The organism is Rhizobium sp. CG5, assembly GCF_023701945.1.
Taxonomy (GTDB): Bacteria; Pseudomonadota; Alphaproteobacteria; order Rhizobiales; family Rhizobiaceae; genus Allorhizobium.
This window is the reverse complement of the sequence record NZ_JABAEF010000026.1, coordinates 1-57,671: the sequence shown is the minus strand read 5'-3', so window position 1 is coordinate 57,671 and position 57,671 is coordinate 1. Positions and strand designations below refer to the sequence as shown.

The following is a 57,671-nucleotide window of genomic DNA, read 5'->3' as shown; positions in this document are numbered from 1 at the left end:
TCAATGCCATCCATCCCGGTATGGTTGAAGACAGCCCGTATTGGCAGGACGACAAGGAACTTTTCGCCCGCATGCTGTCGCGTATCCGCAGCGGCCGCTTCCCGCAAATGGCCGATATTGTCGACGGATCGAAATTCCTGATGAGCAACAGGGCCGCGAACGGCGTCAACCTGACGCTGGATGGAGGGCAAAACGGCGCGTGACAGGCGTGGCCTTGCAATTGCGCATAAAGACGAGTGGCGCCGAAGGAGCTTCGGCGCCACGATGCGTTTGTAGGGGGCGTCTCAAACCTATGCGGCGAGTGCCACCGCGTCGGCTCCGGCGGGCAACCTGTCCGGGCAGGACGGATCGGTGGCGGCGCGCCACACCGCCTCGGCCACGTCGACCGCGCGGGTCACATGGTCGGCCGGCAGCTCGGCCCAGCTTGCAAATACGCTCTGCACCAGCTCCCCATAGGCTTCAGGAAAGCCATGCTCGCCAGCCAGCGCCTGGGCATTTTCGCCAAAGCGGGTTTCCGGTGCACGGCCGGGCAGCACCAGCTTTGCCCGGATATTGAAGGGCTGCAGTTCCAGCGCCAATCCTGCTGTGAAAGCTTCTACAGCCGCCTTGCTAGCCGTATAGATGGAGAGCAGCGGAAGCGGCATCAGTGTCACAGTCGATGTGACGTTGATGATGATCCCTTCCTGGCGCTGGCGGAACTGCGGCAGGACAGCCTGCGTCATCGCCATGGTGCCGATCGTGTTGGTTTCGAAAACATGGCGGGCCATGTCCATCGGGGTGCCTTCCAGCGCGTTGAGCCAGCCGATGCCGGCATTGTTGACCAGAACGTCGATTGGTCCTGCTTCCTCCACGGCCCGGCGGATGCTTGTCGCATCGGTGACATCGAGGCTAAGCAGGCGCAGGCGATCGGATTCCGGCAGAATGCCTTCACGCGGCGTGCGCATCGTGGCGACGACATTCCAGCCGCGGTCGAGGAAATATTTGGCAGTTTCAAGCCCGAAACCGGACGAGCAGCCGGTAATCAAGACGGTTTTCATAGGAACTCCTTGGAATGATTATTGTCCATAACAGGAGCACTATTGGTCGGCGGGGTTTCAGGCCGATGTCCCGATGGCTTGCCGGAGGTTACCGTCGTAGCGGGTTGGAGTGTTTTGCCGGAACGAGGAACCGAGGGCCCTGGCAAGCTTCGATGGCGTGAGAGGCTTGCGGAGGATCTCCATCGTCCTGGCTGCAGGCAAGATGCCCGTCGGGTTGCCGGTGTCGGCTGAAGCGAATATGATTGGAATGTCGCTTTTCAGCGCCAGAAAGTGAGATGCGATGCGGCCGAGCGCCGAGCCGTGATCGACGATCAGGATGGCGTCGAAATTCCGGAAGTCGGCGGCAAAGGCAGCGAGGGCCTTGCGAGGATCCGAAAAGCTGACCGGCTCGTAGCCGAGCGCGGCGACGGTTTCTTCCTCGCGCATGAGCTCTTCCGCATCGCTGTCGATGATCAGCACACGCTGACCATCGCCTTTTTGCGAAACCTGTCGCGCGACATCTTCATCGAAGGGGATCCAGATGCTGATGGACGTACCCTTGCCGACGGTACTTTGCATGTCGATGGCGCCGCCATGTTCAGTGACGATATGTTTTACCGTGGCAAGGCCAAGACCGTTGCCGGCACTTCTGGTGGTGAAGAAGGGTTCGAAAAGGCGGCTTTGCGTCGACGGCTTCATTCCGCGGCCGTCATCGGAGACGGAGATAACGGAATAGATGCCCGGCGCCAGGGTCCCGTGGGTCAATTGGCTGTTGCGCGACAGTTCGATCCGCTCGGCGGAGATAACGACAGTCCCCGGGCCGTCCAACGCCTGCAATGCATTGTTTGTCAGGTTGAGCAATACCTGTTGGATCTGCCCGGAATTCGCATGGACGAGCACGTCTTGATGGATAGCGAGATCGATTTCCGCGCTATTGTCGAGGGAAGGGCCGACCAGCCGCATGACATCCTGTGCCAGCGCCGAAAACTCGAATGTCTCGTAAGCGCCCTGGATTGGTTTGCCGAAGGCCATGATCTCGCCGATGACGGATTGCGCGCGGTCGGCCGCCTTGCTGATCGCGCTCAGGTGGCGCTGAACACTCGTCTGCGCCGCGACCTTGGCGGCCATTTCTGCGTGGCCTTGTATGGCGGCGGCGATGTTGTTGAAGTTATGGGCGATGCCGCTGGCAAAGGTGCCGATGGTCTCCAGCCTCTGTGCCTGGTGCAGGCGATCTTCCAGCGCACGACGTTCCGTTTCGAGGACGACCCGGTCGATGGCCGAGGAGATGGCATCAAGCGTTCCTCGGAGAAGATCGAGCATTTCGCCGCCATGCAGGAAGTCGCCGGTCTTGCGCTCGAGCGTCAGGGTCGATCCTTTGCGGGAATCCTTCGAACGGTAGCAGAACCAGGCTGAAATCTCGGCGCGCTGAAGCGCCTCGCGCAGCTCTGGATCGCTGAGGCTCCGCAGCGTCGTCACATAGATGAAATCGTCATCCGGCGCGAGGCTTTCCAGATACTGACATGTCGCGCGCTCAGCCGTTCCATCGGCAGATAGCGAACTGTATTTGATCCGCCTGCTGCCGACGGACAGATATCTCGCCTGATCCGCGCCCGCCCAGGCTGCGATGCGGTCCAGCGCCTGTTCGATAATGCCGTCCAGTTCGCTCGTGCCGGCATTCAGGGAGCGCAGCGTCATCTGCGCAATGATCGTATCGAGCTCCCGCCGCGCCTTGATGAGCCGGATCTTGATCCGCAGCCGATAGCCCGTCACCAACGAGAGCAGTGCCGCAAGGATGGCGGCGCAGTAAAATGCCAGCAGATAGGACTGCATTTTATTGGAATGCTGCATCTCGGCGATGGACAGTTCCTCGCTCAAAACGCTGGGTTCGCCGCTTTGAGACTGCTGGATAATGGCGCGAAGCAGGCGGTCGACCTGGGGGAGCGTCTGGTGGACGATTGTCGCATGCGCGATCAGCCGTTTTGCCACTCGCGCGTTGTTGCCATGTGGATGACTGCGATCGAAGTCGATGATGCTCGCCTGGAGCGCGGCAGCCGATTGCGTGGATGCGTCGAGAAGAAACCCGAGCATGGCGACGGCAAGATCGCCGGTCGCGGATTTCATCGCATCGCTTTCGGCAGGTGAGCGATGAAGCTCGCCGCTGAGCGATCTGAAATAGGTCAGCGAATTCTGCAGCAATGCGTTCCGGCTCTTGAACTCCTCGATCAGCAGGTCCCGGTCGGTGTGCGATTTCGTCGAAGACGCCAGGACGCCGGCAAAACCCGGCATCCCGACGGCCATTTCTCCGATATCAAGCAGGGACTGCCGCATCTGGCCAGAGGCCTCAACCATGGCGTCGTAATCTCTCAGGATGGCGGCACGCGCCTCCAGCACGTTGTTCTTGAGACGGTTCTCCGCCACTTCCAGCGTCTTGATCTCTCCGCCGATTTGCTGGAGCGCCGCCTGGTGTTCCGACACGCGGAACACGGCGAAACCCGTCGTCGCCAACAACAGGAGAGCAAGGGAAGCAAGAGCAGCCTGCATTCTCATGGCGCGCGAGCCCCAATCGTTTCGCCGGGCAAGTTGCCTTTAAGACTTAGCAGAAATGCTTCAATACGCTCGACGTCGTCCCGGTCGAGATCGACGTCGAGCTGGGATCGGCCCATCGCCTGAATGGCCTTGCCGAGTGTTTCCGCGCTGCCGTCATGAAAATAGGGAGGCGTATCAGCAACGGTCCTGAGACTCGGCACCCGCAGACGTTCCGGTTTCGGCGATGCCAGCGGATGGAAGATGCCATGGCGCTGGAAAAGATTGCCGCCGACATTGCGTCCTTGATGACAGGCGGCACAGCCGATTTCCTTGAACCTGACATAGCCTTCCTTCTCGACAGCGGTCAGCGCAGTTTCATCGCCGGCCAGCCATCTGTCGAACCGGCTGTTCGGCAGGACCAGCGATGTTTCATAGGCGGCAATGGCATCGAGAAGCACATCTTCATCGAGCGGTCGGCCATAGGCGACATCTGCCAGACGCCGGACGGTGTCGTCGGAATCCAGCGTCTCGATCAGGGTCTTCATATCGGCGCCCATGATCTTCGGATTGAGGAGCGATGCGCGCGCCTGTTCCTGCAGCGTTGTCGCGCCGCCTTCCCAGTTCAGTCGATAGTTCAGCGCCGCATTGAAGACTGTCGGCGTGTTCAGCTCAAGCGGCTGGCCATCCAGGGCCTGGTCGAAGCGGTTGCGGCTTGCGCCATTGAGGCGCGTGTCGTGACAACTGGAACAACTGCGGCTGCCGTCGCGGGAGAGGCGCGGGTCATGAAACAGCAGGCGGCCGAGATCGGTCTGTTTCGCGTCGAAAAGGGGGGCGTCGATCGGGGTGATCGGTTCCTTGGCGTAAGCCGGGAAGGGCGCCGACAAGGCCAGGAACGACAAGAACACCGTCGCTATCCCGCTAACAAGACTTACCTCAATAACGCTCAACGGGCAGCGTGAAAACATAACCCAGCCCCCGCTCTGTGACGATGACGCGCGGCGCACTGGCGTCGCTTTCGAGCTTGCGGCGCAGCCGCAGGATCTGCACGTCGATGCTCTGGTCGTAGATATCTTCGTGAATGCGGGTCGCCTGAAGCAGGTGCTCCCGGCTCAGGGTCCGCTGCGGCGCGTCGAGAAACGCGACGAGCAGGCCATGTTCGCCCTTGGTCAGCGGGACCTGTCCACCGCTCGGATCGAACAATTGCCGTGTCTTCGGGCGCAGTGTCCAGCCGCCGAAATGGTAGCTGACACCATCGTTCTTGCGATGCGCATAATCTGCCGCATGGCGACGCATCACGGCGCGGATGCGGGCAAGAAGCTCGCGCAGCCCGAACGGTTTGGTCATATAGTCGTCGGCTCCGAGCTCCAGCCCGACCACCCTGTCGATCTCATCCCTGCGGTGGCCTGTCGTGATGATGACAGGCACGTCGGAGCGCTGGCGCAGCTCGCGCAATACGTCGAGCCCGTCCTCTCCATGAAGCTGAAGGTCGAGCAGGATCAGGTCCGGACCGTTGCGCTCGCAGAAGCGAAGTGTCTCGCGTCCGGAATCGACATTGACCGTATTGATGCCTTGCGCATCGAGATATTCCGTTATCATCGAGCCCAGGGCAGGGTCGTCATCAACGACCAGTACCGTCGCAGCATTTTGCTTGGCCATGTCATCTCACGTTCCGGTTGCTCCCGTTCCGCCTCTAGGCGCATAAAAAAGATTTGTCAAATTAAAATAGATTTCATGGCAGATGATAGACTTCGGACACATCGTCTGCTAAATAAGAACAATGACGATATCTGGCAGCAGTCTCACCTCAAAAACCTATGGGCAAATTCGCCTCGCGATCCTGAATTGCGAGCTGAAGCCGGGTAGCCGTATCAAGATAAACGAACTGTGCGAGAGACTGGGCGTGAGCCTCAGCGCCGTGCGCGAATCCCTGTCGCGCCTGACGTCGGATGGCCTGGTAATCTCGGAGCCCCAGAAAGGCTTCATGGTCGCACCGGTGTCGCTCGACGATCTAGCTGACCTCATTCGCACCCGCGTATCGATCGAGGATCTCTGTCAGCGTTCGGCGATCGAAAACGGCGACGCGGAATGGGAAGGGGCGATACTGGCCGCGCATCACCGGCTCGGACGCGCTCCCATTCTCGGGGAGGGTGACGATGCCCGGCCGTCGGAAGAATGGTACAAGATCCATGGGCTGTTTCACCAGGCAATCGTTTCCGCTTGTACAAGTCGGCGGCTGCTGGAAGTGAGATCGCTGTTGGCGCTGCAGGCCGACCGCTACATGCGCATGGCAATTCCCTTCAGTCTCTGCTTCGGCAATGATGAAGTCGCACTCGACCATGATCGCCTGGTTGAGGCCGTCCTGGCGCGGCGCGCCGACGAAGCCGGCGAGTTGATCAAACTGCATCTTTCGCGAACTTGGGAACCACTGACCACGGCACTCAAGCGCAGCGAGCTGTTTTCCGGTGCGTCACTTGCCGTACGCAGCTCAACTATCCTGGCCGCGGCGGAGTAGGATCATTCCTCCGGAAATATTGCATCGGTAGCCCGTATCGCTCCCCTCGTAGCCGAGGCGTAGGTGCGCGCTGTCACAAGCTGTGTGCCCCGCGAAGGCCACCGCGATCAAGTTCGTCGCGGTGTGATGCAAACCGCGCAGACTGCACGAACGTTCCGCCGTTATGACCGTTTGAAGATCAGCTGCGCCACACAGCGAGTAACTTCCATGAAGAAAACCATCTGCGCAGCCCTGTTGGCTGCTGCCGCGTTCACGGCGAATGCCCAGGATATCTCCGTCAAGGACATGGGGCAGCCTGATCCATCTCGTCTCTCCGCCGGTACCTATACGCTCGACACCCATCACAGCCACGTTGCATATGACGTCGACAATTTCGGGATATCGCATTATCTCGGTCTCGTTGGTGGTCTGTCAGGCAAGCTGGACATCGATCCGCGAAATCCCGCCGCTGCAATGGTGGACATCGAAATTCCGGTCGATGGCATTCTTTCGACATCGGCGGCGCTCGACGCGCACCTGAAGACCGAGGACTTCTTCGACAGTGAGAAGCATCCTGTCGCCACATTCAAATCGAAATCCGTCGCCGTTTCAGGCACAGACGCCGTCATCTCAGGTGCGTTGACCCTGCATGGTGTCACCCGGGACATCAAGCTCCAGACCCGGCTTGTCGGTATCGCCACCCATCCGATGTCGCAGATGCTGACGGTGGGCTTTGAGGCGACCGCCCGGATAAAGCGAAGCGAGTTCGGGATCAGCTATCTCGTTCCGTTCATTTCCGACGCGGTTGAACTGCGAATCTCCGCTGTTTTCGAAAAGGACGCGTAAAGCGCGCCGTTGATTACAGCCGTAACGCGTCAGCCTCGGAACGCAGCCCGTTCGTAGGAAACCGGCCCTAGACTGCCGTTCATCAAAGCAGGCGGCACAGGATGATCGTCATCAGCCGCTGCTGAGAACGGCCGCGCCACGCGCCACGCCGACTTAGTCCAACCGATCTCAATGCGCAGGAAACGCCATGTTGCTCCCTCCGGAGACTGGCGCTTGCGATCACCTATCAAAGGAAGCACATGAACGCGAAAGTCGATATCACAGCCCTGCCGTTCGTACGGCTGGAAAAGGACCAGACATGGTTCGAAGCTATTCCCGGCGAACGCCTGACAATCCGGGTCCACTCCTCCGAAACTGGCGGCAAATTCTCCATCATGGAAAGCATTGCCGGCCATGGTGCTGCGACACCGACCCATACCCATGTCGAGGACGAGGTGTTTCATATCCTCGAAGGCGAAGTTATCTTCTCGCTCCACGGCGAGATTTCCGTGCTCGCCAAGGGCGACGCGATCTACATTCCGGGCGGCGCGCCGCATGCCTGGCGCAACAATGCCGGCACGCCGGCGCGCATGCTGGCATTCTTTTCACCAGGCGGCGTCGAGCAGATGTTCACTGAGATTGCCGGTCTCGAGCTGCCCGGGATCATCGAGATTGCCTCGAAATACGGGACCGTACTCGTCGGCCCTCCGATCGAAGCCTGAAGCGCTCAAGACATCATGAAAGCGCGGCGCCGAACGCCGCGCTTTTTGTTGTCGTCATCCCAGAACCCGGCAAGGTGCCAGCGGCTGCAGCACTGTCGGATAGACTGCTGCCGCAAACCAGGAGTTCAACCAGTAAATGATCATCACCTTCATCGCAGTTGCGATCTGCTTCCGGCTGATTACACTTGCAATCTCGATCAGAAACGAGCGGGCATTGAAAAGTGCCGGCGGACAGGAGTTCGGCAAGACCAACAGTGCCGTCCTGACGCTTGCCCATATCGCCTTCTATGTGAGCGCAGTCTCCGAATATCTGTGGTTTCCTGCCGATGCATCCGATGTCGTGTCGCTGCTCGGCGTTCTCATCTACGCATCCGGCGCGCTTGTCCTTGTGGCGGTGATCCGTGCGCTTGGCAGGGTCTGGACCGTCAAGCTGATTATCGCGAGCGGGCATGTTCTGGTGAAAAGCGGGCTCTATCGTCTAATGCGACACCCCAATTATTTCCTCAATATCCTGCCCGAACTCGTTGGATTTGCCCTGACCCTGAATGCCTTCACAACCCTGCTCATCGGTCTTCCGCTCTACGCGATACCTCTTGCTATCAGGATACGCCAGGAAGACAGGGTGATGCCAAAGGAGTTCTCGCGGTGAGGCTCTGATACATCGAAGCCTCCCGACACGAATAGCCCCGGTCGACGGATCGGCCGGGGCGTGTTTCATTCTGCTTAAACTGCTGCCGGAGCCTGAACAGCTTGTCTTCGTCCAGTATCGCCATGCGCCGGCCTTTTCAGTCGCCACACGGTGTATGCCCCCGTCAGAAGGCTGATTGCATCGATGGCAGCGATCGGCGATCCCACCAGCAAGTCGTGAAGCAGCCAGGGGATCGTGCCGGCCATCACCCAGATCCGCAATTTTTCCTCGTCCGCCTGCATCCGTCCGATTGCCAGCAGAATAGTTCCGGAGACTGCGCAAAGCGACGGAAGGCCGGACCATGTCAACGCGGACATCAGGAGCATGACGGGTATCAGCAAATGTCCCAGTCTTTTAAGCCAAACTACTTTTTCGCCCGGCAGGAAAGCCAGAAGCTGCAGACCGCTCAGAAGATTGGCGATCGCAGCGGTCTCGGCCCCAAACAGGGCGTAATGAATCCCAAAACCTGCCGTGACGCCGATCTGCACCAGAAGCATGGCCCGGCGTGTCCGGAAGAAAGGCCAGGTTACGAGGCATACTGCGCCGAAGAGCGCGGCCAACGACGCGAGGAGATTGTCAACGGGTAGAGCGATCATCGGATCGTCCTCCCGCATCGGCAGTTTTGCTATACTGCCTTGCCCAGTTAATCGCACCGGCAAGCAAATCAGGAAAGTAATCTATTCCCCGCTGCCGGCCCAGGTGGCCTTCGGTCAAGTCTATGCCATGGATTCGGCGAAGCGAATCCGGCGTATGCATTTCCATGAGGTTTCTCCGCATATTGTTATTTGCCGTTCAATCAACCAGCCTAAAAATGCCGGCTTTGAACGGGAGGTCATCTTGCAGCGAACTTCAGTGCTCGCTCATTGACCTCCTGCGGAGGGGTAGGGGCTTGATGCTACGGTGCGATTTCCGCTGTGACCGCTCGGGTTACGGAAAATCTAGTATGGTTGCGTTAGTAACATTAGGAGTTCGGTAGGGGTCCGCTTTCCGAAGTGATGCTAACCGCGAAGCTTCACCAACACGCCGGCGGACGTGGTCGAGCCCAATTTGAAATTTTGGTATCCATAATCGGGAATATCTCCCAATTTTCTTTTAGGCTTCTGACGTTAAAGGAAAATCTGAGAGTCAGCCCATTTCAAAGAAGGTTTCGAAATTACAAGCCTCTGCGCGTTCAGGCCCCCGCAACCAGTTCAAACATAAATCGCTTATTACACCGATATAACGACCGCTTAACCGCCAAATCTCCCGCACCGCCTCTGTTTCTCAGGGGCGGTTTTTGCGTTTGAGTTGTCCAAGCTGGCAGAGAAGCCTCCTACGGCAAACCATGTTCAGACCCTTACATTGATCACTTTGTAGGTGCGTCTAAGAGGCTGCCTCAAAAAGAGGTGGGTGATTTCAACAGGTTATGATGCCTACGGATTTGCGAAGATTCGATGGAGTTCACGATGTCCTGGACAGAAATCACCCGTCGGCACTATGCCCGGCGGACGGCACGCTATGCAAGCGACATGACGGATCGGGAATGGGCACTGGTTGAGCCGTTTCTGCCGATACCCCGCCGCCTGGGTCGCCCTCGCACCACGGATTTGCGCGAGGTCGTCAACGCACTGCTTTACATCGCCACGACTGGTTGCCAGTGGCGCATGCTGCCGAAGGATTTCCCGCCCTTTTCGACCGTCCAGCGTTATTTCTATGAATGGCGGGCGTTGGTCTTTGGGCGCGCGTCAACCATCATCTGGTGATGGAGGCCCGCGAGCTGGAAGGTAGAGAGGCAAGTCCGACGGCCGGTGTGATCGATAGCCAGAGTGTGAAAACCACGGAAAGCGGCGGCATACGAGGCTATGATGCGGGCAAGAAAACCAAAGGGCGCAAGCGTCATATCATCGTTGATACTCTTGGTCTGATGGTCGGCCTCATGGTGCACAGCGCCGACATCCAGGATCGCGATGGTGCTCCCGACCTCCTGAAATCCATCCGCCACAGGTGGCCATGGTTGCTGCATCTCTTCGCCGATGGTGGTTACGCGGGCGACAAGCTGAAGCGGCGGCTGACGAAGATCGGGCGCTGGACAATTGAAATCATCAAGCGGTCAGACAAGGCGAAAGGCTTCGAGGTTCTGCCGCGGCGCTGGGTGGTCGAGCGGACCTTCGCCTGGCTCGGTAGATGTCGAAGATTGGCCAAGGACGTTGAACGCTCCATCGCATCAGCCGAGGCGTGGATCATAATTGCCCACATTCGCCTCATAACCAGACGCCTCGCAAGGTACGGATATCGTTGAGGGCTTTTCGAGTCCGACTCTAAGGCATACCCAAAAGACATAGCGAAAGCGCCTCTCCAAGCTTACTGTTAGATAATAGATGCCATCCGAGCTTGTCGTAATCGCCGGAGTGAGAAAATTAGATAATGCTATAAATCACTGTCGCTTCAAGATTGCCTGAATGAGCAACGCAAAGGCTTCACGATTTTCAATCGAGCTATAGATTCCGCTAGCCTTTCTCGACCTAAACGGGCATCATCTTAGTTATAAGCGTATCTGGCATTCCAATATATATATGAAGTTGAATTGTGCATGGCGTTGGCCCGAACGAGGCTGCGATGCAACATCTTTGTTTGGGGCGCGGTGACATGTCAGAATATTCTTTGCTGGATAAGCTTGTATCCATCTATCGGGATGAAGAAATTCGTCATCCCTTGCTTCGCGCTGTCACTCTAGCGCAATGGATACTTGAAAGCGGGAGGGGAACTTCTGAACTCGCTCGCGACCATTACAACTTCGCTGGCCTCAAATGGCGGAAAGAGATGGCGGGATTTGCAACCAAAGTGGCGTACGATGCCCACGATGGGGCTGATTTTTACTGCAAATTCGCCACCATGGAAAACTTCGTGGCGGGATACTGGGCGTTCCTCAATCGATCGCCTTATTCCGGCTGGGAGTCCCATGTCGCGACCCCAGAAGATTTCATCGGCTTCATTGGCCCCACCTATGCGCCCAGCAATCCAGAGTATGCCGAAAACGTCCTGAATCTGGTCCCCGAGGCGAGGCAGCGTCTGAATGCGCCGCGTGATGCAGCACCTCTCGACAATGGGAACATAGACACCGGCAAGCGAAGCCTTGGCGCGATCGTTATCGACCCGGGTCATGGCGGAACGCAGAATATGGCAGGCAGCGACGCCAACCATGCAATTTCCGTCAGCGGGGTCAAAGAGAAGAAGTTGACCTTGGACTTTTGTCTGCTGTTGCGGGACGAGATCTTGAGCCGTGCTCGGCCGGACGAGGCAGTCAAAGTCGTACTGACACGGGACAGCGATAAGAATCTACCGGGCCGGGAAAGGGCGCGCATGGCGTTAACACACAAAGCCAAGCTTTTCCTATGCCTGCACTTCAACGGCGCCGCCAACCCCTCAATTCGAGGATCCGAGACGTACTATCGCGCTCGTGAAAATGGCAATATTAACCTCAGAGAAGACATGGCATTCGCGACCGCGGTTCAATCTGCGCTGTACTTGTCACTCAAATCGCTTGACGGCGGCGCGCGAGACCGTGGCATCAAGCCCGACAATGAGGGCAATCCTGACTTGCCCGGATTTGGTGTCTTAAATGATCGCAATCTCGGCAATGACGAACGACCAGATCCATGCCGTGCCGCCTATATCGAAGCGGAATTCATCACCAATCCGTCAGTGGAAAAGCTGCTCATCTCGGGTGGCAACGCCATGGCGAACCGCAGGGCAGCGATGGGGGCGGTCGCTGAGGCTGTCCTCCAAGCTATGCGCTGAGCGCCGTCAACCGGGATCGAGAAGGAACATTCGAGTTGGAGCCCCAAATGCTTGTGGAATTGCTGAAGATCGGTGGCGTCGCGGCATTATCAGTCGGTGTGATGTACTTGCTTTATAGCCAGCTGATGAGGATGGGCATCTTCATTGTAATGACGCAATCACAGACCTTTGTCTTGATGATGACGATGACCTTTCTGATCTTTTTCGTGGTTATCTCGGCGCTGTCATCGGGAGGTTTGATCAGCTGGAATTCGGTCGTCGTCGACCATTCGGAAAATGTAAGGGTCAAACAATGAGCCATTTTGACCGGTTGACCAGTCTTCTACAAGCACTTCTGATCTTGCTCGCATTCGGCCCATCTTCTTCTCTTGCGCAGCTTGTCGCCACCAACAGCACCACCGTGAAAGACAGCAACTGCGTGATCATCGTCCAGACCCAAGCCGAGGGCGATGTGACGATCAACAAGATGACATGCCCCCAAGACGCCAATCACGCCTATGCGATAAGATACATATGGCTGAATTCCTTGCAGGCATCGTTTCTGCTTGCCAAGTATTCAGACGCAAATCTTGCCCCGATCCTTGGCGCACATCCCGTGGTCATGCTCAACCCCGTCTATAATGCTTTAGACAGCTTGTACAAAAAATACGGGACGCGCTATTCGGAACTCAGCCCTTATGTGTTCCCTGAGCGCTTTTCACTCAAAGGCGGGATAAAAACATCGATTCCCGATGGCGAGGAGGCGATCCCGTTCAAATCGAGCTTTACCGCCATTCCCGTTGCTGTACGGCGGAGTTTCCTCTTTTCCCAGTTCGAATCAGAGATCATCTGGCCCGATAGTAACTTCCTTGATTCCATTCGCAGCAACACATGGTCGAGCACCTATCGGTACGCTTACACCATCCCCGAAGAATCCACGGTTTCGTTCCTCCGTCACATCGAGCGCAACGCACGCCTCAAGAGAGCGGGGCTCACCGATGACGTAGCAGAATGTATGACGTATTACCGAATGATCGGGAAGGAAGAATTTGACGGTTACTGGGCGCAGATTGACGACCTGGAGAAGAGCCTGGCGGACGATAAGATCAAGCCTTGGGAAATCAGTGGTGACGAAAGCGATACTAATCCGGATACGGACCTGATCCAAGAGGCATCCAAAAATCCGACCTATGACTTCTATGCTGAAATCGGCCGAGATTACTGGCCGGCAGATTTTCTGGTGCTTTCGGGAACGGTGAGTTCAGGATCGGATGAACCCGGTTGCACGGTTGAGGGTGGCGGTCTGACTTCGTCGGTGGATCCGCGCACCCTTAGTGTATTGATCGCTGTTGTAACCCCGGTCAACGACAAGATCGTCATCCGCTCTGCACAGGTGGTGCAGGACGAGCGAAAACTCCTCAGGACGTCTTTGGATTTCAAAGCTGCCCCGGTCTCGACGGGACTGAGCGACCTGGAACTCACGTCCGAAAACGGAAAATCACTGGTCATTCCGCTCAGCATGGAGCTGCGCTACGAGAGCGATGATTTTCCGTTGAGCTCGATTTCAAGTGATGAAGAGGGTAGAGCCATCTTCAACATCTTCCAGAAATACCCCTCGTCGCCTGTTAACTTTCGCCGCTGCGAAGATAGCGGAACCGTCACAGCGTCAGGCGAGCCTAAGATAACCTGCAAATCGTTTATGCGACACAAGCTTGGGGATCTGCCGAAGCCACAGGCCACGAAAGTGACGAGCTCCTACTATTTTGGCCCGGCACTTCAGCTCAAATCCTTGGAAATTGACGGGGCGAATGTCGAAGTCCGTAACGTTCCGAAATTAAGCTTGGTTGCAGATGTTGTTGGCGGCGCTGGATCCTGCCCATTTGCCTATTTTCAGATGCCGTCAGGGGAGTTGCTTTACCACGGCCGGGTATTGGTCGGCGCAAATTCGATGTTAAAGAGTGCGTATGACGCTGTGCAGATACCTCCTGGTGCCGTAAAACTCATTCTTAAAGAGCTAGAGCCGGAAGTGACATTCCTCCAGAGCGTCGAGTTCGTGCAGAGCAAAGAGGCGGTTCATTTAGTGGCATTTTCGCGTCCGGCAAAAATTTTGCCGCGACATGAAGTTTCGTTCGACATCCCCGCCGGCAGCTCGGAAGTCCGCATTAATGGCTATTATGAGCCGCTAGGAAGGGTTAGGACACCAGCGCCGTAAAGCATGACTTTTAAGCGGTGTCCCGCTCGCACATTGATCAAGTTTCGTCTTTCTGATGTCGATGATTTGACCTTCGGCCGGACGACAACGGTCCACCAACTGGTGGTCATGAGGACTGCCGCCCGTAATCGGCAGGTCGCGTCTGCGGCGCCGACTGATGCGCCTGGCGCTGATAGTATTGCCGCCTCGAAACCACGCAGGAGGCGGATGATGGAATACTTTTGCGGACTGGACGTTGCGACGGTGGAGACGGCGGTCTGCGTCGTTGACGATCATGGCGAGGTGCATTTGGAGGTAAAGGTGGCAACCGATCCGCAGGCGTTGCTTGCGGCTCTGAAGCCGTTCCTTTCCCGTCTGCGGCGTGTCGGCCACGAGGCCGGCTCGCTGTCGCCGTGGCTGCATCCGGAGCTTGTCAAACTTGGCATTCCGGCTGTCTGTCTGGAAACGCGGCATGTGCGCGCGGCGATGGCGGCGCAGCGCAACAAGACGGACCAGAAGGATGCGCTGGGCATTGCGCATATGATGCGCACCGGCTGGTTCCGGCGTGCCCATGTGAAGACGCCGGAATGCTACCGGCTGCGATTGCTTCTGACGCACCGGCGCAACCTGAAGCGCAAGTTTCTCGATCTGGAGAACGCCATCCGCCATTCCCTGAAGGCATTCGGCATTCGCCTGAACGGCACGGGTCGGACCGGCTTCGAAGCGGCGGTGCGAGAGGCAGTGGCGCAGGATGAGCTGACGCGCGACCTGATGGATGCCATGCTGTCGGCGCGCGCGGCGTTGTGGAAGCAGTACAAGCGGCTGCACCAGCTTGTCGTGCAGTTTGTTGCCCGCCATGAGCTTTGCCGACGCTTCATGGCGATCCCTGGTGTCGGGCCGGTGGCGGCACTTTCGTTCATGACGGCGGTAGAGGACCCGGCGAGGTTCCGCCGTTCGCGCGATGTGGCAGCCTACTTCGGGCTGACATCGCGGCGATGGCAGTCTGGCACGTCGATCGATGTGCAGGGGCGAATATCGAAAGCCGGAGACCCCGACGTGCGGCGCGCGCTCTACGAGGCGGCGTCGGCGCTGATGACGCGCTTTCGCGGCAAGGATAAGGTGAAGCGATGGGGTGAGAGCCTGGCCAAGCGCGGCAGTCACCGCAAGGCAACGGTCGCGGTGGCGCGCAAGCGGGCGGTGATCATGCACGCCATGTGGAGCGACGGAACGTTTTATGTCGGCGACCCGTCGGCGAACGAGGCGGATGTGGCGGCGCGGGCAAAGGGCAAGGAGCTGAGGCTTCTGGGTGCCCAGGCGTTGCGCGGCCTGTGATGCGGGATGCGGATGGGAACGAGCAGTTTGCCGCCGCTTTGACGGTGGTGTGACGGACAATACGGCTCCGCGTGAGCGGATGGGAACGGTACAGACCAGGAAGACGGGACGCACGCTATCTTGCCTGTGGCCGCACCGATCGAAAGACGGCCGGACCACGTTTGGAATGCCTGTGACGATGCCCCGTCCATCCGATGGTAAAATGCACCGCGATGGCAAAAGCGCTGCCAAAGGTCAGCCCGAAAAAGCCGTCGATGCGTGCGCAAGAGTGCACGGCGTACCCGACCCCGATGATCACCGGCAGTGGCGTGTTGCAACGTCAAACATTATGGATTTTAATCAACAACAGGAAGGGTTGCGATTATGGAAAACACACCAAAAAGTCGACCGATTAAGAGGGCAAGATAAAGCGAGACGGGGCTCGCGCTCGCCTTGCTCGTAAGTGGTTGTCTGCACATTGTTTTCCAGCCGGAAAACGGGGAAGCGTCGCGGTCCGCGAGGTACGATGAATTTTAGATCCGGCTGATTTTCTCTGTAATCCGTGAGGATAGCGGCCACCTTCCGAGAGGTGTGCTACGCCGATCTACGCGGTTGCAAGTCTTTTTACGCCGGGCTGCGATGACGGCAAAATGCTCCTTGTCAGGCCAGGGATGGCCGCCGAACCTGCCGCTATGGCAGACCGTGACGACGACAGTTTCCGCATCAAACCGGGCCGACCGAGGAGCCGGGGCGCCCGCGCTAGCCTGCACTCGAAACCGTTCATCACACAGGTGAAGATTGCCGTGCGCAAGGCAGGTGGAAACCCGGACCGGATTGGTGGATCGTCTGGCAACGGGAGCGGGCGGTTCAATGCCCGAGGCCGCGGCGCGAAACTCGCGCCGTCGTTTCCGAAAGACGGTGGAGGCTGGACGCGCGATGGCAACGGCACCCGGTTCCGCTCGCGTCGTGTCGTGGTCAAGGCGCGGGTGGTCAAACTTGCCCCGCAACGGGGGCAGTCACGTGGCTCCAAATTCCGGGCGGCGACGGCCAAGGCGGTCGATGCACACCTGCGCTATCTGGAACGCGATGGCGTCACGAAAGATGGCGAGAAGGGCAGGGTCTATTCGGCTATTGAGGATGAGGCCGACGGCAAGGCTTTCGTCGAGCGGGGCCGCGACGATCGGCATCAGTTCCGGTTCATTGTTGCACCCGAAGATGCAGTCGATATGGGAGACCTGCGATCCTTCACCCGCGATCTCATGAAGCAGATGGAAAGCGATCTGGATACCGGGCTGGATTGGGTTGCCGTCGATCACCACAATACCGGTCATCCCCACACCCATGTCATTGTCCGGGGCGTGCTGGAGGATGGCCGCATCCTCAACATTGCCGGCGACTATATCGCCCATGGGGTTCGCCATCGGGCCGAGGCTCTGGTGACGTTGGAATTGGGCCAGCAGAGCGAGTTGGAGATCGCGGAAAAGCTACGTCATGAGGTGGAGGCTGAGCGCCTGACCCGCCTCGACAGGATGCTGATCGCGGAGAGCCAGGAACAGGGCATCATCGATTTGCGTCCCGATGCTTCCGACAGCTACCCGGTCCGGGCCAACCGAGCCCTTCTGATCGACAGGGCGAAGCGCCTGGAACGGTATGGCTTGGCCGATGAGATCGACACCGGACGTTGGACGATCCGCGACAATGCGGAACAGACGCTACGTGCGCTTGGCGAGCGTGGCGATATCATCAAGACCATGCACCGGGCGCTGGAGGATCACGGCCTTGCCGACGAGCGCGGTGCCCGCGATTACATCACGCACGGCACAAGCATTACAGAACCTGTGGTCGGGCGGATCCTGGCGAAGGGACTGGCGGGGGACGAGATGAGTGACCGGCTGCATCTGGTCATCGACGGCGTGGACGGACATACCCACTATGTCGAAACCTCTGACGTAGGCCGGCTGGACGATCTCCAACGCGGCCATATCGTCTCGCTCGATCCGATCCCGCAAAAGGCTGAGCCCAGGGCATCGGACATCAACATCCGTGATCTGGCCGCCAGCAACGACGGCATATATCGCCCAAGCGATCATCTGGAGCAGGCGAGGGCAAAGATCGAAAAGATTGGCGGGGATCCCGACGCCTTCATCCGCTCCCATGTTCGCCGTCTCGAAGCGCTCCGTCGTGCCGGTCATGTCGAGCGGATCGACGGCGACCACTGGAAGATCCCCGCTGATCTTCCTGAACGCGGCATGGCCTATGACGCCAGAGACAGGGCAAAGGAGTTCACTGTCCGCACGTTGTCCACCCTCGACCTCAACAGTCAAATCAGCAGCGACGGCGCGACATGGCTCGACCGCGAACTTGTCTCACGCGACCGCACATCGCTGACTCAAGCTGGCTTTGGCCTGAAGGTCAGCGACGCGCTGGACCGTCGTCGCCAAAGCCTTGTCGATCAGGGGCATGCCGTGCGTCTCGATAATGGCAGTATCCGGGCGCCCAAGGATCTGCTGGAGCGACTGGAGCGAACCGAGATCGACCGCGTTGGCCGGCAGATGGCGGCGGAGCGAGGCCTGTCCTACACGCCGAGCCAACCGAGGGAATATGTCAGCGGATCACTGAAGGGCAGCATCAATCTCGCCAGCGGGCGTTTCGCCATGCTCGATGATGGTATCTGCTTCCAGCTTGTGCCATGGCAACCGGCGCTCGACCAGCGGATCGGTCAGCATATCAGCGGTGTGCTCAGAGACGGTGGTGGGGTTGATTGGAGTTTTGCGAGAAAGCGGGGGTTGGGCTTGTGACGCGGATCGGCCACAGCGTGACTTGCCTATCGAGCCTTTTCGAATAGAACGCCCACGGCCCCGCCTTCTGCATGAATGAGGGTTATGCCCGCCTCTTGAAACGCAGCGGTGATGCTGGCGAGATTGTTCGCAATGGGCATGTGCGCGCCACGTTCGAAATCAGCAATGGTCTGCCGCGAGACGTTCGCCGCCTCTGCAAGCGTCGTTTGACTCCACCCCAACATTGCTCGTGCGGCGCGGCACTGCTCCATCGTCAATACACTGCTATCCAAGGCAAACTTTCTGATTGATGTCTATCATTTTGTATGTGATGCTTTGTCGTATGCGATCAGGCAGATGCTGTAACATCCACCTGATCTGACCATAACCAAGTTATAGGGAACTCGGATCATGGCTGATTCCGACAATAGCAGAACTTTGCCTGTCGTCACGCGACGCAGATTGCTTTCCACATCGGCGGCGTGGCTAGCGGCGCAGGTTGGGGATGGCAATGCGGCGTTTCATTCCGAAAACGACCGGCCCGACGGTGGCGATCAAACGCTGATGTTGTGGCAGGAGTGGAGGGTGGCCCATGAGCAGGTCGAGAAGTTGTGCCGAAAGCAGCAGCGGCTTGAAACCGCACTGATCACGGCTGTTGGGTTTCCCCATGTTGACATTCCCGTGCCCGATCAGGATTGCGTGGTTTCGGTTTTCACAATGGAGGAGATCGATCGCCGATTTGGTGATGCGCCGGAAAACGCCGAAGGAAAGGCACTGGCGAAGGCAACGCTTGCCGAGCGGCAAGCGGCTTGGAATGCACTGGACGAGCGGGTGGGATACAGCCGCGCCAAGCTGGCGGAGCAGGAAGCGTTTGCGATGCGGGCGGAACGGTTGAATGATCTGTTTTCGCAACCGGCTCACTCGGTTTCCGGTGCAGCCGCAAAGCTGCATGCTGTTCTTGCTATGGGAGAGGACAATCCCGGCGATGAATTTCCCTGGCCGCAGATTCGTGCTGTGATAGCTGACCTGATCAGTTCCGGCATTGACGGTTCAAATATCTGATCGGGTTTTCGATTTTTAAAGCACTGGCAACCGTGCTTGCGACGTCGCAAATATCAGCTGCAAGATCGGTAAAAACTCGGAATTTTTTGCGACAGCCCCTCCTACTGGCCCCGAGGATGAATGCCATGAATGTCGATTCTCAGCTCATTATGCTGAACTTAGATGAGCAGAAGTCACTTGAATTGTTTGTTGCTCGGCCGGCTTCGGATGCATCGTTACGAGGTGCTATTCTTTTTGTTCATGGCCATCAGGATAATCCTCGAACTGGTGGGCGCGACATAGCTGAAAATGGCATGTTGTCCCGGTTCGCGAACTGGCGTTCAGTCATCGCGGCCTCTGTCTCGCAACCCGGCTATGGTCGATCTAGCGGCCCTCCCGATTTCTGCGGGCCAGCGACACAAATTGCAATCCGTCTGGCGCTTGATTTTCTTGAAGAGGAATATGGGGTCGGGCGCTCTTCGACCGTGCTCTACGGTGTTAGCCGTGGAGCAATCGCCGGGGCTATGGTCGCCACTCAGGAGCCCACACTTGGCGGAGTTATCCTCGTGGCAGGCATGTATGATCTGGAAACGACCTACGAAACAACCCTTCCCGGCATTCGCTCAAATATCGAATCTGAGGCAGGCACTACGAAAGAAGCCTTCGCGATACGCTCGGCGTTGCTACAGGCAGATAGAATCCGTGCAGAAGCCTACATTCTGCATGGGCGGCAAGATGAGCGTGCGCCTGTAGAGCAAGCGATTAGATTTGCCGAAATCGTGAAGCGGAATGCAGTAGTTGCATTGTCGTTGTTTGATTGCGGTCACTTCGTGCCATTTCCTCTGAGGAGGCCGGTGGTGCTCCCCCTTTACGACAGGGTTTTCGGGGAAGGACCAGGGTCGTCGCTGAAGTCCTGAATTCCGGACGCTGCAAAATTCAGCTATAAAAATCGAGCAACTGTCGGGATAATTGCGAAATCCACCGCCGAGGAGGCGCGATGAGTGCAGGAGATGAAGTTGTAGGTGCTGCTTCCACGTCAAGCGAATTCGAGAGCTTGCACGAGATCGTTGGAAAAGCTCATCAGGTTCTGCCGAAAGAAAAATGGGATAGCCTCATAGGTGGCGCGGAAACGGAAACAACGCTCAAACGCAACCGTCTAGCTATTGATTCCATCGCCTTCAAACCGCGCGTGTTACGCGACGTCAGCACCGTCGACCTTTCCGTGGAGCATTTCGGGCGCAAGCTGCGACTGCCGGTATTTCTCGCACCTACCGGCCCATTGGACCTATTTGGCTCTGGCGGAGGCGCAACTGTTGCAACAGCCGCTCAAGCTTTCGACATAGGCCACATGCTCAGCTCAGGCTGCACGCCGCTTGAGACCGTCGCCAAGGCGGCCCCCTCAGCGTTACGAATGGCGCAACTCTACGTCAGAGGCGACGATGCCTTCGTGCATGAATACATTGGTCGTGCGCTTGCGTGTGGCTGTGCCGCAATCTACCTGACTGTCGATAGCGCGGTTCTCGCTCGCCGCGATCGTGACATTGCCAACCGCTATCGGATAGCTGGATTAGGAAAGCAGCCTGGTCAGGCCCATCAGGCCGGCCTTGATTGGCGAACCGTCAAATTGATCAAGGACACCTACGCCATTCCGCTCGTGCTCAAGGGGATTACTACGACCGAAGACGCTCGCATTGCGGTCGATCATGGCGTGGATTGGATTTATGTTTCGAACCATGGTGGCCGTCAGCTCGACCATGGCCGCGGAACAATGGATGCCTTGCCCGAAATCATTGATGCGGTAGCCGGCCGAGCAAAGGTGATGGTCGATGGAGGTTTCTGTCGGGGGTCGGACATCATAAAAGCCCTCGCAACAGGTGCGGACCTCGTAGGCCTTGGCCGCATGCAGTGCTACGCCCTCGCTGCGGGAGGCAAGGCGGCAATTATTCGCATGCTTGAGCTGCTGGAAGACGAAATGCTTCGTTCTATGGGTTTGCTCGGTGTCTCAGCCATTGGGGAGTTAAGCCGGTCGTATCTGCATCCGGCAGCCCCGGTCACCATACCAGGCGCCTTGAGCGCCTTTCCGCTGATAGATTTGTCGCAGAATCCCTAATTTTACAGCGCTGCAAAAGTCCGGCTAACATATCGACCAAAGTTCGGGATTTTTGCGACAAGGGCGCGGCGGCGTCGACCCCCCAAGTCGACCAGTAGAGATGAACTACCAAATCCCCGAAAGCTGCCGTGGCCATTGCAGTCAATATCCGCGTCAGCCACATTCTGCAGCACGGTACGCCAGGAGCAGCAAATGGGCTCAGCAAGTTGCAATTGCAAATAAATATTTGCAAAGAGTTGTTTGTGATTATAATGTGTGGCCATGGCAAAGCGTCGTGACGTCCCCCGCATCATCCCTGGAATTCCCGCCCTCAAGGCGCTGGCTCATGCTGACCGGCTACGCATCCTGGCCAGCCTGCGTATTTCGGGTCCGTCCACTGCCACCGAACTGGCACGCCGCTTCGGGCACAATTCCGGCGCAACCAGCTATCATCTCCGTCAACTCGCGACACATGGCTTCATCGAGCCCGCCCCCGAGCTCGGAAATGCCCGTGAGCGATGGTGGCGCGCCGTCCATGAGTCCACGGTTTACGAAACCGCCGAGCTCAAGGGCAGCGACCTCGAAGCCGGCCTCGCCTTCAGTCAGGCCGTGCTATCGGCCCATGCGCACATGATGCAGCGCGCCCAGGAGGCCTATCGCGACCTGCCCGTTCCTTGGCGCAAGGCCTCGACGAACAGCGATTTTATCATCCCATTGACCGCTGCCGCTGCCGAAGCACTCACCCAGCGCATCTTCGACCTGCTCATGGAGGCCCAGGCGGCAAGCCCGCCGTCCGGTACGGCCCTCACACCCGGTACGATGCCGATGGCATATGTGCTTTACGCCTTCCCCTATCCAGAAGCCGAGCCCGGGGTCGAAGGCGCTCAACCATGAGCAGCCACCCTGTCATTGCACTGGCACTTGCCGATGTCGTTTCGCTACTCGGTACGCGCCTGTCGATGATCGCCATCCCTTGGCTGGTGCTCACCACAACCAGCGATCCGCTGCTTACAGGTCTTATCGGCTTTGCCGAAATGTTGCCGTACGTCCTCGCGAAGGCATTGTGCGGCCCATTGATCGACCGGCTCGGCACCCGTCGCATCGCCATCGCCAGCGATCTCGCCTCGATGTTCGCCATCGCTTTGGTGCCGCTGCTACATTTTAGCGGCGGGCTCCACTTCGCAACCTTGCTGCCGGTGGTCGTTCTGTTCGGCACCCTGCGCGGCCCAGCCGATGCGGCCAAGCAATCGATGGTGCCGGCAGTCGCCGCATTTTCTGATGTCCCGCTGGAGCGTGTGACAGGCATCATGGGCACCATAGACCGTCTGGCCGGCGCCCTCGGCGGCGCCGCGGCCGGGGCGCTGGTTGCAATTTTTGGCGCTGCGCCGGCCCTTGTCCTCACTGTGTTCGCTTGCGCCATTGCCGCCATCATGGTCGCGATCGGTCTTGACCTTCCGGGCACCACCCCTGCAACCTCCGAGGCCAAACCTGCCTACTTCGCCGAACTGCGCGAAGGCTGGCTCTATTTCGGCACGGATCCAGTGCTGGTCGGCATCGTCATCATGGTTGCCATCACCAATCTGTTCGACCAAGCCTATATCGCCGTACTGCTGCCGGTCTGGGTCACTCTCGTCGGGGACGCTACCCTGCTTGGCGCTTTGCTCGCCACCTTCTCGGCAGCCGCTATCCTCGGCTCCGGCTTCGCTACATGGCTCGCCCCGCGTCTGCCACGTCTGCTCGTCTATGCGACAGCCTTTATCATCTGCGGCGCCCCACGCTATCTCGTCTTCGTCGCCGAAGTGCCGTTCGTCGCTATTTTCGCAGTGCTCGCCACTGCGGGCTTCGCCTCGGGCTTCATCAACCCCATCATTTCCGCCGTCACCTTCGAGCGCATCCCGCCGGCGCTGGTCGGTCGGGTTAATTCACTGATTGGCGCACTTGCCTGGATGCTCATCCCCTTCGGCAGCCTCGTCGGAGGCGCTCTGATCGTCTGCTTCGGCCTGCCTGCTGCTTTCACAATCAGTGCCGCCGTCTATTTGGCGGCGACCATGTTGCCGTTGGCCGTGCCAAGCTTTCGCGCCATTGCCCATAGACAACGGCGCCTTTCTCGAAAACGCGATTGCCAGGGCTACAAGTTTGACCAGTAGTTCTCAGACGGTCTGCTCGCATCTTATAGCTGACTTCTGCAGCACACGAAATTCAGGATCCCGCGATAACACGGTGTCCTCATTTGATCGCGGTTATCTCGCCAATCGCCAAGGCCATGGCAGTTTCCTGAGTGGCTTCAGGCGTAGCGTGAACGTCAGGCTGCACGCCAACGCCGCCCCAATTGCTGCGGGTTATCGGATTCTCAGCTCTGCCAGTTGGCACGACAACGAAGAGATCCGAACCGAGGTCATTCAGACCGCCGGGGTTCGCTCCTCCGCGTTGATCGCTGCTGTCGGGTTTCCCCATGTTGACATTGCCATGCCCGATCAGAAAAGCGTGGTCGCGGCTTTCACAATGGAGGAGATCGACCGCCGGTTTGGCGATGCGCCGGAAAACTTAGAAGCAAAGGTACAGGCGAAGGCGGTTTTTTCAGAGCGGCGAGCCGCTTGGGACGCACTGGACGAGCGGATGGGATACAGCCGCGCCAAGCAAGCGGAGGAAGACGCGTTTGTGATGTGGGGCGAACGATTGAATGACCTGTTTTCTAAACCGGCTCACTCGGTTGCCGGTGCGGCCGCAAAGCTGCATGCTGTTCTTGCTATGGGAGAAGGCAGTCCAAACGATGAATTTCTATGGCCGCAAATTCGGGCTGTTATGACGGACCTCCTTAGTCTCGGTAGCGGACCTTCGGCTATTTGATCGGACTCACGCTGTCGGGCACGCTGCAAATGACCGCTTAGCCCCTCCATGCCGGTCATAGATGGCCACGTCGCGCCTTCCTGAAAGCTGCCGGCGGCTTCGCGCGACATGAATGTCATTGACCCCGCATTGGGAGGCCGCCAGTTGGCTCATGAAAACTGTGCACTCAATCCAACGTCGGCCAAAATTGATCATCTTTAACTCTTGATGAGCGATGGATCATCATTAGCTCCGGGGTTCACCCCAGCCCAATGCAGCGAAGCGAATCGAGCCAATCGCGCGAGAGCCCCCGCATGACTTCGAGTCGTGGTCCAATCGTGGCCAATATTGTCACTTGTTCCGTGAATTGCCCGACCACGGCCCTCGCTGTAGATGGTGTCGATGACGGACTTCAGAATCGGCCCGCCTTTATAAATGGTGTGCGTGGCCTTCACACCCAGGCGCGCTTCGAGCACTGCGACAATTGCCTTGGCTTTTTGTCCGCATGCTAAGGCGTCCAGAGATTCCCTCCGATCGTAGAAACCAGCTCGCCTCGTCCTGCGAACGATAGATAATGCCGCGGTGGAGATACCGTCTGTGGAGTGCTGCTACAGTTGAAGGAGAGTCTGCATTATTCTTTTCCTTACAGGAGGCGTAGGCAGAAAACATGACTATGCAAAACATGGTTTCTGCGGGTATTGCCATATTTTGAAAGTTCAGGTTCGCGCCAGGTCGAATTCGCGGCGATGCGCATGGTCGCCATGCGACCATGCGATGCGAACGCGAGCCGGCACGATGCATGAAATGTCCGTCACCAGAACCGTCGGGTTTTCTCCGTCTCTGGTTGGGAAGACCTGAACGTCGCCTTTGTCATCGATGATTTCGACGGTGATCAGCGATGCCTCGGGTGTGGCTGTTTCGACGCCATCCTCGTAGAAGACGATCGACCAGTGGTCAGTGCTTTGACGCAAAAGCTCAACCGAAGCGCCATGGCCCATGTCGACCGCTTCTCCCCCAAGCGGACCTCTGTCGGCGGCAACCTCCGAGGTTCCGGATAGCCGAAACTGCCGTAGCAGAAGACCGTTTTCCGTTTCCAGCGCGATGCGGGCATGGGTGGCGAACTCCACCCAGCCGCTGGCATTGGTGGTATCCGGTCTTTCGCCGGGGGCAAGCTTCAGCGTTCTGACGACATGGTCGCTGCTCGACGCCTCGACCGAGAAAGCACCGGGCGTGGGCAGAGTGGTTCCGTTACGGTCGCTGAATGCTATCACCCAGCCATCGTCGTCTCTGCGTTCGATATGCACGAACTGGTTGTCTGTGAGCTTGAAGCGTTCAGGCTTTACGGATGTCCTTGTACCGGTCATCGGATTTCCCTCCATCAGGATTTAGCGTCATCTTTGAAGCGCAGGAGGCGCATGGCATTCAGCGTCACCAGCACCGTCGCGCCAGTATCTGCGAAGACGGCGATCCAGAGGCCAGAAATACCAGTGACCGTGGTCACCAAGAAGATCACCTTCAGGCCGAGCGCGATGAGGACATTCTGGCGGATATTGCGCATGGTCGCGCGCGACAGCCGAACCATGCCGGCGATGTCGGTGATCTTGTTGCGCATCAGGGCGGCGTCGGCGGCTTCCATGGCCACGTCCGTGCCCGATCCGATCGCGATGCCCACATTGGCCATTGCCAGTGCCGGCGCATCGTTAATGCCATCTCCGACCATCACGACTGTGCGTGACGCTGTCATCTTCGCGACCTGCTGCACCTTATCCTCTGGCAGGAGTTCGGCATGAACTGTGACACCAAGTTTCTTACCGATGGCATTGCCGGTAGCCTTGTTGTCGCCAGTCAGCATCACGCATTCGATGCCGAGCTCGGTCAACGCCCTGACACCCTCCAGCGCATCGCTTCGCGGCTCGTCGCGCATGGCGATCAGGCCGAGAGCCTCTCCATCGACAATCACCACCGCAATCGTATTGCCTTCGCCTTCCAGCCTCTGAATGGCCTCGGATTGGGCCGCTGAGAGCTTGCCATAGCTGTCGATGAAGCGTGGCGCACCGATGAAGACGGAACGGCCGTCGACAATGCCCTCCATTCCGCGTCCGGCAACGTTGCGGACATTGGCAGCCACGCGCTGGCCGACGCCTTTTTCAGATGCGTGACGGCAAATCGCTTCCGCGAGCGGATGGCTGGATTCCCGTTCCATCGCATTTGCTACGGTGAGAAGCGCCTGGCCGTCTCCACTGGCGGCGATAACCTCGGTTACCTGCGGCTTGCCCTGGGTGAGGGTACCTGTCTTGTCGAAGGCCACGACTTGCGCCTTCGCCAGAGCTTCGATGACAGCGCCGCCCTTGATGAGCATGCCGCGCTTGGTGCCGGTGGCAAGGCTTGCAGCGATTGCAGCCGGAACCGAGATGACGAGCGCACAGGGGCAACCAATCAGAAGGAGTGCAAGAGCTCGGTAGATCCAGGTTTCCCAATCGCCGAGGCCGACAAGCGGCGGCACGACGGCGACGAGGGTCGCGATGAGGACGATGGCCGGCATGTAGATGCGGGAGAAAGAGTCGATGAAGCGTTCGGTGGGCGCCTTGGAATCCTGAGCCTCTTCAACCAGTGCAATGATCCGTGCGATCGTATTGTCGTTTGCAGACCGGTCCACACGGACGCGCAGGGGAGCATCGTGATTGATGGAGCCGGCGAAGACGCGGCTGTCGGGTTCTTTCGGAACGGGGATGCTTTCGCCTGTCATAGGGGATTCATCGACGCTCGACGAACCCGAAATGACCACGCCATCGGCCGGGATGCGTTCGCCTGGACGGCACAATATGGTCTGTCCGATCTGTAGGCTTTCGGCAGCGATATCGCGGAGATGACCATTTTCTTCGACGGTGGCCACGCGCGGAATGAGGGAGCCGAGCGCCTTGATGCCAGAACGGGCACGTGCGGCGGCAAGACCTTCGAGCACTTCCCCGATTGAGAAGAACAGCACGACGATTGCGGCTTCTTCGCCCTCGTCTATGAAGAGCGCGCCGAGGGCGGCTAGCGTAAGCAGCATCTGGATCGTGAACGGTACGCCGAACCGCAACGCCACGAACGCCCGCCGGGCGATAGGGAATAGCGTGACAAGCGTCGTGGCCATGAAGGCATATCGGCCATAATCGGGATAGAAATGCCCGACGGCAAAAGACAACGCGATCAATAATAGACCCATGGCCGCATGACGAACCTTGGATTGGCCCCAAAGCCCACTCGAGTTCGACTTCGCCGGCTCCAGCGATGCGACGGATTCTACAGGTCGTATCTGCGTGACGGTCGCGGTCGCGGCTTCCAGCTGCAGCCTCGGCCGGAAACCGAGCTTACGGATCGCGCCTTCGAGCGTATCCCGCGGCGTTGTGGACTCATCGAGGGTCAGCGTCATGCGCTCGCGCGCGACGGAAATATTGATGCCGGAAACGCCGGGCATCTTGCCGATCGCCGAGGTGATGGTGGCCGCGCAGCTGGCGCAATCCATGCCCTCGACCCGATAGGCGAGTTCTCCCGCTTTCTGGGCTATCGCCGGTGTGTCGCGAAGTTCGTGACCAGCATGGGAATGCCCCGCATGGTCATGGCTATGATCATGTCCGTGGCTATGCCCGTGATCGTGGCCGCATCCGCAGCCTCCCGCCGTTTCTTCGGCGGCGGCAGACGCGGGGGCACTCAATATCTTGGGCCTGAAGCCCAGTTTCTTGACGACGGCCTCAAGACGATCCACGGGTGTCTGCCGTTCGTCGAGCATCAGTGACATGGTTTCACGTCCAATGGAAACTTTCAGGTCGAACACACCCGGCAACTGCCCGACAGCTTTTGTTATAGTCGCGGCGCAGCTGGCGCAATCCATGCCTTCGACGCGGAAAGTATGCGGTTGACCAGAACTCAAACCCCGGGAATCAATCTGATTCATGACGATCTCCTTTTCACTGGAGAGCAGCGTAATTCGTATAGCGACTGGAGGAGCAAGAGGGATTCCAACACCGTTATAAAAAATATCAGCCACGGTTCTGGTGGGCGAGCGTCACCCACCAGTCCGCACCGAGCGGCAGGATGGAATCGTTGAAACGATAGGCCGGGCTATGAAGCCTGCTATTTGTATCATCGCCCGCACCTAGAAATGCATATGCGCCGGGGCACTCGTTGAGCATGAAGGCAAAATCTTCGGACGCCATGGAGGGGCTTGGCGCAAGATCGATCATCGAGCCCCCGAAAGAAGCCGCTGCTGCCGATTTGGCTACAGTTACCTCGGCGTTCGTATTGACGAGCACCGGATAGCCATGGCGATAGTCCAGCTGCACGGTTACGCCGAGCGAACCGGCCACCCCGACGCAAATCTCCGCCATCCTCGCCTCGATCTTACGGCCAACCGCGACCGCGAGGCTGCGCGTGCATCCCCGCATGACCGTCGTTTCCGGCAGGACGTTATAGGCCTCCCCACCGTGAATCTGGGTAACCGAAACCACGCCGCTCTCCAATGGATCGAGATTGCGGGACGCAATGCTCTGCAGCATCTGGTGGATCTGGCTTGCCGCGAGAAGACTGTCATTGCCCGAGTGCGGCATGGCGGCGTGGCAGCCCTTGCCGGAAATGGTGACGTCGAAATAGTCGACGGACGCCATCTGCGCGCCGTTGCAGACGGAAAACAGCCCTTGTGGCAGATCCGGCCAGTTGTGCAGACCGAAGATCTTTTCGACCGGCGCTATCTTGAAGAGACCGTCCTCGATCATGCGCCTGGCGCCCGCGCCGATTTCTTCCGCAGGCTGGAAGATGAAATACACGTCACCAGGAGGGCGGGGCATGCGTGAAATCTCGAGCGCCGCGCCGAGGAGCATGGCCATGTGGCCGTCATGGCCGCACGCGTGCATCACGCCCGTGTTGGTTGAGGCATAATCCAGGCCGGTATGTTCCTGAATTGGGAGCGCATCCATATCGGCTCTCAGACCGATCGCCGGCGAAAGACCTTGGCCGGCCAGCCGAGCGACAATGCCTGTGCCTGCAATGCCGCTGAAAAATTCCAGTCCAAATTCCGACAATCTGGCTTGCAGAAATTCGGCGGTTGTGAACTCCTGGTAGCCGAGTTCCGGAAATCGATGCAGTTCCTTGCGCCAGGATTGCATGACGGTGGAGAGATCGGCGTTCACCATCTTAATGCCTTGCCGTGACGTTGCCGAGAGGATCGCAGGTACAATCATTGAAGATCGTGCCCAGACCGGGGATCGTCGTCAGCAATGTGCGGGTATAGTCCTCGCGCGGCGAGGAGAACATGGTGCGCGCGTAATCCTCCTCGACGATCTTGCCCTGCTTCAACACGATGATGCGATCGCTGACCTTGCCAGCTACGCGCAGGTCATGTGTGATGAACAGCATGGTCAAGCCGAGCTGATCGCGCAGGCTGGCGAGCAGATCAAGTACCTGCGCCTGAACGGTGACATCCAGCGCAGACACGGCCTCGTCGGCGATAAGGAGATCCGGCTTCAGGGCCAGCGCGCGGGCAATCCCGATTCTTTGCCGCTGCCCGCCCGAAAACTCGTGCGGGTAACGGTCGAGCGCCGTTCTGCCCAGACCCACCAGACCGAGCAGATCGGCCGCTTCTGCGTGGGCCTGCTTTTTGGACGTGCCATGGGCGATCGGCCCGGCCGCGACGGCATCAATGACGCGCTGTCTCGGATCAAGTGATCCGTAAGGGTCTTGGAAAATGATCTGGATGCGGCGGCGGGCAACCTTCAATGCATCGCCCTTCAGCGACATTATGTTGACGCCGTCCAGCCTGATTTCGCCGCCGTCGATCGATTGCAGCCGTGTCAGGCAGCGGGCAATGGTCGACTTTCCCGATCCGGACTCTCCGACGAGTGACACGACCTCGCCCTTGCAGATCTTGAACGAGATATCGTCCAGGGCGTGAATTCGCCGCTGACGCAGGAAGCCGTCGGAGATCGTATATCGCTTGCTGAGGCCAATGATATCGACGACCGGAGCCTGCCGCTCGGCAGCAATCGGCCGACAGGCGTCGAGCCTTGGTACGGCGTCGAGCAGCTTGCGCGTATAGGCCTGTTGCGGCCGTGTCAGGATCTCGTCCCGCTTGCCGTATTCGACGAGTTCTCCATGCTGCATGACCGCGACGTCGTCGGCAATGTCGGCGACGATGCCGAAATCATGGGTAACGAAAACCAGCGCCATTCCAGTCTCTGACTGTAGGTCGCCGAGCAGATCGAGGACCTGGCGCTGCGTCGTGACATCGAGTGCCGTTGTAGGCTCATCTGCGATCAGAACTTTCGGCTTCATAGCCACGGCCATGGCGATCATCACGCGCTGGCGCTGGCCGCCGGAAATCCGGAAGCTGTAGGAATTGGCGATGCGTTTCGGATCGTGAATTCCGACCCGTTCGAGGAGATGATGCACCCGGTCGCGCGCTTCCGCCTTGCTGCAGGACATGCCGTGCGAGCGGAAAACCTCGGCAATCTGCTTTCCGACAGGCATGAGCGGGTTGAGCGCCGTCATCGGCTCCTGGAATACCATGCCTACATCGCAGCCCCGCACCGTCTGCCATTCGCGTTCCGTCAGTGCGGTCAGGTTCCTGTCGTTCAGGATGACCGAGCCGCTTGTCGCACTGCGCAGGACATGCGGCTGAAGGCCGGCAATTGTCTGGCCGATGACCGATTTTCCCGAGCCGGACTCGCCGACGACGCAAAGCGTGGTGCCGAGGGGAATGGTCAGGGATACGTTGCGGACCGCGAAGGGGCGGTCTGCGCCCGCTGGCAGGCCAACGCTGAGTTTTTCGATCTTGAGCATCATCACCTCACAACATGCTTTGTTTGCGCATGCCCAAGAGGCGCGCGAGACTATCAGAGATCAGGGTCAGCGCCAGCACCGTCGCGAAGAGGGCAAGTCCCGGAAAGACGCTCATCCACCAGGCATCGCGGAGATTGCTCTGCGCCATCCCGATCATCATGCCCCAGGAAATCCGGTTGACGTCGCCGAGCCCGAGGAAGCTGATGGTCGATTCCGTCAGGATGCCGCTCGCAACCTTCAGCGAACCGACTGAGATGATCGGCGCGAGCGCGTTCGGCAGCATGTGCGACGTTATGATCTTCCAGTGGCTTTCGCCGATGACCGTGGCGGCCATGATGAATTCCCGTCCGCGCAGCGAGAAGAATTCCGCCCGGATCAGGCGTGCGACCGGCGCCCAGGTGACAAGCGAGATCGCCAGGACCACCGACCACATGGACGGGCCGAGGACCGCGACCATAACCAGCGCCAGGGCAAGGCCGGGCATGGTCTGCAGGAATTCTGTAAAGCGCATCAGCAAGTCGTCGACGATGCCGCCGAAATAACCGGCTAGCCCACCGACGATGGTGCCGATCATGATCGCCGCCGCCGTCGAGGCGATACCGACGATCAGCGAAACCCGCGCGCCGTAGATGACGCCTGAGAGGACATCGCGGCCGAGCGTGTCCGTTCCCAGAAGATGTGGACCGGATAAGGGCGGCAGATAGGCACGGCCGGCCAGTTCCCAGGGGCCGAAGGGCGCGAGGATCGGTGCGGCGATCGCTGCGCCCGCGAGGATGAAGAGGATGGCGCAGCCGATGATCAGCTGCCAGTCCCGGGCGGTCCCGACCCGGGCCGGTTGAAGGCTCATGTAGATATCGCTCATTTTGCCAACTCGATTCTAGGGTCGACAACGGCGTAGAGCACGTCCGCGACCAGGTTGAGAAGGAGGACCATCGTGGCAGATGTCAGGAAGACGCCGAGAAGCATGTTGTAATCACGCTGCACGAGGGCTTCGTATCCAAGCCGCCCGATGCCCGGCCATGCGAAAATGGTCTCGACCGCAATGGATCCGCTGACCAGATTGCCGGCCTGGAGCGAAGCCATAGTCAGGATCGGCAGCATCGAGTTCGGCAGGACGTGACGTCGCATGATCTGGCCGCCGGTCAGCCCCTTGGATCGGGCCGTGCGGACGAAATCGAGATGGGTGACGTCGATAATTGAGGTACGCGCCAGCCGGACGTAGACCGCGATGTAGAACAGTGAAAGCGTGACGGCCGGGAGCATGAGATGCGAGAGGAACTTCCCCACGCTTGGCACCTCGCCGTACTCGAAACCGGTTCCGGAGGCCGGGAGCCATCGGAGCTGCAGAGAAAAGACCAGGATCAGCATCAGCCCGATCCAGAATACGGGGATCGAATAGAGAGCCAGCGTCAAGAAACGTATGCCGATGTCGAGCTTGCTGTCGGGTTTTGCGCCAGCCAGCATGCCGAGGCCGACGCCGACAACCAGCGACAGCACGAAGGCCGAACCCGTCAGCGCAAGCGTCGCCGGGAGCCGGTCGATGATCAGTGTCAACACGTCGCTCTGCAACCGGTAAGAATGTCCGAGATCCAGCGACAGCGTGTTGAGGATGTAGGTCTTGAGCTGGGCCAGCAAAGGCTGGTCCAGTCCGTAGATCCGGCGGATGGCATCCACAAAGGCCGGGTCTGACATTCCGCTTTCCCCGGCGATCACTGTTGCGGGATCGCCGGGAATGGCCCTGATGAGCAGGAAGTTCAGAGAGACGACGCCCAACAGCAGCACTGCGGCCTTGAACAAGCGCCTTACGATATAGCCAAGCGTTTCCATCTGGCCTCACTTGTCGATATAGGTCTGGCTCCAGGAGCCCCACGGACCGAAGGCATCCATCACCAGATTATGCACCTTCTTGTGCGATATGGTGAACCGCTCCAGGTCGAGCAGCCAGATCGCGGGTACGTCGTCTACGATCTTGCTCTGGATCTTTGCATAGAGATCTGCCCGCTTTGCCGGGTCCATCTCGGTCGCAGCCTCGTCATAGAGCTTGTCGACCTCGGGGTTGGAATATCCGCCCATGTTGGAGAACATCACGCCCTTGGTGATATTGGCCGAATGATAATAGCTGCGGCTGCCGATACCGGGATCGGCGAACTGGCCGAGCGCGGCGATAGAAATGTCGTAGTTCCAGTTCGCCATTTTGTCGTACCAGTTTGCCAGGTCCGAGGTTTGAAGATCGGTCTGGACGCCGATCTTGCGCCATGCCTCGCGGACGTATTCGGCCAGGCGACCATAGGGCTCGCCGGGAAGGATCAGCAGCTTGATCTTTACAGGATTGCCGTCCTTGCCGACGCGCATTCCGTCCGATCCGGTCTTCATACCCGCTTGATCCAGAAGCGCATTGGCCTTCTTGACGTCGAAATCGTAGCTGGTGACCTTCGGCGTATAGTATTTCGTGGTGGCGCTGACGGGACCGGTCGAAATTTTTCCGACGCCTTCCCAGACGTTATCGAGAACGAATTTCCGGTCGATGGCGTGATAGAGCGCCTTGCGGACGTTGACGTCGTCGAGAGGTGCGCTGCGCATATTGATATGCAGCATGGACTGCGCCGCGAAATACTCCCAGCCCGCGGAGTTCATCTCGAGTTCGCCGGTGCGCTTAAAGCGCGACATGTCGGCGCTCGACAGTTCCAGCGAGCTCGATACCTGCACGTCGCCTGTTTCCAGCGCGATGCCGCGTGATGCGGCATCCGGCATGATGCGGAACGTGATGGAGTTCAGATAGGGAAGCTCCCGGTTCCAGTAATCTTCGTTGCGCACGATGCGTACGAAGGATCCGCGTTGCCAGACCGCCATCTTGAACGGGCCAGTGCCGATCGGTTTGGCATTGGCCGGATTGTTCGCATAGTCTGTGCCCTGGTAGATATGCTTGGGCATGATCGGCATCTGCTGGCCGGGGAACTGAATCAGGAAGAACGGTACCGGCCGGTTGAGCGTGATCACCACCGTCTCGTCGTTCGGCGCTTCGATGGATTTGACTTGCGTCAGCGCCTGCTTGGCGGCTGCATTGGTCGCCGGCAGCATTTCCTTCAGGCTGAATACGACGTCGGCGGAGGTGAACGGCTCGCCGTCATGCCATTTTACGCCGGATTGCAGCCTGAAAGTATAAACAGTTCCGTCGCTCGAAATCTCCCAGCTCTTGGCAAGCGCCGGAACGGGTTCGAGCTTGGTGGTGAAATCGACGAGCCCCTCGAAGATCTTCGCGGCCACAATGCGGGTGTCACCGCCATGTGGGAATGCCGGAATGAGGCCTTTCGGATCGGCGCGCATGACGGCCGTTAGGTCGCCGCCCTTGGTCTGGGCAAGTGCCGGAGCCGCCACGACTGCACAGATCGCAAGAGTTCGAGCGATCAGTTTGAAATGTCTGTTTCTGCCTTCGGTCATTATTTTTATACCCCTCTTTCAACTTTTTGTTTTTTGGTTTCAGGCGAGTATTTCGGCATTTCCGTCGGAGGCCGTTGATGCGGCCTCCGACCGTTTCGAATGTGCGGGTCAGCCGGTGATCCTTAGCGACGAAGCTTCCAGCTCGCGCTCTGCCCTTGCCATGCCTTCGAGTGCTTGCTCGACCCAGGCGCGGTCGCGCTTGAGCGATATGCGGGCATCATCGATGGCGTTCTTGACCGATTCAGGCGCCGGCATGCCGATGCCTTTACGCCGATGGACGTTCTTCACCGGATCGAGCGCATCGGTGATATCCTCGGCCGTCACCTTGATCTCGTGGCCGATCTGGGCGATCGCCGCTTCCTGGACCAGTGCGAGGTCGATCCGGTTGGCCTTGATGCCGCGATCGATCGCGGTGATCACCACGCGTGCGACGATCTCGTGAGCCTCGCGGTAGTCGATGCCGATCCTGCGTACAAGCATGTCGGTAAGGTCCGTCATGGTCGCGTAGTTTTCGGCTGCGTAGCGCAGCATCTGTTCCTTGTTGGGGTGGAGGGTCCGCACCACGCCGGTCATGGCGTGGGTTGCGGCGATCAGCGCATCGATCGAGCGGGGCTCGAGTTCCACGCGGGCAGCGCTGTACTGATACTCGATGCCGTTGAGCGAGGTCAGGATACTGACCAGCGGTCCCATAGCGGCGAAGGCTGCCTTACGGCTTCGCTCTAAAGAGTCAGGATTTTTCTTCTGCGGCATTATGCTGCTCGTGCCCGCGAAGGACGAATCCAGCTCGGCCATCTGGTACTCGTCCGTGCTCCAGAGCTGGATCTCGGAAGCGAGACGGCTCAGCCCAGCCAGGAAGATCGCATTGTCAAACGCGAATTCGGCGACATGATCCCAGCCTGCGACGCCTTCAATACTGTTCACGACCAACCCCTGGAATCCGAGGAGAGAGGCGGTGAGCTCACGATCCAGAGGCCAGCCCGTACCGGCGGTCGCGGCAGCTCCGAGCGGGCACTGGTTGATGCGCGGATACAGCTCGCGGTAGCGGTCGACGTTCTTGCCGAGGTTCTCCGAAATCGCCATGAGGTAATGGCCAAGCGTGATCGGTTGCGCTTCCTTGCGCTGCGTATAGACCACCATGACGGTATCGAGATGATCCGCCGCCTTGTTCACTACGGCTTCGCGAAGGTCGATGACCGCCGTCAGTGTGCGCAGGAGCTGGTCGCGAAGGAACATGCGCTTACCGGCATTGGCCAGGTCGTTGCGGCTGCGGCCGATATGCATTTTGCCGGCAACCGCGCCGATTTCGCGCTTCAGCGCGGCTTCGTAAGGAAGATAGGTGCGAAGCGACGCATCCGATGCGGCGAGACTGTCGACGGATTTCAGGCCGTCGAGGATCGCGCCAGCCTCGTCTCTGGTCAGGATTTCCTGGGTCGCCAGCATCACCACATGGGCGCGGTGGATCAGGCTGTCATATGGAAACACGGCGCTGGTCAGTGTCAGCGCGGCCGCATCGAAATCGTAAAGCTCCTGAAATTCAGGTGCCTTGGCGCCGCTTGCGCGCCCGATGCGAGTTGCGTCACCGATAGGTTGGGTCATTTTTCGATCCTTACGCTAAGATTTTGATTTTGTTGCGGGAGACCGCCGCTCTACGAGCTGCGAATAGGGCGTGAAATCCATCTTGGCCCAAAATTCCTGGCCTCCCGGATTGCTGTGCAGCACCTCAAGAAGAATACGGGAATCGGGGGGAAACCGTTGCGACATCAACGCTTCGAAGGCTCGTCGGCCCATCCCGCCGCCACGCACATCGCGGGCGATGTAGAATTGCCGCAGATATATGCGCTTGCCGGAAAGCTCTGTGATGTCGTCCTCCTCGCGCCAAGTCGCGAAGCCGGCGACCTTCCCATCCGTTTCCAGAAGGTCGATATACCAGTCTCCCTTGCACAGGAATTCGCGGGCGCGATCCTCCAACTGAACCAGGGTCATCGGGTTACGATGGCCTTCGTCCTGGATGAGTTCGCGATTCATGCTGGCGATCCTTAGAAGATCTGCTTCGGACGCGCGGCGTAGCGTAATGGCGCTCATACCGGACCTCCCTGTAGGGCGATCCATGTTGTCTTAAGATCGCAATACTTGTCGAAAGCATGTAACGATAGATCACGGCCGTTGCCGGATTGCTTGACGCCGCCAAAGGGCGTGCGCAGATCGACATGGTCCACCGTGTTGATGCTGACACTGCCGACATGCATGGCACGCGACAGTCGGATGGCGCGGTCGAGATCATTCGTCCAGACTGATGCCCCAAGGCCATATATGGAAGAGTTGGCGGCCGCCACGACCTCGGCCTCGGTCTTGAACGGAATGACGGAGAGCACGGGGCCGAAGATCTCATCCGTAGCGATCACCGCTTGGGCGGAAACTCCGTTGAAGATGGTCGGCGCGATGAAACTACCCCCGGTCTCCTGCAAGATCCGATGGCCCCCGATGAGGATATCGGCTTCGCCGCGGCCCTTCTCGATATAGCCGAGCACCCGTTGCGTTTGCTCCTCACTGATCATTGCGCCCATGCCAGACGCCTGATCGAGCGGGTTTCCAGGTTGATAGGCCATGGCAGCCTCGAGCAGGAGAGGGGTTAATTCCTTGGTGATGTCTTCATGGACGAAGAGGCGGGACGTCGCCGAGCAGACTTCGCCCTGATTGAAGAAAATCCCGGCCGCAGCAGCCTGGGCCGCCGCTTTCAGATCCTTGCAGTCCGGGAAGACCACGAAGGCGCTCTTGCCACCGCATTCCAGCCAGATGCGCTTCATGTTCGACCGGCCGGCATAGGTCATGAACCGCTTGCCGATCTCCGTCGAGCCCGTGAAGCCGACGCAGTCGATGTCGCAATGCAGGCCGATCGGCGCGCCGACTTCGGGTCCGAAACCAGGCAGAACATTGAACACGCCCTCGGGAATTCCAGCCTCCACGGCGAGCGCGGCGATCCTGATCGCGGTGAGCGGGCTCTGTTCCGCAGGCTTGAGAATGACGCTGTTGCCCGCGGCAAGCGCGGGCGCGCATTTCCAGGCTGCCATCTTAAGCGGGAAGTTCCAGGGCACGACCGCGCCGACGATGCCCACTGGTTCGCGGGTAATCGTGGCCAATGCCTCCGATCCGGCCGGCACGGCCTCGTCAAGCAGCTTGTCGCAGGCCTCGCCGAAGAAGCGGAAGACATCCGCCGAACCGGGAATGTCCAGTGTCAGCGAATCCCGCAAGAGCTTGCCGGTATCGAGCGTTTCGAGCAGCGCCAGTTCTTCCCGCGCGCCTTCGATCAGGTCTGCAAGTCTGATCAGGGACTTGCGTCGCTCGGACGGATCGCATTGCGACCATGTCCCTGTATCAAAGGCCTTGCGAGCGGATTTTACGGCCGCATCGACATCCGACGTAGCGCAGGAAGCGACCTGCGCGATTGTCTTGCCAGTCGCTGGGTTGATGCAATCGAATGTCTTGCCGCTGGCCGCCGGAAGATATCTGCCGTGAATGAATGCGCGACCTTCCGGCCGTATTGCGTCGGCCCTGGATGTCCATTCGGAAACATCTCCAGCGGAGATAGATGTATTTATCGCAGTCAAGTTCGTGACCCTCGTTTCAATTCAAAGTCCCGCCCGTTTGCGGTCCAGCCAGTCGCGAAAGCCGAAATATCCAGCCGCGAAAGGGACGTACCAAGGAAGTCCAGCAAGATTTGGCATCATCCCGAAAGGTATTCTCTCGAACACTGTGGGTGCGTTGCGATGGCCGAGCATCCGCTCGACCGCGAGGCGCCCGAGCCAGGGCATGATGGTAATGCCGCTTCCGTTGCATCCCACCGCGAACCAAACGCCGTCGCGCTCACCGATATGTTGAACATGGAGACGGGTCATGGCTATAGTTCCGGTCCACGCATGACTTATCCGCGTGGCTTTGAGACCGGGGAAGACGGCGGACATGAAGCCGTGCAGGTGGACGGCGGCGTTGCGAGGATCGCGCGGTAGAATGCCGGGTCGCGCACCGAACAGGATGCGGCGTCCATCGGTCGAGGGGCGGAAAAACCAGAGATTGCGCTTGGTGTCGGAGTACATCCGCATGCCCGGCATGTATCTGGCGACCTCGTCGCTCCCCAACTCCTCTGTCGCGATCATGAAGGAACCTACGGGCGCGATGCGCCGCCTGACCGCGGGCATGGCCGTATCAGTATAGCCATTAGTAGCGAACAGCACTTTTCGCGCGCGGATTGTTCCGGAGCTGCTCTTGACGAGGAAGGCGTTGCCGTCTCGCATCACTTCAATCACCCGTGTATGTGAACGCAGGATCGCACCGCGCCTGCGGATGTTGGCCGCGAGCGAATTGGCGAACAATGAAGGGTGAAGTCCGCCGAATTCCTCCACCAGAAGTCCGCCGTGATAGTGGCTCGTGTCGATCTCGCCACCGAGGTCACGTGCTTCTACAACACGCGCCGTCATGCCGCCGCGCTCCCTCAGGATGCGCGCATGCGCGGCAAACCGCTCCACGTCGCGAGGGGCCGCCGCCAGAAAGAGCCTGCCGCTGGCTTGGAAACCGGTATCGACGCCATCGCGTGCCTTGGTTTGCTTGATATGATCGAGGGCTTGGTTGTGCTCGTCAATCAGGTCGGCGACGATGTCCTTGTCGAGGTCGCCGGCCGCTCCGCTGATCAGGAGTTTCTGGGCGCTGGAAACCATGGCCCCGCTGCGCGATGTCGCCCCACCAGCAATCGGGCCCGCATCCAAGACGACGGTATCCGCCCCCAGGTCAAGCGCCCGCATGGCTGCGCTCAATCCGCAGATGCCCGCGCCGACGATGACGAGATCGGCGCTCTCCGGCAGTGTCGCTTGCACTCTCTGTGGTTGCACGAGATCCCACCATAGCGGCTCAGTCTTGAAATCCTCTGTGAAAAGCCACGACAGATTCCTGTTGGCGATTGAGAGGAGGTCGGCGGTAATTTCGTAGGTTGGCATGGCCAAGTGGCTCCGGACGGAAGCGTCTGTGCCCCAAATGTTGTCGTTAAACATTAAATTGTCAACAATAAAAAGTTTCACTTTTGCATTTTGGAATGTTAGTGTGCCATCAGCCAACGAGGATTCAGAATGCCATCCACAGTCCCCAAAATTGTCCAGACAGTCCGTAAGCCCTTGGCGCAAATAGTAGTCGAGGAGATCACCAACATCATATTGAGCGGAGAACTTCGTCCCGGCGACAAGCTGAACGAGGTCGAGATCGCAGAACGGCTCAATGTCAGTCGTGGGCCAGTGCGCGAGGCCTCCAAGCAGCTGCAGGAGGCGGGCCTACTAGAGGCATTCGCCTATCGGGGTTCCTATGTCCGCAAGCTCAACCAACGCGAGGTGGCGGAGATCTATGCCCTGCGCGAGATCCTGGAATGCACCGCGGCCAATGACGCCGTCCGCATCGCCGCACCCGACGATTTGCGTGCGATCGAGGAGGCGCTGAGAAATACGGAGACGGCGGCGCTTTCCAACGCGCGCGGCCTGATGATCGAGGCGGATGTCGAGTTCCATCTGGCGCTTTGCAGGGCCGGCCATAATTTCCGCATCGCCGAGACCTTCAGTAAACTGGCAACCGAGCTTCGCCTCGTTCACCTGATGATGAACCCGGATTCCGAGCAGTTGCGCAATGCGGCGGCCGATCATGCGGTGATCTACGGCGCTTTGCGCGAACGCAGCGCGGACCGGCTAATCAGCGCGCTTCGCGGCCATATTCTGACCGAGCGCGACCGGGTGCTGCAATATCTCGGCCCGCATGGCGACAGCACCGGAAGCGGAAACCCATCGCGCGCAGGCGAAGCTGCTAAGCCGCTTCGGTTCGCCGGCAAGGTCACGCTGCGTCCCCATCAGCCTGGCGACTTCCAGCTTCTGGCCCGGATGAACCGAGAACTTGCAGATGACGAAGGCCATCGCAACCCGATGACCGTCGCGGAGATGGAGGAGCGATTTCATCGCTTCGTCGATCAGGAAGGGTGGAGCGTCGATCTTTTCCTGCTGGACGACGAGGTCGTAGGCTATGCGACCCATCGGCGTGAGGCCGATCCCACCAATCCCGGAAACCAGCGCGTGTTTCTCAGGCAGTTCTATATCGTGCGCCACTATCGCCAAGACGGAATGGGCCAGATCGCCTTCGGCGCGCTGGCCGAAAGTCGGTTCCATCCGGAAGACCGCGTCGTGCTCGAGGTCATCGAGAACAATCCGGGGGGGCGAGTTTTCTGGCTGAGATGCGGTTTCACGCCCTACAGCTCGCTGCTCGAATATTCCGTACCCGTCATGGAGCTCAAACCGAATAGACAGACAGCGCCATGAGCGGGATCTTCGGCAACCGGACTTTCGTGCTCCTGTTCGGCGGCCAGACGCTGGGCCTCCTGGGCAACGGCATCACCATTGTCGGCCTCGCCTATTTCGCCTTCACGCTGGCCGGAGATCAGGCTAGCGCTCTGATCGGTCTCTTCTATATCCTGAAGATGCTGGCCTTCATCACGATCGCGCCGCTCTCAGCTGGGTTCGGTCAGAAAACGGATCGACGCCTCCTCCTGATCGGTCTCTGTCTGTTCAGGGCGGTGGTCGTGTCCTTCCTGCCCTTTTCCGACAGCGTCTGGCAAGCGACCATACTCGTCTTTCTGATGCATGCCGCCACGGCCGCCTTCGTGCCTCTCATGCAGGCTGTGACCAGCGACGTCTTTCCCGAGGAGGAGGAATTCACCCGAGCGGTCGGCATGACGCGTCTTTCCTATTCGATGGAACAGCTCGTCAGCCCGATGATCGCGGGCCTGCTGCTGATGACGGTCAGCCCCTCAAGCCTTTTCTTCTTCACCATCGGCGGCTTCGTGATCGCGGCACTGATCCTGTCCGGGGCCTTGGTGCCGAAACGGTCGGTGGATCAAGTCAAAACCGCGCCCTGGCGCGCCGCGCTCGACGGCATACGCATCTATCTGGCGACGCCGAGGCTGCGCGGCCTCGTTTTCGCGGATCTCGCCGTCGCCATCGCTGCCGCGACGATCTTCCTCAATACCGTCGTTCTGGTGCAGGGCAAATTTGGCCTTTCCGAGCGCTATACCGCAATTGCCTATGCCGCCTTCGGTATCGGTGCCGCGACCTCCTCCATTGTCTCGCCGCGCTTGCTCGGCAGGATCGCCGACAGGACTGCTATACTTGGAGCAAGCGCCATCATGGCTGCTTTGACTTTTGCCGAATCGATTACGCAGGGTCTGGCAGCACTGCTGCCCCTTTGGCTGGTAATGGGGGCCGGGTACAGCCTCTCATTGATCGCAGCGAGCAGGATTGTTCGCCGATCGGCGTCTTATGACGGTCTACCGCGTCTTTTCGCGACGCAGGTCATGCAATCGCATCTCTGCTGGCTGGCAGGCTATGCCCTGGTCGGTGGACTAACGGCGCTCCTCGGCGTCAGTCTTGCCGCGGCGGCGCTTGGTGCCATCAGCCTGCTCGCCTTCATGCTTGCCGTTGTCCTGTGGCCGGCCGACGATCCGGAGGTTCTGGAACACTCCCATGCGGATCTTCCGCCAGATCACCCACACCTTGCTTCCGGCATCTCGGTTTCGGCGTATCGGCACAGCCATCGTTTCGTGATTGACGACCTTCATACTTCCTGGCCCAAGGCATCGGATTGATCATCGAAAGACGGAGAACACATGACTATCACCATCGGAGAGCTGTCGAAGCAGGCCCAGGTCAAGATCCCAACGATCCGCTATTACGAGACGATCGGGCTGATGCCGGCTGTCTCCCGCACCGAGGGCAACCGCCGATCCTATGAGCGTTCCGCCGTGGACAGGCTGCGCTTCATCCGCCATGCGCGAGATCTCGGTTTCGAAGTCGAAGCAATCCGTGATCTCCTGCACCTGACGGAGGTCCCGAACTCCTCCTGCGTGGAGGCGGACGCCATCGCCAGGGCACATCTGATCGAAGTCGAAAAGCGTATCTCACAGCTTCAGGCGCTGCAGGTCGAACTCAAACGAATGATCGGGGAATGTCACCACGACAAGGTTGTCAATTGTCGGGTCATTTCCGTCCTGGCGGATCATGGACTATGTCAGTCCCCAAGGCATCAGCCAACCGAGATTCCCAAACATTTTCTCAATAACAACGGACCGCTTAAGGCCCGTTGACAGACGTCAGGCTTGCGCTAGGAAACAACCTGAACCGCGCCGGATTTGCCGGAGACCGTTGGTTTAAGTTATGCGGCCATGGCTGGCGCTTTCAGCATGGCGTAATGTCGGTCTTCGGCCTCGGCTGGCGGGATGTTTCCGATGGGTTCCAGAAGACGGCGGTGGTTGAACCAATCCACCCATTCGAGTGTGGCGAACTCCACGGCTTCGAAGTTGCGCTATGGTCCCCGGCGATGGATGACCTCGGCCTTGTAAAGGCCGTTGATCGTTTCGGCGAGAGCATTGTCGTAGGAGTCGCCAACACTTCCGACGGAAGGCTCGATGCCAGCTTCCGCCAGTCGCTCGGAATACTTGATCGACACATATTGCACGCCGCGATCAGAATGGTGGATGAACCCGCCGCGATGGACGGGCCGTCGGTCGTGATAACCACAGCATGTTCGGCGCGGGAGCCTTGAAGTGGCGATTGACGCGGTCGAGCGGACACGGTGCCGACGAAATGCAGCCCAAGGTGACAATCTTGGAACAACCCACCGCATTTCCAGCTTCGAAATGAAGGCAAAGCGCGGGCTAACCTGGTTGCTTAACAGGCAGCGCTGTTTGTTGTTTTGATCCTTCGCGCGGGCATTTTAGCACGTTGTGTTTGCAAGCGTTCCTTGTAGGATTGGTCTTGGTTTGGGGGCAAGGACATGCGGTTACTGTACCTGCTGATAGCAATCTCGTTCTTGGCGGGGCCGGTAGGCGAGGCAGGGGCGGAAAATCCGACTCGCGAGAAGTGTACCTGCAATCTTAATCCGGACGATCCACCTGAGGACGGTGCGTGGGTAAAAAACGCAGCGGCATGTTGGTCGACTGAGGTCCGTGACCAGAACTGGTGCGATATAGCAGTGGAGAGTATTCAGGGCCCTCACTCTACCTCGGCTGAACTTCTAGGTAATGCCGACAGCCCGCCTGGATTGGTGGATATCCTGCGCAGTAGGTTCGACAATTTCATCAAAATGTCGGAGGTGGAGGGCAGCATCGTCAATCTGAACCAGGCAACCGACATTGTCGCCAGCCTATTGAAGGAGAATGACGATCTCGTTGCCAATTGTGTGACTGCATTCGCTGGGCAAAAACGCGGGTTTGTTCAGGATGGCAAGGGCGGTGTTGTGTGCCGCATAAGCGAAGCTAGCGGATGGCTAAGGCTGGAAATCCCGGTAGAGGGGGCTCGTATCGTCTATATGGTTGCCCCAGCGCCATGAGCATCAGGACAACGGCCTGGGGAGTGGGTGGGTTCATATTGGGAGCGGTTTGCTCGGAGTACATCGGGCTAGGTGTCGAACGTTTTAATGAGTGGTTCGGACGTGAATTCGGCAGTGCGCCACATATCAAGATCGATTTTCAGACAACGTTGGGATGCCCCAGCGGCAATCTTGCAGATCTTAAGCGAAAGTTCTCGGATCAGTCACTCTGGCTAGAGCGGGGAGCCGACCGCTTGTTTATCTGCTCCGACAACGCCATCAATCCGGCCGTCGATGAGGCTCCGAAGGTGTTGGCACGGGAGTTTCCAGGTTGCCTAAATTACATCACCGGTTCTCTGCGCATGCTCCGGCTGAGCGATGCCGTATGTGCGCTCCCCGGTAATCTTGGCTACATTTGCGATGGGGCGAAATCAACCGAGGTCCAGTCCACGGCAACTCTGGGGTCGCCGTCGAGCGTTGTCCAACCCTGCACATCTGACACAATGAGCAGGTTTGGCTTTTCTACACGCCCGTGAGCAGCACATTCAAGCAAATGGCCGACCCAGTTCTGAAAGCGATACAGGCGCAATCGTCAGTATATGCCTTTCGGACCCGACGACTGGTGCGATGCTGGGACGGCTGTACGTAGTGCCGTAAAAAGATCAACGCCTATAATCATTCCATATATTGCATCGCACAATAACAATTCTGGCATTGATTGTGCGTCGCAGCAGTATCATCGTAGCTAGGAAAATTTGCGCCCCATGAGACGGGCAAGGCACCGTGTAGATGCCGAATTAACAGACTTGCATATGGAGTTTCTTGAATAGCCGATTAAACCAGATTGGAGAAATGCAGTGGGCTACCCGTTTCCATTTCAACATTCCGATTTACACGGGCGATGTGCCGATGAACTCCTGCAATTCAGGAACACTACCAATGTAGATCTCCGCCGAGAGATAACCGACAAGTGGTTGTCGTCCGCATGGGACAGGGCATCTCGCAGCGAGCACTACCGGCATATCGGTAATTTTACAAAACACAAATTTGATTCGATCACCCCGGTCAACAAAAGGACTTTCAAGGAATTCTATTCGGCATTCGACGCAGCCGATGTGGCGTCAATCATAAAATACTATGAGACGTCAGGAACCACAGGCGTTCCGACGCCGACCAAACGTACTTTTGAGGATATTGTCTGGAATTATGTCGGCGTCTCATTGCTTTGGGGCGAGGTCGTCGATCGGTCGGATCGGTCCATTGTGCTGCTGCCGTCGGATATAGCGCCCATCGGCGACTTAATAGCGGGTTGCTGTGAGATCATCGGGTCTGCCGCAGTGCGGTGCTACCCGTTTACGCAGGGCATAGTTTCCTGGGATCGGATGGAAGTCCTATTCCGAAATTTTCGACCAACCGTCATTTGGTGCGCACCTGGCACGCTGTTGCAGTTCACACGGGTTCTTCGACAGCGAAAGAGCTTTGATGATATTGCCAGCAGTGTCGTCAAGATCATGCTTTCAGGCGAAGTCGTGACAGAAAGCCTGAAGCGCTCACTTGGCCATTGGTGGCAGGCGGAAGTCTACAATGCCAGTTATGGGTCGACGGAGACAGGTACAATCGCGGCAGCGGGTCGAAACGGGCGGCTCAATGTCCTCGAATACTCGTTTTTATGCGAGCTACGAAATGATGACGGTGAGGTCTCACCGCTTGCGGAGGGCACGCGAGGAGAACTCATCATCTCATCGCTCCATGGATTTGCGCGGCCTATGCTGCGCATCGCAACCGGTGACACAGTATCAATTACGGCCCCAGAGTCTGGCCTTCACAGCCTGGAAGTCCTTGGCCGAAAAGAGGAGGCGATCCTCATCAAGGATGTGCCTTATCTCGCCGGTGACATAGAGAACCACATCTACAAGATCCCAGACGTGACAGGTTACTTGCTGGATATGGCAGAGGGATCGGTCACGCGGGTGATCGTTGAACAAATGCCGGATGGTTCTTCCACCGACCATATCATGCAGCATGCGACCCGTATACTTGGTGATGCCGGTATCGACGTCCGTGTTGAGGTCGTCAGCCAGCTGCCGATTACAACAAAGAGCGGAGCTGGTCTAAAAAACTGGAAACGCTCGAATATCTTGGAGGCACGCAAATGAGTGTAGCGGTCTCTCAAGCTGCGGTCGTTCCGCCGCCCTATGAATTTCTGAGGACGGCTGACGGCGGCGCTGGAACTTTCGGCTCTGACTTATGGGCCACCTATGCGGCTACTCGTACTCTGCGTTGGATTGGCCGGTTGCCTGATTTGGCAAAGCGCGAACACGTCGCCGGATATCTTCATTCGTGCCAGAATCCCGACGGAAGCTTCTCATGGCAGCGCGGCCTCGCATCGGACATTTGGGCAACGTTCTATTGCAGTCAAACGCTTGCTGACATCGGCCATTCCGTTGCCCCCACCGAACCTTTCGTGGAATGGATTTCGTCGCTTCAGGACAAGGATGGCGCTTTTGCAATGATGCCGGGGCAGACTGCAGACGTCTGGGCGACCTATTATGCGACCCGGGTTTTCAAGGAGATACTACAGCTTCCGGTTCCAAACCGGCATAGGTTAGCTGATTGGCTCTCAGGGCTTCAGCGTGGTGATGGCGGGCTTGCCTGGAACATCGCGACGGCGGAAACCGACACAAGGGCCGCATACTATGCGATACACGCAAAGCATGCAGCAGGGCTCGATCACGACGTCAAATGGGATGATGAGCGCCTCCTCGGCTGGCTGCGGTCGCAACAGGCGCCGTCCGGCGGATTTCGTTTTTCGCCTGAATATACTCCATGCCTGTGGGCAACCTTTAGGGCGACAAAGGCACTAACAATACAGAACTGGCAGCCCTCGGAGCCAGAAGCATGCGAAAATTGGATCGTCCAGCGCCAACGGCCCGAAGGTTTTGCGCGTTGGGAGGATTACGAAGTATCTGATGTTTGGGCAAACTTCTCAGCTGTTGGCGCTCTTCAAGCTCTGAACGTTACGATCAAAGACAGTCAGAAGGACCGTGTGCAGCGCGCAATCGAGAGTTTTTCAGTCGATGGTGCCGGGTACACATATCGGCAGCCGTCAGCGGCCGGTGACGCGCTCACGACAGCATCAGCGCTTTTCTCAGCTGTAAACAAAGCAGAGACCGATAGCGTTGAGCAATTGAGTGCGTGGCTTCAAAGGGCGCATATGCCCTGGGAAGACGGCATCATGTACATGCCGGGCCGGGGTGCTGAAATCCGCTGCTCTCTTTGGGCGACAGTCGCTCTTGCCCATGCTGGACGGCGGTTTTCTGACACCGGACGCCTCTCGAACTGGATCTCGAGACTACAAAATCCGGACGGTGGGTTTGGCTACTGGCAAGGTCGCGGCTCCGATCTCGTGTCAACCAGCGCTGCTATTTCTGCCCTCGAATCTCTTGGACAACCTTTCGCCGAACATGTCGATGTTGCGCGGTTGACATCGTTCGTCCGGAACTGCATCCGTGAAGGACTTGGGTCCAATGTACCCAACGGTCCCATCACCACATCGTCAACTGCGCAGGCCTCGCGGCTGCTTGTCAAGCTCGGCGATAGGGACGGCGGGCTTTCGCTGGTGCAACATCTGCCACGGCGGATGCGGTTGTCCGGTTATGTCGAGCAACTCGGCGGTCCGCCTACTCTATATGCTACTTATCAAACGGTGTTGGCCTTGCAGGCGAACGGTCTTGAAATTCCCGCGCAAATTTCACGCTTCCTGGATCGGCTGATCACCCGTGAGGGATACATCGGCTGGACACCGCTTGGTGCCTCGCGGCAAGACCCGCTTATCCTTCCACTACACGGGCTCCTTTCCCGGAAACTCGGCGAGCCGCTGTTTCGGCTTCCCGAGTTGGTTTTATAGAGGAGCGCGAAATGCCAACCGTTCGCATTGTTAGCAACATCGCTGAACCCCAGAAGCGTCGGGAAATCACGCGTCGACTTACAGTGGTTTTCGGTCGCTCGGGAGTGAAGCTATCTCACCTTCTCTTCATCTGGCAGCACATAGAACTGTCGGATGTTTATCCTGGTCCATTGTCACTAGCCGACCGCAGCCCGAGCATCAGCGGGAATTTTGCTTCAGTGACGATCGAAGTTTCGCAGAAACGACCGAAAGAGTGGAGGCGAGAAATTCTTGAAAAAACGAGAGAAATCTTCGCGGACGGATTGTCCTACGAATACATCTTTGTCGGCCTCGCACCTGTCAATCCGGATGATTTTCTCAATGTGACATCAGAAAATTCTCGCCAACAAGGGGTGGCCTAGATGGAGATTGAACTGATTAGAAAAGCTCTCACACAAGGGATAACCGATAACTTCAGTATTTCAATTGCTGACGACGCCGCTGATATCCCTTTTATACAAATCGCAGAGCTCAACTTTGACAGCCTGCGCGCGCTCGAGTTTGTCGAAATGGTCGAGATTCTGTTCGATCTTCAGATCGACCTATACAGCGACGATGTTCAAACCAATTTTCGTGACCTGAACACATTGGCGTTGTTTTGCGAGAAGAAGCTCGACGATGCTGCCGTTTTGGCAGGAGCGTAGTCGTCCCTGGCACATCCTACACAGCGCTCGAATCATCAAAATAAGGACAAGCGTTACGCCACGACAAGAGGAGATTATTCATGACGGACGTCAGAACATTGTCTTTCGACGAACTGGTTGAGCAGATCTTTGAGCCAGGCTCCCCGAATCTCCTCCGATCGGAACTTGACGATTCACTGCGTACTAGTCCCTGGTCTTCTGATGCAGGAGCAGAACCAGTCTTTTCGAAGCTTCCGAGTACGATATATTTTAGCACGTCGGGCTCGACCGGTAGGCCAAAGGTTATTTCAAAGACACTTCGTCAAGTCGATCTGGAGGTTGCGGCAGTCTCTGGCTGTATGCCAGCGACTCCGAACGAGGTGATTTCCTTTGCACCTGCGAATCATGCTTTCGGGTTTTTCTGTGGTCTCGCGTTCGCCCTTCGGCATGGCATTCCCTATCAGTATTGCCCCATCTCTTTGGGCATCGGTCCGATCAGCCGATCCGAAAGAAAGCTCCTCATCGTTGCTTTACCGGCGGCATACAAAGCGATCGAGCGCGACAGGGATAAGCTCTCGCGCAACGAGCATACGACGATCTTGCAATCGGCCGGTCCGATCTCAACGGCGTATGTCGACGCCGTCGTCGACATGGCTGACCTTACGGTCGATGGTGTGGAGATATACGGATCGACCGAGGCGGGTGCGATTGCCCATCGGCGAACATCGTCCTTTCCGAAGGACTGGGAATTGTTTTCAGACGTGGAGGTGCTTCCCAATCGCACCGAGGCTGACCTGCTGACCGAGCTTATTGTATCCGGTCCCCGATGTGTTCAGCCTCGGACAGGTCCAGCCGAAGCGATTACGAATGCGCTGCCGCACGTTCGCACTGGCGATCTGGTGCGGTTCACGGGTGAGCGCCACTTCGCTCTCTGTGGTCGGCTAGACCGGGTGATCCAGATAAACGGTGCAAATACCGATCTTAATTTTCTCCAGGAATTTCTCAATCGGCGATTTTCGCAGGCTGAGTTCTATGTCGCTGTCGCGTCCGATACGCTTCGCGGGGCGGGGTTCGTCGTACACTTTCACTGCAGAGGCAGCCGATTTGTCATCCAACAGCTTTGGAGAGAAATTGGCCGGGCGCTGCACGAGGAATTTCCGCGCAACGTCTATCCTCTGGAGATCCGCTACAACACATCGCCTTTCCGGAAGAGCTCTGCCGGAAAAATCACGGGCCTCCTGCCCGCTGAGACGTCGAACAGAGTGGATGTCGCATAATCATAAGCCCACAAGATAGGGGGTCTAAAATGCAGTATCGACGTTTGGGCCAAACATCTCTCAAAGTGTCTGCGCTCTCCGTAGGGACTTGGCTCAATCTCTCTAAGAAGATTTGGGGAAACGATGCGCATGACTATATCAATCATGCGCTCGAAGCCGGTGTCAATCTGATCGACACCGCAGAATCTTATGAAGGAGGAGACGTGGAGCTGTTGATTGGAGATATCCTGTCTACGGGTCCCTTTCCACGTGATGCTTACTGTATTTGCACGAAAATCTATTTCGGCGCTACGACTCGGGAAAAAAGAGCGACGCTTCGGCCAACCCAGCAAGGTCTGAGCCGCAAGCATATCTTGGCAGGATGTGACGCTTCTCTTCAACGACTACAGACGGATTACATCGATATACTGCTCTGTCACCGTTACGATCCCGACACCTCGCTTGAGGAACTCGCCTGGACAATGCACAGTCTCGTCCTCCAAGGCAAAATTCTTTATTGGGGAACGTCCGAGTGGCCGCCTGAGGAAATCGAACGCCTGATCGAGATCGCAGGGAAAAACCATCTCATTGGTCCAAGTATTGAACAGCCACAGTTGAATGTCGTGCATCGGGACACTTATAAACGGCTCGTTGGCTGGGGCGGAGCGGTCTCCTCACTGGGGTTGATGACTTGGTCACCGCTCGCTTCAGGCATCTTGTCCGGTCGGTATGATGAGCGAGCGGAAGCTGACGGCCGGTTGAATGACCGGAGCACGAGTTGGGTCCAAGCTCTTGCGTTTGGCAAAAGCCGCAGTCGTATTCTCGCTTTGTCGAAGGTGCTGACCCGCATAGCAGGCGACCTTCAGATAAGTCCCGCACAACTCGCCCTTGCCTGGTGCCTCAAGCAGCCCATGGTGTCGACTGTGATTATTGGCGGTAGCACTCGCGAGCAACTCGTGGAGAATCTGGGCGCGACGGAAAAAGTGGATTTTCTGACAACTGACATCATGCAAGCAATCGAAAACGCAGTGTCAGCGCGGATAGTCGAGAATGCGGTCGGGGGCTGCTGATCGCGGCCAGGAGCCTTTCTTCATAATAAGGACATCCAGAGAATGCTGACACGAAGAGACGCACTTTTTGGAACAGCGGCAGCGCTCACGGTTGCGGCATTCGATAAATCGTCGAATGCGCGTGGTTTTTTACAAGAACGAGCTGACTTGCTACTAAGGGCGCGTGAGCTTCGGGAAAAGCACCACGCCTTTCTTGCCATATCCGATCAAGGCGTGAGTAATGTGAGGGATGGCCCACTGTCCGGAATTACAGTGTCGGTCAAAGATGACCTCTTCACCAAGGACCTCCTGACGACGGGAGGGTCGCAGGCTTTCTCCGAGTTTAAACCCGTCGATGATGCGGTTCCGATTGCTCGACTTCGGCACGCGGGCGTCGATGTGTTCGCAAAATGTAATCTGGCAGAGTTCGCAATGCACGTCCGACCCCGGAGCCCGTTGGGAGGTGAGTGCCTAAATCCTATTGATCGATCTCGAACTGCTGGTGGGTCTAGTGGCGGTTCAGCCACCGCTATCGCGGCCGGCGTCGGGGATGCTTCCATCGCGACCGACAGTGGAGGCTCAATCAGAGGACCCGCAGCTTTTTGCGGGGTCATCGGATTCTGCCCCTCAAATGGAAAAGTGCCCAAGATAGGCAGTTTCGGCACGAACCTCTTTTTCACGGGCATCGGCAGTTTCACGCGCACGGTCGACCTCACCGCAAAACTGCATTTCCATATGGCTGGCTACGATCGCACCGATCCGGAAACCTTGCCAGCGCGGGATGAACTTGACCTCGGGGCCACACACGGAGGAAGCCAGCCACCTCGGTTCGCATGGGTTGCAACTTTTGATCCGCAATGCCCTCCGGATATCGACGTACTAAAGATCACTCGCGATTCGGCTCAACAGATATCGCGGGGGTCGACATCATCATCGCTGCAGCAAGAGACGATCGACATGAGCCCCTATCGGGCCGCTTTTGGTGTGATTTCGGATGCGGATAGGCTTGCTCAAATGGAGAGAGCGGGTTCGCTGAAGCAGCAGCATCTATTCTCGGCTGAAACCCGTGAGCGCCTCGACCGGGCCCGCAAGCGGACGGGCAGCGAGTATTCCCTTGCAATGTATGAGCGAGGGCTGGCGTCGCTCTATTGCTCAGAGATCTTTCAAAAGTATGATTTCATACTCTCGCCGACTGTTCCGATGGTAGCGCCGCGCATTGCTGAGATTGAGGGGAGTGCCGATTTCGCCCGACGTTACCTTTCGAACCTCTGGTGGACCAATTTTGTTGGGTGTCCTGCGATTACCATTCCTGCCGGCGTCGGTAGCGACGGTCTCCCTATCGGATTACAGATTGTTGGTCGACCAGATGACGATGACAACCTTCTACGGATCGCCGCTCAAGCGGTCAAAGCCTTGTCGTGAGGAGAAGGGGCAGCGATTTGACGATCTTCATCGGATCGATGCGACGCTCTGGACTTAACCGATCCCTGGCCGCCGTCGCGATGGTTCTGTGTTGGTCATCTGGCTTTCTAGTCGCGAAAGCGGCAGGTCCTTTTTCAGAGATCGGCGTTTTCCTATTGATGCGGTTCTCGATCGCTGTTTGTTTCTTCACGATTTTGAGTGCTGTTTCCGGTGCCACTTGGCCCAACAGGGAGCATATTTTATTGCACTGTCTTTCCGGTGCCTTGCTTCAGGGGGGCTATTTAGTCGCTGGTTATCGCGCTGTCGAAGCCGGTTTGAGCGTAGGTGCCATGACCCTAATCGGAGCATTCCAGCCCACAATCACCGCCGTCGTCGTGAGCTTTCTGTCGGGTTCGCCACCACGAGGTCTCGTTTGGCAAGGGCTTATCGTTGGAACGCTGGGTGTGTTCATGGTGCTCGGGCCTCAGTTTTCGGCTGCGGATCAGGAGGCGAATTGGCTCGGATACTCTGCTGCGGCCATAGCGGTTGTCTCGGTGACGCTGGGAACGTTCTTACAAAGTAAGTTGCTCAATCAATGCGATCTGGCACCTGCGGGCGCTCTGCAAAATATTGGAGCGGCGGCGGTGGCTCTGTCAGCGGCAATATTTTGGGATCTTTGGTCCTGGTCATCTCATCCCGTGCTGTGGATCGCACTTTTTTGGGCATCAATGGGATTGTCGGTAGGCGGGTATGTGCTCCTTCTCTGGTTGCTCCGAAATCAGGATATCGTCAGCGTGACATCGCTGGTTTTGTCAACGCCCCCGATCGCTGCAGCACTGAGCTTCATCATTTTCGGAGAAACACTGACACTTGTTCAAAACACTGGAATGGTAGTGTCAATAGTTGGGGTTGTTTTAGTCAGGCGGTCACTGCAGCAACCGCCTGGAAAGATCTGATCCATCATTGACGTGCGGGACATTTTAAATGTGTTACCCGAAAGCCAGCATCCGTCCGCAAAAGATTACCATGCCCCATATCGCTATAGATGCTATGCCGAGAAGCTTGCATCCAATAGCGGTATCTGGAACCCCCCGTCTTAAGACTTGATGCAGGAGAAGGGCATTAGCTCCTGCGATAACAATGAGGCCTAATTTCAGGAGAAAATACGAGCTGTTTGCGTATTCTCGCGCTGCGGGGGCGAATAACAAGAGGCCGCTCGCGACGGCAATACCGAAACCGGTGAGCGCCATTGGAATTAAGGTTGAGCGTATGGTTTGCGTTCTCAAGCTCTTGGCCACCCCAATGAGGCCGAGATCAACAGCGGTGATGGTCCCAAAAAGCACGGCAAGGCCCATAAGGTGTACCCAGCTTGCAATCGGATAGGCCCAAACAGAGCTGCGAAACTGCAGTATAGGTTGCCATGTTTCAACAAGGTGCAAGTAGGCATCCATTGCCGCTTACCCCCTTGGACGACCGCTGCATCCCGCCGGCAATGCGACCGATTGCTGGCGGACACCTATCCCATCAATTACGATAAGGGCGGGTCGTGAAACGTTCTTCTCTGAGCATGAGGGAAAAGCCACGGCCTGAATCTCGTCACCGACTTTGGGTTCCCGTGGCATTCCCCAACTCATTAATCTATTGATCGGTGCGAGATCGAGCGTCCATTCCCCGGTCGTCTCGGGTGCCGCGGTCTTCGCAAGTACATCGTCAAAGCCGAGTTCACGAAGTTCAGCGGGGATGGGCAGCTGTGCGAACGACCCTGGAACGCTGGCGGATGTGACGTCGATGACGATCTCAGGATGCGGATTACGCCAAACCACGGCTGTGATCTTCCCACTTAGGTAGATCGGGCGATCGGTGGCATAGAACCCCCAACCATGATGAGCTTGGGTGGGTGACGCGGTAAGCATCATGGTCACCGCGATATATCTGAACAGCTTCATTGCTTTACCTCCATCAATGGCCTTGAGCGGCTAATGGAGTATGCGACATCCTATCGATACCATCGATGGTCATCTAGGAATTATTCGATATCAATTTTGATATTAGTCTGCTCTTTGCCGATTGCTCTAAGGTGGTTGATAAATTTGTTTAAGGGTGTATTCCGCCGTCGCGCATCCCAGAAAGCGGCAAGTTGGATGTTCAAATCCCTGGGATAGGGCTCTATTTTTAACCTCTTGGTACCGGTAACGTGAATAGCGGAGGACTGTGATTGAACCAGACTGATGCCCAAGCCGGCCGCGACAAGAAAAAGCTGTGTCTGAAGTCGTGACGCTTCATGAATGACGGAGAATTCGTGTCCTGCAGCGTGACAAAGTTCGCGGATCTTCGCATATAAAATAGGGCCCTGTCTTTCAGGGAACATGATAAACTGCTCACGAGCCAATTGACCGAATTCTACTTTGTCGTGTGGGGCAAGATAATGGTCCTCTGGAACGATGGCGTCAAAGGTATCTACCAGGAAGACGTCTGATTTAATTCGGCTGTTTGGCGCTATAGGCGGATGACCGAGACCTATATCGAGATGGCCGTTGTCGAGCAGTTGGATCTGCTCGTTGGTTGTCGCTTCGCGGAGTTCGAAGTGCGTATTGTCAATCGTGGTTGATAAGCGGATAGCCTTGGGCATAAGCATGTACGAGGCTGCGGAGACGAATCCTAGTCGAATGAGATGGCGTTCCTTGGCGGTTGCCAACCGCGCCTGTTGAACCGCTCTCTGTTCCGATTTTAGTATTTCACGAGCCTCGACAAAAAATGCTCGACCGCTGTCGGTCAATGAAACCTGCCGACTGGTTCTGTCGAAAAGCCTGACCCCGATTTCGCTCTCTAGTTTTGAGATCGACCTGCTGAGGTGAGGCTGGGCAATCCCGAGCTTTTGCGCGCATTGACCGAAATGTAAAACCTCTGCCAGGAGCACAAAATGTCTGAGTTGTGCAAACTCCATATCTATACCCAAATCTGCATCGAACGATAATTTTATAGGACGTTGCAGTATGGATGACAACATGCAATAGTCGAATTGATTTTGAGTGATCTCGTCTGGGGCACGTCTGTCCTGTTGCCACGCGTTGTTGAGCTCAATCTTATTGGCAGCCGGTATCTCGCCTAGGATTTCGAGGACATGATTGACAGCACCACAGGGCTGCCCTTTCGCCTCCGTTCACTCCCTTACAAAGAAATTGAGAAGATGGTCATGTCCAGTTTTTATAATTTCAATTTTGGACATTTAGGTCACCCATCGGCGACTATGTTTGCGGCGCAATTCGATGTCGTGTGCGACGAGAATAGGGCTTCTGCGGGCACGCCCAGATGCGCGGGCGTGCCCATAGCTCTGAGCGCCGGTGGTTACATTCATGATTTTATCTACGCACAATGCGGCAGCACCCGGCCGAAAATTAGCTTCGAGCAAAAGTGACAATGAGACGAATTTCAATGAGGGTGCCAGAAGATGAAGACACTCCGTGCCGCCGGGCATCGAGAATTCCGCTCATTGCTTTCAAGCAGGCAATTGCTGTCGCCGAGTATCTCAACTTGTTTGGGTCGTCCTTCGGATCGCATAGCAATTCGATATACATCGACACGCCCTCAAGCCATGAGCGCACACACCGCGCGCTCTGCGGCGGCCTTTTCCTCCGCTCCAAGCTGCCGGTAGGCAAACGCCGCCGCTGCCTCGCCCGCAGGAAGTTCAGACAGAGCTTGCAATCGATGCAGCGAAGTATCCACGCGATCCGGATCAGCGAGACCCTGCAGCATAAGCTCGCAATAGGTTACCGCCGCGCGATATTGAGCCTGTCGTGCCCCCAGCGCGCCCTGGAGGACAACAGCGTGGCCAATTTCATGCGCCATGTCGAGGAGGAGCGCGTCGGTTCGTTTGGGGTCGGCAATTAACGATCTGCCGACCGGGACCGCGTTTGCCAGCCGATCGTCCCGAGACCGTAAATCATGTATGTCGATTTGCGGTGCTGGTGCGATGGGTTGTGTCGGCAAGAGGCTCAGCCGAAGATCACCTGTAGTCGCTTGTACGAAGGCAGCCGCTACCGTCTCGATCGCTGCGAGATGAGAGTCTTTCGGAAGGGGGCCAGCTTGACTTTGAGCTATGGCTGAAATTGCGCTGCGCCGCTTTTATACACTGATAGTGCCTGGCCGGGCTTCAAAGAGCAAGGCATAGGCCAATTCGCCAAGCGGGTTGTTCTCAGCGTGCAGGAGTCGCGCCTGGAGTCTTTCGAATAGCCCCTGCCGAAGTTCGTGGTGCGGAACCAGGCAGGTGAGCGCGAGTTCGATAGCGTCAAACGCCGCAAGCCAATGGGCATTGTTATCAATTGCGTAACGCAGCCGCTCCGTAGCGAGCCGCCATTTTGCACCATGAAGCTGGTTAATCATGTCCGGATTTGACAAGCTGTCGAGTTTCTCAGCGACGGCAAGGGCTGGAAAGTCGCCAATTTCCAAAATATGAACGATGACCTCATAAAAATTATACGCCATCGCCGGGTTGCCAACGGCTTCCGTGACGGCCGCAATATCAGTTAAAACCTGCGCAAATCCCGCAAGGTTGGACCGCGGGATTTCTTCTTCACGCAAGGATGGTGTGTATTGCGCCAGAAGCTCAATCAAACCCGGCAGGGAAGCACGCGCGCCGTCCGATCCGTCGGGAAATCGACTTAGAGCCATTTCGGCAAGGATGCCGGCGTCAAGTTTGCCGTGCCAGACCATAGCGGTGATACGCCCAGCCATATCATCGTTTACATTCAAGCTGGTAAGCGTTTCGCCGAGGCCGCCAGATAAGCCTCGATAAGCTCTTCCATATGGTAGCTCCTCACAACCAGCCGATGAAAGTCGGACTGACCACGATCAACGCGAAGACCGACCCGAATCCATGCTCCAATACTGGAACTTATGACTCACCAATAAATATTCCAAAAATTGGCTTGATGGGTGGTCACAGTCTGCCGTGCGCAATCCATCATTGCGAGGGAATGCCATCTTTATACAACCTTTGTTCAGGCCGTGATACAGCGAAAAAACGCTACGAAGAGTTATGAGAGCCCGAAATTCTCAAGGACCAATTAGCGTCAGACACGGAGAAGAGTAACGGGCATCGACCTCGCTCGTCAAACCGGTGACTCTTGGTGGGTCAGCGCCTTTCGCGCGGACGTTCGCCAGGCCGCGCCGGACCCCGTTTTGCTACGCCGCGAGCCGCGGAATAGTGCTTGCAATTAATCGCCGGTATCGTTGGTTGTGCGCCCCCGCAACCACTTCAAACATAAAAGTATCTCCGCCTCGGTATAACCGGGGCGGTTTTTGCGTTTCTGGCCGTTGACAAATCTGCCCTTCGCAAGCCGGCCGGTGTTGCAGGAAGTCTCTGACCTTGCCCCGCTTGACCTTGCCCCGCTGAACTAATCCATTTTGAAGTAAGCTCTGGCCTATTGAGAGGACCAGAGAATGAAGCGCAACCGTTTCACAGACGAACAGATTATCGGCATACTGAAGGAGCACGAGGCGGGC

General features: G+C 57.7%; 54 protein-coding genes and 1 pseudogene (1 of these 55 running past the window's edge). 32 read left to right on the top strand and 23 right to left on the bottom strand.

The genetic code is table 11. The features are described from left to right. On the top strand, positions 1 to 203 hold the end of the coding sequence (locus tag HGO38_RS28115; RefSeq protein WP_250959122.1) for an SDR family oxidoreductase. Its footprint begins 511 nt before the window's first position; the window shows 203 of its 714 coding nt (coding positions 512-714); the start codon falls outside the window, past its left edge; it ends in the stop codon at positions 201 to 203. A gap of 87 nt (positions 204 to 290) precedes the next feature. Here HGO38_RS28115 and HGO38_RS28110 read toward each other — a convergent pair whose 3' ends face one another. The 4 genes from HGO38_RS28110 to HGO38_RS28095 are packed head-to-tail and all read right to left on the bottom strand — an operon-like array spanning position 291 to position 5,198. Next, the gene (locus HGO38_RS28110) at positions 291 to 1,037 is read right to left on the bottom strand and encodes an SDR family oxidoreductase (RefSeq protein WP_250959121.1); all 747 of its coding nucleotides are present in this window, start codon (positions 1,035 to 1,037) and stop codon (positions 291 to 293) included. A 57-nt stretch (positions 1,038 to 1,094) separates the two neighbouring features. Then, entirely contained in the window at positions 1,095 to 3,563 is a 2,469-nt protein-coding gene (locus HGO38_RS28105; protein ID WP_250959120.1) for a DAHL domain-containing protein, read from the bottom strand. Next, on the bottom strand, positions 3,560 to 4,447 hold the full coding sequence (locus tag HGO38_RS28100; RefSeq protein ID WP_250959119.1) for a cytochrome-c peroxidase: 888 nt from the start codon (positions 4,445 to 4,447) through the stop codon (positions 3,560 to 3,562). The genes HGO38_RS28105 and HGO38_RS28100 overlap by 4 nt, the downstream gene beginning before the upstream one ends. Before the next feature lie 28 nt (positions 4,448 to 4,475). After that, positions 4,476 to 5,198, bottom strand: coding sequence for a response regulator (locus HGO38_RS28095; RefSeq protein ID WP_250959118.1), 723 nt, complete (start codon positions 5,196 to 5,198; stop codon positions 4,476 to 4,478). Positions 5,199 to 5,319: 121 nt separating this feature from the next. Here HGO38_RS28095 and HGO38_RS28090 point away from each other — a divergent pair, with 121 nt between their 5' ends. The 4 genes from HGO38_RS28090 (at position 5,320) to HGO38_RS28075 (ending at position 8,229) form a co-directional block, all read left to right on the top strand. Then, entirely contained in the window at positions 5,320 to 6,054 is a 735-nt protein-coding gene (locus HGO38_RS28090) for a GntR family transcriptional regulator (protein WP_250959117.1), read from the top strand. A 63-nt stretch (positions 6,055 to 6,117) separates the two neighbouring features. Next, on the top strand, positions 6,118 to 6,879 hold the full coding sequence (locus HGO38_RS28085) for a YceI family protein (protein WP_250959116.1): 762 nt from the start codon (positions 6,118 to 6,120) through the stop codon (positions 6,877 to 6,879). A 239-nt stretch (positions 6,880 to 7,118) separates the two neighbouring features. Beyond that, complete coding sequence (locus HGO38_RS28080) at positions 7,119 to 7,580, top strand: cupin domain-containing protein (protein WP_250959115.1); 462 nt, start codon at positions 7,119 to 7,121, stop codon at positions 7,578 to 7,580. 136 nt (positions 7,581 to 7,716) lie between these two features. Next, a complete protein-coding gene (locus HGO38_RS28075) occupies positions 7,717 to 8,229 on the top strand; it encodes an isoprenylcysteine carboxyl methyltransferase family protein (protein ID WP_250959114.1) in 513 nt (170 codons plus the stop codon). A 74-nt stretch (positions 8,230 to 8,303) separates the two neighbouring features. Here HGO38_RS28075 and HGO38_RS28070 read toward each other — a convergent pair whose 3' ends face one another. Then, positions 8,304 to 8,864 carry a YgjV family protein gene (locus HGO38_RS28070; protein ID WP_250959113.1) on the bottom strand — a complete coding sequence of 187 codons (561 nt, stop codon included), beginning with the start codon at positions 8,862 to 8,864 and terminating at the stop codon, positions 8,304 to 8,306. Positions 8,865 to 9,713: 849 nt separating this feature from the next. Here HGO38_RS28070 and HGO38_RS28065 point away from each other — a divergent pair. From HGO38_RS28065 to HGO38_RS28035, 7 genes are all read left to right on the top strand, one after another. After that, positions 9,714 to 10,546, top strand: a protein-coding gene (locus tag HGO38_RS28065; RefSeq protein ID WP_502941654.1) for an IS5 family transposase whose coding sequence is annotated in 2 segments (ribosomal slippage) — positions 9,714 to 9,975 and positions 9,975 to 10,546 — 834 coding nt in all. Because the reading frame shifts where the segments join, the coding sequence is not laid out codon by codon here. A gap of 347 nt (positions 10,547 to 10,893) precedes the next feature. Then, entirely contained in the window at positions 10,894 to 12,045 is a 1,152-nt protein-coding gene (locus tag HGO38_RS28060) for an N-acetylmuramoyl-L-alanine amidase (protein WP_250959111.1), read from the top strand. A 47-nt stretch (positions 12,046 to 12,092) separates the two neighbouring features. Next, the gene (locus HGO38_RS28055) at positions 12,093 to 12,341 is read left to right on the top strand and encodes a hypothetical protein (protein WP_250959110.1); all 249 of its coding nucleotides are present in this window, start codon (positions 12,093 to 12,095) and stop codon (positions 12,339 to 12,341) included. Further along, on the top strand, positions 12,338 to 14,236 hold the full coding sequence (locus HGO38_RS28050; protein ID WP_250959109.1) for a hypothetical protein: 1,899 nt from the start codon (positions 12,338 to 12,340) through the stop codon (positions 14,234 to 14,236). The genes HGO38_RS28055 and HGO38_RS28050 overlap by 4 nt, the downstream gene beginning before the upstream one ends. Positions 14,237 to 14,446: 210 nt before the next feature. Further along, positions 14,447 to 15,547: an IS110 family RNA-guided transposase gene (locus HGO38_RS28045; RefSeq protein ID WP_250959108.1), complete on the top strand. Its 1,101-nt coding sequence runs from the start codon at positions 14,447 to 14,449 to the stop codon at positions 15,545 to 15,547. A 212-nt stretch (positions 15,548 to 15,759) separates the two neighbouring features. Then, entirely contained in the window at positions 15,760 to 15,942 is a 183-nt protein-coding gene (locus HGO38_RS28040) for a hypothetical protein (RefSeq protein ID WP_250959107.1), read from the top strand. 276 nt (positions 15,943 to 16,218) lie between these two features. Beyond that, positions 16,219 to 18,324 carry a DUF3363 domain-containing protein gene (locus HGO38_RS28035; RefSeq protein WP_250959106.1) on the top strand — a complete coding sequence of 702 codons (2,106 nt, stop codon included), beginning with the start codon at positions 16,219 to 16,221 and terminating at the stop codon, positions 18,322 to 18,324. Positions 18,325 to 18,350: 26 nt separating this feature from the next. On the opposite strand, the gene HGO38_RS28030 is transcribed toward HGO38_RS28035, so the two are convergent. Further along, a complete protein-coding gene (locus HGO38_RS28030; RefSeq protein WP_250959134.1) occupies positions 18,351 to 18,575 on the bottom strand; it encodes a helix-turn-helix transcriptional regulator in 225 nt (74 codons plus the stop codon). A gap of 139 nt (positions 18,576 to 18,714) precedes the next feature. Between HGO38_RS28030 and HGO38_RS28025 the strand changes: the two genes are divergently transcribed. The 6 genes from HGO38_RS28025 to HGO38_RS28000 all read left to right on the top strand — a co-directional run bounded on the left by HGO38_RS28025 (position 18,715) and on the right by HGO38_RS28000 (position 24,280). After that, on the top strand, positions 18,715 to 19,365 hold the full coding sequence (locus HGO38_RS28025) for a hypothetical protein (protein WP_250959105.1): 651 nt from the start codon (positions 18,715 to 18,717) through the stop codon (positions 19,363 to 19,365). 125 nt (positions 19,366 to 19,490) lie between these two features. After that, complete coding sequence (locus HGO38_RS28020) at positions 19,491 to 20,261, top strand: alpha/beta hydrolase family protein (RefSeq protein WP_250959104.1); 771 nt, start codon at positions 19,491 to 19,493, stop codon at positions 20,259 to 20,261. Positions 20,262 to 20,341: 80 nt separating this feature from the next. Next, a complete protein-coding gene (locus tag HGO38_RS28015; RefSeq protein WP_250959103.1) occupies positions 20,342 to 21,454 on the top strand; it encodes an alpha-hydroxy acid oxidase in 1,113 nt (370 codons plus the stop codon). Between the two features lie 261 nt (positions 21,455 to 21,715). Further along, positions 21,716 to 22,327 (top strand): ArsR/SmtB family transcription factor, encoded by a 612-nt coding sequence (locus HGO38_RS28010; protein WP_250959102.1) that lies wholly within the window; start codon positions 21,716 to 21,718, stop codon positions 22,325 to 22,327. Beyond that, entirely contained in the window at positions 22,324 to 23,580 is a 1,257-nt protein-coding gene (locus tag HGO38_RS28005; RefSeq protein WP_250959101.1) for an MFS transporter, read from the top strand. The genes HGO38_RS28010 and HGO38_RS28005 overlap by 4 nt, the downstream gene beginning before the upstream one ends. 73 nt (positions 23,581 to 23,653) lie before the next feature. Then, positions 23,654 to 24,280 carry a hypothetical protein gene (locus HGO38_RS28000; protein WP_250959100.1) on the top strand — a complete coding sequence of 209 codons (627 nt, stop codon included), beginning with the start codon at positions 23,654 to 23,656 and terminating at the stop codon, positions 24,278 to 24,280. A 695-nt stretch (positions 24,281 to 24,975) separates the two neighbouring features. On the opposite strand, the gene HGO38_RS27995 is transcribed toward HGO38_RS28000, so the two are convergent. The 11 genes from HGO38_RS27995 to HGO38_RS27945 form a co-directional block, all read right to left on the bottom strand. Then, entirely contained in the window at positions 24,976 to 25,623 is a 648-nt protein-coding gene (locus tag HGO38_RS27995) for a hypothetical protein (protein WP_250959099.1), read from the bottom strand. 14 nt (positions 25,624 to 25,637) lie between these two features. Beyond that, positions 25,638 to 28,196, bottom strand: coding sequence for a heavy metal translocating P-type ATPase (locus HGO38_RS27990; protein ID WP_250959098.1), 2,559 nt, complete (start codon positions 28,194 to 28,196; stop codon positions 25,638 to 25,640). An 85-nt stretch (positions 28,197 to 28,281) separates the two neighbouring features. Then, entirely contained in the window at positions 28,282 to 29,430 is a 1,149-nt protein-coding gene (locus HGO38_RS27985; RefSeq protein WP_250959097.1) for a M20 aminoacylase family protein, read from the bottom strand. Between the two features lies 1 nt (position 29,431). Beyond that, positions 29,432 to 31,075, bottom strand: a complete 1,644-nt coding sequence (locus tag HGO38_RS27980) for a dipeptide ABC transporter ATP-binding protein (RefSeq protein WP_250959096.1) — start codon at positions 31,073 to 31,075, stop codon at positions 29,432 to 29,434. A 7-nt stretch (positions 31,076 to 31,082) separates the two neighbouring features. Next, complete coding sequence (locus HGO38_RS27975) at positions 31,083 to 31,922, bottom strand: ABC transporter permease (RefSeq protein ID WP_502941656.1); 840 nt, start codon at positions 31,920 to 31,922, stop codon at positions 31,083 to 31,085. A gap of 11 nt (positions 31,923 to 31,933) precedes the next feature. Further along, positions 31,934 to 32,902 carry an ABC transporter permease gene (locus HGO38_RS27970; protein WP_250959094.1) on the bottom strand — a complete coding sequence of 323 codons (969 nt, stop codon included), beginning with the start codon at positions 32,900 to 32,902 and terminating at the stop codon, positions 31,934 to 31,936. Positions 32,903 to 32,908: 6 nt separating this feature from the next. Continuing rightward, positions 32,909 to 34,513, bottom strand: a complete 1,605-nt coding sequence (locus HGO38_RS27965) for an ABC transporter substrate-binding protein (RefSeq protein WP_250959093.1) — start codon at positions 34,511 to 34,513, stop codon at positions 32,909 to 32,911. A 108-nt stretch (positions 34,514 to 34,621) separates the two neighbouring features. Next, a complete protein-coding gene (gene argH / locus HGO38_RS27960) occupies positions 34,622 to 36,109 on the bottom strand; it encodes an argininosuccinate lyase (RefSeq protein WP_250959092.1) in 1,488 nt (495 codons plus the stop codon). Positions 36,110 to 36,124: 15 nt separating this feature from the next. Beyond that, a complete protein-coding gene (locus HGO38_RS27955) occupies positions 36,125 to 36,595 on the bottom strand; it encodes a GNAT family N-acetyltransferase (RefSeq protein WP_250959091.1) in 471 nt (156 codons plus the stop codon). After that, a complete protein-coding gene (locus tag HGO38_RS27950; protein ID WP_250959090.1) occupies positions 36,592 to 38,118 on the bottom strand; it encodes an aldehyde dehydrogenase in 1,527 nt (508 codons plus the stop codon). The genes HGO38_RS27955 and HGO38_RS27950 overlap by 4 nt, the downstream gene beginning before the upstream one ends. Positions 38,119 to 38,139: 21 nt before the next feature. Then, a complete protein-coding gene (locus HGO38_RS27945; protein WP_250959089.1) occupies positions 38,140 to 39,498 on the bottom strand; it encodes an NAD(P)/FAD-dependent oxidoreductase in 1,359 nt (452 codons plus the stop codon). 129 nt (positions 39,499 to 39,627) lie between these two features. Between HGO38_RS27945 and HGO38_RS27940 the strand changes: the two genes are divergently transcribed. The 3 genes from HGO38_RS27940 to HGO38_RS27930 are packed head-to-tail and all read left to right on the top strand — an operon-like array spanning position 39,628 to position 42,671. Continuing rightward, a complete protein-coding gene (locus HGO38_RS27940; protein ID WP_284739588.1) occupies positions 39,628 to 40,851 on the top strand; it encodes a GNAT family N-acetyltransferase in 1,224 nt (407 codons plus the stop codon). Beyond that, positions 40,848 to 42,173: an MFS transporter gene (locus HGO38_RS27935; RefSeq protein WP_250959087.1), complete on the top strand. Its 1,326-nt coding sequence runs from the start codon at positions 40,848 to 40,850 to the stop codon at positions 42,171 to 42,173. Before HGO38_RS27940 ends, HGO38_RS27935 begins: the two co-directional genes overlap by 4 nt. 21 nt (positions 42,174 to 42,194) lie before the next feature. Continuing rightward, entirely contained in the window at positions 42,195 to 42,671 is a 477-nt protein-coding gene (locus HGO38_RS27930) for a MerR family transcriptional regulator (protein ID WP_250959086.1), read from the top strand. Between the two features lie 68 nt (positions 42,672 to 42,739). Here the strand turns inward: HGO38_RS27930 and HGO38_RS27925 are convergent. Continuing rightward, positions 42,740 to 43,166: pseudogene (locus HGO38_RS27925) on the bottom strand (integrase core domain-containing protein); the annotation flags it as partial. A gap of 194 nt (positions 43,167 to 43,360) precedes the next feature. Here HGO38_RS27925 and HGO38_RS27920 point away from each other — a divergent pair. The 9 genes from HGO38_RS27920 (at position 43,361) to HGO38_RS27880 (ending at position 53,125) form a co-directional block, all read left to right on the top strand. Further along, positions 43,361 to 43,915 (top strand): hypothetical protein, encoded by a 555-nt coding sequence (locus HGO38_RS27920; RefSeq protein ID WP_250959085.1) that lies wholly within the window; start codon positions 43,361 to 43,363, stop codon positions 43,913 to 43,915. Between the two features lie 836 nt (positions 43,916 to 44,751). Next, complete coding sequence (locus tag HGO38_RS27915) at positions 44,752 to 46,050, top strand: phenylacetate--CoA ligase family protein (RefSeq protein WP_250959084.1); 1,299 nt, start codon at positions 44,752 to 44,754, stop codon at positions 46,048 to 46,050. Then, positions 46,047 to 47,801 carry a prenyltransferase/squalene oxidase repeat-containing protein gene (locus tag HGO38_RS27910; protein WP_250959083.1) on the top strand — a complete coding sequence of 585 codons (1,755 nt, stop codon included), beginning with the start codon at positions 46,047 to 46,049 and terminating at the stop codon, positions 47,799 to 47,801. The genes HGO38_RS27915 and HGO38_RS27910 overlap by 4 nt, the downstream gene beginning before the upstream one ends. 11 nt (positions 47,802 to 47,812) lie before the next feature. Next, positions 47,813 to 48,202, top strand: a complete 390-nt coding sequence (locus HGO38_RS27905) for a hypothetical protein (RefSeq protein ID WP_250959082.1) — start codon at positions 47,813 to 47,815, stop codon at positions 48,200 to 48,202. Then, positions 48,203 to 48,484 (top strand): hypothetical protein, encoded by a 282-nt coding sequence (locus tag HGO38_RS27900; protein ID WP_250959081.1) that lies wholly within the window; start codon positions 48,203 to 48,205, stop codon positions 48,482 to 48,484. 80 nt (positions 48,485 to 48,564) lie between these two features. Continuing rightward, on the top strand, positions 48,565 to 49,740 hold the full coding sequence (locus tag HGO38_RS27895; RefSeq protein ID WP_250959080.1) for an AMP-binding protein: 1,176 nt from the start codon (positions 48,565 to 48,567) through the stop codon (positions 49,738 to 49,740). Between the two features lie 29 nt (positions 49,741 to 49,769). Beyond that, on the top strand, positions 49,770 to 50,789 hold the full coding sequence (locus tag HGO38_RS27890) for an aldo/keto reductase (RefSeq protein WP_250959079.1): 1,020 nt from the start codon (positions 49,770 to 49,772) through the stop codon (positions 50,787 to 50,789). A gap of 42 nt (positions 50,790 to 50,831) precedes the next feature. Then, on the top strand, positions 50,832 to 52,190 hold the full coding sequence (locus HGO38_RS27885; RefSeq protein ID WP_250959078.1) for an amidase: 1,359 nt from the start codon (positions 50,832 to 50,834) through the stop codon (positions 52,188 to 52,190). A gap of 17 nt (positions 52,191 to 52,207) precedes the next feature. After that, entirely contained in the window at positions 52,208 to 53,125 is a 918-nt protein-coding gene (locus HGO38_RS27880; RefSeq protein WP_250959077.1) for a DMT family transporter, read from the top strand. Positions 53,126 to 53,158: 33 nt separating this feature from the next. On the opposite strand, the gene HGO38_RS27875 is transcribed toward HGO38_RS27880, so the two are convergent. From HGO38_RS27875 to HGO38_RS27865, 3 genes are all read right to left on the bottom strand, one after another. Further along, positions 53,159 to 53,620 carry a hypothetical protein gene (locus tag HGO38_RS27875; RefSeq protein WP_250959076.1) on the bottom strand — a complete coding sequence of 154 codons (462 nt, stop codon included), beginning with the start codon at positions 53,618 to 53,620 and terminating at the stop codon, positions 53,159 to 53,161. A gap of 6 nt (positions 53,621 to 53,626) precedes the next feature. Then, complete coding sequence (locus HGO38_RS27870; protein ID WP_250959075.1) at positions 53,627 to 54,115, bottom strand: DUF6152 family protein; 489 nt, start codon at positions 54,113 to 54,115, stop codon at positions 53,627 to 53,629. 80 nt (positions 54,116 to 54,195) lie between these two features. Then, complete coding sequence (locus HGO38_RS27865; RefSeq protein ID WP_250959074.1) at positions 54,196 to 55,113, bottom strand: LysR family transcriptional regulator; 918 nt, start codon at positions 55,111 to 55,113, stop codon at positions 54,196 to 54,198. A gap of 177 nt (positions 55,114 to 55,290) precedes the next feature. Here HGO38_RS27865 and HGO38_RS27860 point away from each other — a divergent pair, with 177 nt between their 5' ends. Further along, positions 55,291 to 55,584, top strand: a complete 294-nt coding sequence (locus tag HGO38_RS27860) for a hypothetical protein (RefSeq protein WP_250959073.1) — start codon at positions 55,291 to 55,293, stop codon at positions 55,582 to 55,584. A 17-nt stretch (positions 55,585 to 55,601) separates the two neighbouring features. Next, positions 55,602 to 56,057 (top strand): hypothetical protein, encoded by a 456-nt coding sequence (locus HGO38_RS27855; RefSeq protein ID WP_250959072.1) that lies wholly within the window; start codon positions 55,602 to 55,604, stop codon positions 56,055 to 56,057. A gap of 234 nt (positions 56,058 to 56,291) precedes the next feature. Here the strand turns inward: HGO38_RS27855 and HGO38_RS27850 are convergent, their stop codons facing one another. Then, positions 56,292 to 56,918, bottom strand: coding sequence for a hypothetical protein (locus HGO38_RS27850; RefSeq protein ID WP_250959071.1), 627 nt, complete (start codon positions 56,916 to 56,918; stop codon positions 56,292 to 56,294). Between the two features lie 432 nt (positions 56,919 to 57,350). Beyond that, the coding region (locus HGO38_RS27845) for a hypothetical protein (RefSeq protein ID WP_250959070.1) at positions 57,351 to 57,671 on the bottom strand (321 nt) is incomplete at its 5' end.

Bases quoted from the DNA above. Each gene is read 5' to 3' on its own strand.
- HGO38_RS28110 (WP_250959121.1), bottom strand. From the start codon at position 1,037: ATGAAAACCGTCTTGATTACCGGCTGCTCGTCCGGTTTCGGGCTTGAA.
- HGO38_RS28105 (WP_250959120.1), bottom strand. From the start codon at position 3,563: ATGAGAATGCAGGCTGCTCTTGCTTCCCTTGCTCTCCTGTTGTTGGCG.
- HGO38_RS28095 (WP_250959118.1), bottom strand. From the start codon at position 5,198: ATGGCCAAGCAAAATGCTGCGACGGTACTGGTCGTTGATGACGACCCT.
- HGO38_RS28090 (WP_250959117.1), top strand. From the start codon at position 5,320: ATGACGATATCTGGCAGCAGTCTCACCTCAAAAACCTATGGGCAAATT.
- HGO38_RS28080 (WP_250959115.1), top strand. From the start codon at position 7,119: ATGAACGCGAAAGTCGATATCACAGCCCTGCCGTTCGTACGGCTGGAA.
- HGO38_RS28075 (WP_250959114.1), top strand. From the start codon at position 7,717: ATGATCATCACCTTCATCGCAGTTGCGATCTGCTTCCGGCTGATTACA.
- HGO38_RS28070 (WP_250959113.1), bottom strand. From the start codon at position 8,864: ATGATCGCTCTACCCGTTGACAATCTCCTCGCGTCGTTGGCCGCGCTC.
- HGO38_RS28060 (WP_250959111.1), top strand. From the start codon at position 10,894: ATGTCAGAATATTCTTTGCTGGATAAGCTTGTATCCATCTATCGGGAT.
- HGO38_RS28055 (WP_250959110.1), top strand. From the start codon at position 12,093: ATGCTTGTGGAATTGCTGAAGATCGGTGGCGTCGCGGCATTATCAGTC.
- HGO38_RS28050 (WP_250959109.1), top strand. From the start codon at position 12,338: ATGAGCCATTTTGACCGGTTGACCAGTCTTCTACAAGCACTTCTGATC.
- HGO38_RS28045 (WP_250959108.1), top strand. From the start codon at position 14,447: ATGGAATACTTTTGCGGACTGGACGTTGCGACGGTGGAGACGGCGGTC.
- HGO38_RS28040 (WP_250959107.1), top strand. From the start codon at position 15,760: ATGGCAAAAGCGCTGCCAAAGGTCAGCCCGAAAAAGCCGTCGATGCGT.
- HGO38_RS28035 (WP_250959106.1), top strand. From the start codon at position 16,219: ATGGCAGACCGTGACGACGACAGTTTCCGCATCAAACCGGGCCGACCG.
- HGO38_RS28030 (WP_250959134.1), bottom strand. From the start codon at position 18,575: ATGGAGCAGTGCCGCGCCGCACGAGCAATGTTGGGGTGGAGTCAAACG.
- HGO38_RS28025 (WP_250959105.1), top strand. From the start codon at position 18,715: ATGGCTGATTCCGACAATAGCAGAACTTTGCCTGTCGTCACGCGACGC.
- HGO38_RS28020 (WP_250959104.1), top strand. From the start codon at position 19,491: ATGAATGTCGATTCTCAGCTCATTATGCTGAACTTAGATGAGCAGAAG.
- HGO38_RS28015 (WP_250959103.1), top strand. From the start codon at position 20,342: ATGAGTGCAGGAGATGAAGTTGTAGGTGCTGCTTCCACGTCAAGCGAA.
- HGO38_RS28010 (WP_250959102.1), top strand. From the start codon at position 21,716: ATGGCAAAGCGTCGTGACGTCCCCCGCATCATCCCTGGAATTCCCGCC.
- HGO38_RS28005 (WP_250959101.1), top strand. From the start codon at position 22,324: ATGAGCAGCCACCCTGTCATTGCACTGGCACTTGCCGATGTCGTTTCG.
- HGO38_RS27995 (WP_250959099.1), bottom strand. From the start codon at position 25,623: ATGACCGGTACAAGGACATCCGTAAAGCCTGAACGCTTCAAGCTCACA.
- HGO38_RS27990 (WP_250959098.1), bottom strand. From the start codon at position 28,196: ATGAATCAGATTGATTCCCGGGGTTTGAGTTCTGGTCAACCGCATACT.
- HGO38_RS27985 (WP_250959097.1), bottom strand. From the start codon at position 29,430: ATGGTGAACGCCGATCTCTCCACCGTCATGCAATCCTGGCGCAAGGAA.
- HGO38_RS27980 (WP_250959096.1), bottom strand. From the start codon at position 31,075: ATGCTCAAGATCGAAAAACTCAGCGTTGGCCTGCCAGCGGGCGCAGAC.
- HGO38_RS27975 (WP_502941656.1), bottom strand. From the start codon at position 31,922: ATGAGCCTTCAACCGGCCCGGGTCGGGACCGCCCGGGACTGGCAGCTG.
- HGO38_RS27970 (WP_250959094.1), bottom strand. From the start codon at position 32,902: ATGGAAACGCTTGGCTATATCGTAAGGCGCTTGTTCAAGGCCGCAGTG.
- HGO38_RS27965 (WP_250959093.1), bottom strand. From the start codon at position 34,513: ATGACCGAAGGCAGAAACAGACATTTCAAACTGATCGCTCGAACTCTT.
- argH (WP_250959092.1), bottom strand. From the start codon at position 36,109: ATGACCCAACCTATCGGTGACGCAACTCGCATCGGGCGCGCAAGCGGC.
- HGO38_RS27955 (WP_250959091.1), bottom strand. From the start codon at position 36,595: ATGAGCGCCATTACGCTACGCCGCGCGTCCGAAGCAGATCTTCTAAGG.
- HGO38_RS27945 (WP_250959089.1), bottom strand. From the start codon at position 39,498: ATGCCAACCTACGAAATTACCGCCGACCTCCTCTCAATCGCCAACAGG.
- HGO38_RS27940 (WP_284739588.1), top strand. From the start codon at position 39,628: ATGCCATCCACAGTCCCCAAAATTGTCCAGACAGTCCGTAAGCCCTTG.
- HGO38_RS27935 (WP_250959087.1), top strand. From the start codon at position 40,848: ATGAGCGGGATCTTCGGCAACCGGACTTTCGTGCTCCTGTTCGGCGGC.
- HGO38_RS27930 (WP_250959086.1), top strand. From the start codon at position 42,195: ATGACTATCACCATCGGAGAGCTGTCGAAGCAGGCCCAGGTCAAGATC.
- HGO38_RS27920 (WP_250959085.1), top strand. From the start codon at position 43,361: ATGCGGTTACTGTACCTGCTGATAGCAATCTCGTTCTTGGCGGGGCCG.
- HGO38_RS27910 (WP_250959083.1), top strand. From the start codon at position 46,047: ATGAGTGTAGCGGTCTCTCAAGCTGCGGTCGTTCCGCCGCCCTATGAA.
- HGO38_RS27905 (WP_250959082.1), top strand. From the start codon at position 47,813: ATGCCAACCGTTCGCATTGTTAGCAACATCGCTGAACCCCAGAAGCGT.
- HGO38_RS27900 (WP_250959081.1), top strand. From the start codon at position 48,203: ATGGAGATTGAACTGATTAGAAAAGCTCTCACACAAGGGATAACCGAT.
- HGO38_RS27895 (WP_250959080.1), top strand. From the start codon at position 48,565: ATGACGGACGTCAGAACATTGTCTTTCGACGAACTGGTTGAGCAGATC.
- HGO38_RS27890 (WP_250959079.1), top strand. From the start codon at position 49,770: ATGCAGTATCGACGTTTGGGCCAAACATCTCTCAAAGTGTCTGCGCTC.
- HGO38_RS27885 (WP_250959078.1), top strand. From the start codon at position 50,832: ATGCTGACACGAAGAGACGCACTTTTTGGAACAGCGGCAGCGCTCACG.
- HGO38_RS27875 (WP_250959076.1), bottom strand. From the start codon at position 53,620: ATGGATGCCTACTTGCACCTTGTTGAAACATGGCAACCTATACTGCAG.
- HGO38_RS27870 (WP_250959075.1), bottom strand. From the start codon at position 54,115: ATGAAGCTGTTCAGATATATCGCGGTGACCATGATGCTTACCGCGTCA.
- HGO38_RS27865 (WP_250959074.1), bottom strand. From the start codon at position 55,113: ATGGAGTTTGCACAACTCAGACATTTTGTGCTCCTGGCAGAGGTTTTA.
- HGO38_RS27860 (WP_250959073.1), top strand. From the start codon at position 55,291: ATGATTGACAGCACCACAGGGCTGCCCTTTCGCCTCCGTTCACTCCCT.
- HGO38_RS27855 (WP_250959072.1), top strand. From the start codon at position 55,602: ATGAGGGTGCCAGAAGATGAAGACACTCCGTGCCGCCGGGCATCGAGA.